The sequence below is a fragment of the Nocardia sp. NPDC059177 genome (genome assembly GCF_042755165.1).
In the GTDB taxonomy this organism is placed as follows: domain Bacteria; phylum Actinomycetota; class Actinomycetes; order Mycobacteriales; family Mycobacteriaceae; genus Nocardia.
The window spans coordinates 56,516-110,650 of record NZ_JBHZBX010000009.1 but is presented as its reverse complement, the minus strand read 5'-3'; the positions used below and the strand labels follow the sequence as shown (position 1 = coordinate 110,650).

Annotated in this window: 62 protein-coding genes and 1 pseudogene (1 of these 63 running past the window's edge); 47 read left to right on the top strand and 16 right to left on the bottom strand. The window is 69.3% G+C overall.

Annotated features, from left to right (window positions below):
• Window positions 1-91: 91 nt before the first annotated feature.
• The 3 genes from ACFXK0_RS14110 to ACFXK0_RS14100 all read right to left on the bottom strand — a co-directional run bounded on the left by ACFXK0_RS14110 (window position 92) and on the right by ACFXK0_RS14100 (window position 2,804).
• A complete protein-coding gene (locus ACFXK0_RS14110; RefSeq protein WP_379410544.1) occupies window positions 92-1,219 on the bottom strand; it encodes a hypothetical protein in 1,128 nt (375 codons plus the stop codon).
• Entirely contained in the window at window positions 1,216-2,064 is an 849-nt protein-coding gene (locus ACFXK0_RS14105; protein WP_379410543.1) for an SDR family oxidoreductase, read from the bottom strand. Before ACFXK0_RS14105 ends, ACFXK0_RS14110 begins: the two co-directional genes overlap by 4 nt.
• Before the next feature lie 92 nt (window positions 2,065-2,156).
• Entirely contained in the window at window positions 2,157-2,804 is a 648-nt protein-coding gene (locus tag ACFXK0_RS14100) for a TetR/AcrR family transcriptional regulator (protein WP_379410542.1), read from the bottom strand.
• Between the two features lie 107 nt (window positions 2,805-2,911).
• Between ACFXK0_RS14100 and ACFXK0_RS14095 the strand changes: the two genes are divergently transcribed.
• Window positions 2,912-3,919: an alpha/beta hydrolase gene (locus ACFXK0_RS14095; protein ID WP_379410541.1), complete on the top strand. Its 1,008-nt coding sequence runs from the start codon at window positions 2,912-2,914 to the stop codon at window positions 3,917-3,919.
• Between the two features lie 41 nt (window positions 3,920-3,960).
• Here the strand turns inward: ACFXK0_RS14095 and ACFXK0_RS14090 are convergent, their stop codons facing one another.
• Window positions 3,961-5,712, bottom strand: coding sequence for an FAD-binding protein (locus ACFXK0_RS14090; RefSeq protein ID WP_379410697.1), 1,752 nt, complete (start codon window positions 5,710-5,712; stop codon window positions 3,961-3,963).
• A gap of 426 nt (window positions 5,713-6,138) precedes the next feature.
• Here ACFXK0_RS14090 and ACFXK0_RS14085 point away from each other — a divergent pair, with 426 nt between their 5' ends.
• From ACFXK0_RS14085 to ACFXK0_RS14075, 3 genes are all read left to right on the top strand, one after another.
• A complete protein-coding gene (locus ACFXK0_RS14085; protein ID WP_379410540.1) occupies window positions 6,139-7,131 on the top strand; it encodes an alpha/beta hydrolase in 993 nt (330 codons plus the stop codon).
• A 154-nt stretch (window positions 7,132-7,285) separates the two neighbouring features.
• Complete coding sequence (gene mshA, locus ACFXK0_RS14080; RefSeq protein WP_379410696.1) at window positions 7,286-8,644, top strand: D-inositol-3-phosphate glycosyltransferase; 1,359 nt, start codon at window positions 7,286-7,288, stop codon at window positions 8,642-8,644.
• Window positions 8,641-9,123 (top strand): YbjN domain-containing protein, encoded by a 483-nt coding sequence (locus tag ACFXK0_RS14075; protein ID WP_379410539.1) that lies wholly within the window; start codon window positions 8,641-8,643, stop codon window positions 9,121-9,123. Before mshA ends, ACFXK0_RS14075 begins: the two co-directional genes overlap by 4 nt.
• A gap of 39 nt (window positions 9,124-9,162) precedes the next feature.
• Here the strand turns inward: ACFXK0_RS14075 and ACFXK0_RS14070 are convergent, their stop codons facing one another.
• Entirely contained in the window at window positions 9,163-10,338 is a 1,176-nt protein-coding gene (locus ACFXK0_RS14070; protein ID WP_379410538.1) for a lipase family protein, read from the bottom strand.
• A gap of 189 nt (window positions 10,339-10,527) precedes the next feature.
• Between ACFXK0_RS14070 and ACFXK0_RS14065 the strand changes: the two genes are divergently transcribed.
• The 8 genes and pseudogenes from ACFXK0_RS14065 to ACFXK0_RS14030 all read left to right on the top strand — a co-directional run bounded on the left by ACFXK0_RS14065 (window position 10,528) and on the right by ACFXK0_RS14030 (window position 14,998).
• Window positions 10,528-11,421, top strand: coding sequence for an ROK family protein (locus tag ACFXK0_RS14065; protein ID WP_379410537.1), 894 nt, complete (start codon window positions 10,528-10,530; stop codon window positions 11,419-11,421).
• Window positions 11,422-11,514: 93 nt separating this feature from the next.
• Window positions 11,515-11,691, top strand: coding sequence for a hypothetical protein (locus ACFXK0_RS14060; protein WP_379410536.1), 177 nt, complete (start codon window positions 11,515-11,517; stop codon window positions 11,689-11,691).
• Window positions 11,692-11,718: 27 nt separating this feature from the next.
• Window positions 11,719-12,456: a phosphoglyceromutase gene (locus tag ACFXK0_RS14055; RefSeq protein ID WP_379410535.1), complete on the top strand. Its 738-nt coding sequence runs from the start codon at window positions 11,719-11,721 to the stop codon at window positions 12,454-12,456.
• A 135-nt stretch (window positions 12,457-12,591) separates the two neighbouring features.
• Window positions 12,592-12,924 (top strand): helix-turn-helix domain-containing protein, encoded by a 333-nt coding sequence (locus ACFXK0_RS14050; RefSeq protein WP_379410694.1) that lies wholly within the window; start codon window positions 12,592-12,594, stop codon window positions 12,922-12,924.
• On the top strand, window positions 12,921-13,757 hold the full coding sequence (locus ACFXK0_RS14045) for an ImmA/IrrE family metallo-endopeptidase (RefSeq protein ID WP_379410534.1): 837 nt from the start codon (window positions 12,921-12,923) through the stop codon (window positions 13,755-13,757). Before ACFXK0_RS14050 ends, ACFXK0_RS14045 begins: the two co-directional genes overlap by 4 nt.
• Window positions 13,754-14,383: a hypothetical protein gene (locus tag ACFXK0_RS14040; protein ID WP_379410533.1), complete on the top strand. Its 630-nt coding sequence runs from the start codon at window positions 13,754-13,756 to the stop codon at window positions 14,381-14,383. Before ACFXK0_RS14045 ends, ACFXK0_RS14040 begins: the two co-directional genes overlap by 4 nt.
• A gap of 29 nt (window positions 14,384-14,412) precedes the next feature.
• A pseudogene (locus ACFXK0_RS14035) lies at window positions 14,413-14,517 on the top strand (phosphoglyceromutase); the annotation flags it as partial.
• Between the two features lie 133 nt (window positions 14,518-14,650).
• The gene (locus tag ACFXK0_RS14030; protein WP_379410532.1) at window positions 14,651-14,998 is read left to right on the top strand and encodes a DoxX family protein; all 348 of its coding nucleotides are present in this window, start codon (window positions 14,651-14,653) and stop codon (window positions 14,996-14,998) included.
• A 5-nt stretch (window positions 14,999-15,003) separates the two neighbouring features.
• Here ACFXK0_RS14030 and ACFXK0_RS14025 read toward each other — a convergent pair whose 3' ends face one another.
• Window positions 15,004-15,504: a hypothetical protein gene (locus ACFXK0_RS14025; RefSeq protein WP_379410531.1), complete on the bottom strand. Its 501-nt coding sequence runs from the start codon at window positions 15,502-15,504 to the stop codon at window positions 15,004-15,006.
• 271 nt (window positions 15,505-15,775) lie between these two features.
• Here ACFXK0_RS14025 and ACFXK0_RS14020 point away from each other — a divergent pair, with 271 nt between their 5' ends.
• Entirely contained in the window at window positions 15,776-17,014 is a 1,239-nt protein-coding gene (locus ACFXK0_RS14020; RefSeq protein WP_379410530.1) for a sensor histidine kinase, read from the top strand.
• Window positions 17,011-17,700: a response regulator transcription factor gene (locus ACFXK0_RS14015; RefSeq protein WP_278261559.1), complete on the top strand. Its 690-nt coding sequence runs from the start codon at window positions 17,011-17,013 to the stop codon at window positions 17,698-17,700. The genes ACFXK0_RS14020 and ACFXK0_RS14015 overlap by 4 nt, the downstream gene beginning before the upstream one ends.
• 10 nt (window positions 17,701-17,710) lie before the next feature.
• Here ACFXK0_RS14015 and ACFXK0_RS14010 read toward each other — a convergent pair whose 3' ends face one another.
• Window positions 17,711-18,508 (bottom strand): hypothetical protein, encoded by a 798-nt coding sequence (locus ACFXK0_RS14010; protein ID WP_379410529.1) that lies wholly within the window; start codon window positions 18,506-18,508, stop codon window positions 17,711-17,713.
• A 119-nt stretch (window positions 18,509-18,627) separates the two neighbouring features.
• Between ACFXK0_RS14010 and ACFXK0_RS14005 the strand changes: the two genes are divergently transcribed.
• The 9 genes from ACFXK0_RS14005 (at window position 18,628) to ACFXK0_RS13965 (ending at window position 27,098) form a co-directional block, all read left to right on the top strand.
• Entirely contained in the window at window positions 18,628-19,611 is a 984-nt protein-coding gene (locus tag ACFXK0_RS14005) for a hypothetical protein (RefSeq protein WP_379410528.1), read from the top strand.
• Window positions 19,608-21,428, top strand: coding sequence for a hypothetical protein (locus ACFXK0_RS14000; protein ID WP_379410526.1), 1,821 nt, complete (start codon window positions 19,608-19,610; stop codon window positions 21,426-21,428). The genes ACFXK0_RS14005 and ACFXK0_RS14000 overlap by 4 nt, the downstream gene beginning before the upstream one ends.
• A 43-nt stretch (window positions 21,429-21,471) precedes the next feature.
• Window positions 21,472-22,329, top strand: a complete 858-nt coding sequence (locus ACFXK0_RS13995; RefSeq protein WP_379410693.1) for a sugar phosphate isomerase/epimerase family protein — start codon at window positions 21,472-21,474, stop codon at window positions 22,327-22,329.
• 78 nt (window positions 22,330-22,407) lie between these two features.
• Entirely contained in the window at window positions 22,408-23,274 is an 867-nt protein-coding gene (locus ACFXK0_RS13990; RefSeq protein WP_379410525.1) for a thioesterase family protein, read from the top strand.
• Between the two features lie 28 nt (window positions 23,275-23,302).
• Window positions 23,303-24,121 (top strand): pyrroline-5-carboxylate reductase, encoded by an 819-nt coding sequence (gene proC, locus ACFXK0_RS13985; RefSeq protein WP_379410523.1) that lies wholly within the window; start codon window positions 23,303-23,305, stop codon window positions 24,119-24,121.
• 162 nt (window positions 24,122-24,283) lie between these two features.
• Window positions 24,284-24,553, top strand: coding sequence for a helix-turn-helix domain-containing protein (locus ACFXK0_RS13980; RefSeq protein ID WP_379410522.1), 270 nt, complete (start codon window positions 24,284-24,286; stop codon window positions 24,551-24,553).
• Between the two features lie 188 nt (window positions 24,554-24,741).
• The gene (locus ACFXK0_RS13975) at window positions 24,742-24,843 is read left to right on the top strand and encodes a 30S ribosomal protein bS22 (protein ID WP_003402602.1); all 102 of its coding nucleotides are present in this window, start codon (window positions 24,742-24,744) and stop codon (window positions 24,841-24,843) included.
• Window positions 24,844-25,038: 195 nt separating this feature from the next.
• Entirely contained in the window at window positions 25,039-26,085 is a 1,047-nt protein-coding gene (locus tag ACFXK0_RS13970; RefSeq protein WP_379410521.1) for an NAD-dependent epimerase/dehydratase family protein, read from the top strand.
• A complete protein-coding gene (locus ACFXK0_RS13965) occupies window positions 26,082-27,098 on the top strand; it encodes a lysophospholipid acyltransferase family protein (RefSeq protein ID WP_379410520.1) in 1,017 nt (338 codons plus the stop codon). Before ACFXK0_RS13970 ends, ACFXK0_RS13965 begins: the two co-directional genes overlap by 4 nt.
• A 33-nt stretch (window positions 27,099-27,131) precedes the next feature.
• Here ACFXK0_RS13965 and ACFXK0_RS13960 read toward each other — a convergent pair whose 3' ends face one another.
• Complete coding sequence (locus ACFXK0_RS13960; protein ID WP_379410519.1) at window positions 27,132-28,157, bottom strand: HAD family hydrolase; 1,026 nt, start codon at window positions 28,155-28,157, stop codon at window positions 27,132-27,134.
• 88 nt (window positions 28,158-28,245) lie between these two features.
• On the opposite strand from ACFXK0_RS13960, the gene ACFXK0_RS13955 reads away from it, so the two are divergent.
• The 5 genes from ACFXK0_RS13955 (at window position 28,246) to ACFXK0_RS13935 (ending at window position 33,637) form a co-directional block, all read left to right on the top strand.
• Window positions 28,246-28,527 carry a glutaredoxin family protein gene (locus ACFXK0_RS13955; protein WP_379410517.1) on the top strand — a complete coding sequence of 94 codons (282 nt, stop codon included), beginning with the start codon at window positions 28,246-28,248 and terminating at the stop codon, window positions 28,525-28,527.
• Between the two features lie 181 nt (window positions 28,528-28,708).
• Complete coding sequence (locus ACFXK0_RS13950) at window positions 28,709-29,572, top strand: redox-sensing transcriptional repressor Rex (RefSeq protein WP_379410515.1); 864 nt, start codon at window positions 28,709-28,711, stop codon at window positions 29,570-29,572.
• On the top strand, window positions 29,569-31,041 hold the full coding sequence (locus ACFXK0_RS13945) for a glutamyl-tRNA reductase (protein ID WP_379410514.1): 1,473 nt from the start codon (window positions 29,569-29,571) through the stop codon (window positions 31,039-31,041). Before ACFXK0_RS13950 ends, ACFXK0_RS13945 begins: the two co-directional genes overlap by 4 nt.
• Window positions 31,038-32,069 carry a hydroxymethylbilane synthase gene (gene hemC, locus ACFXK0_RS13940; protein WP_379410513.1) on the top strand — a complete coding sequence of 344 codons (1,032 nt, stop codon included), beginning with the start codon at window positions 31,038-31,040 and terminating at the stop codon, window positions 32,067-32,069. The genes ACFXK0_RS13945 and hemC overlap by 4 nt, the downstream gene beginning before the upstream one ends.
• Entirely contained in the window at window positions 32,066-33,637 is a 1,572-nt protein-coding gene (locus ACFXK0_RS13935) for a uroporphyrinogen-III synthase (RefSeq protein WP_379410512.1), read from the top strand. Before hemC ends, ACFXK0_RS13935 begins: the two co-directional genes overlap by 4 nt.
• Window positions 33,638-33,693: 56 nt before the next feature.
• On the opposite strand, the gene ACFXK0_RS13930 is transcribed toward ACFXK0_RS13935, so the two are convergent.
• Window positions 33,694-33,978 (bottom strand): hypothetical protein, encoded by a 285-nt coding sequence (locus tag ACFXK0_RS13930; RefSeq protein ID WP_379410511.1) that lies wholly within the window; start codon window positions 33,976-33,978, stop codon window positions 33,694-33,696.
• 320 nt (window positions 33,979-34,298) lie between these two features.
• Here ACFXK0_RS13930 and hemB point away from each other — a divergent pair, with 320 nt between their 5' ends.
• The 5 genes from hemB to ACFXK0_RS13905 all read left to right on the top strand — a co-directional run bounded on the left by hemB (window position 34,299) and on the right by ACFXK0_RS13905 (window position 37,000).
• On the top strand, window positions 34,299-35,276 hold the full coding sequence (hemB, locus tag ACFXK0_RS13925; RefSeq protein ID WP_379410510.1) for a porphobilinogen synthase: 978 nt from the start codon (window positions 34,299-34,301) through the stop codon (window positions 35,274-35,276).
• Window positions 35,273-35,785: a hypothetical protein gene (locus ACFXK0_RS13920; RefSeq protein WP_379410509.1), complete on the top strand. Its 513-nt coding sequence runs from the start codon at window positions 35,273-35,275 to the stop codon at window positions 35,783-35,785. Before hemB ends, ACFXK0_RS13920 begins: the two co-directional genes overlap by 4 nt.
• A 230-nt stretch (window positions 35,786-36,015) precedes the next feature.
• Window positions 36,016-36,453, top strand: coding sequence for a hypothetical protein (locus ACFXK0_RS13915; protein ID WP_379410691.1), 438 nt, complete (start codon window positions 36,016-36,018; stop codon window positions 36,451-36,453).
• Window positions 36,450-36,722 (top strand): hypothetical protein, encoded by a 273-nt coding sequence (locus ACFXK0_RS13910; protein ID WP_379410508.1) that lies wholly within the window; start codon window positions 36,450-36,452, stop codon window positions 36,720-36,722. Before ACFXK0_RS13915 ends, ACFXK0_RS13910 begins: the two co-directional genes overlap by 4 nt.
• 56 nt (window positions 36,723-36,778) lie before the next feature.
• Complete coding sequence (locus tag ACFXK0_RS13905) at window positions 36,779-37,000, top strand: hypothetical protein (RefSeq protein WP_379410507.1); 222 nt, start codon at window positions 36,779-36,781, stop codon at window positions 36,998-37,000.
• On the opposite strand, the gene ACFXK0_RS13900 is transcribed toward ACFXK0_RS13905, so the two are convergent.
• Window positions 36,997-37,380, bottom strand: a complete 384-nt coding sequence (locus tag ACFXK0_RS13900; protein ID WP_379410506.1) for a hypothetical protein — start codon at window positions 37,378-37,380, stop codon at window positions 36,997-36,999. The two genes, ACFXK0_RS13905 and ACFXK0_RS13900, sit on opposite strands and share 4 nt — an antisense overlap.
• Window positions 37,381-37,602: 222 nt before the next feature.
• Between ACFXK0_RS13900 and hemL the strand changes: the two genes are divergently transcribed.
• The 7 genes from hemL to ccsB all read left to right on the top strand — a co-directional run bounded on the left by hemL (window position 37,603) and on the right by ccsB (window position 43,905).
• Window positions 37,603-38,901 (top strand): glutamate-1-semialdehyde 2,1-aminomutase, encoded by a 1,299-nt coding sequence (gene hemL, locus ACFXK0_RS13895; RefSeq protein WP_379410690.1) that lies wholly within the window; start codon window positions 37,603-37,605, stop codon window positions 38,899-38,901.
• 107 nt (window positions 38,902-39,008) lie between these two features.
• On the top strand, window positions 39,009-39,635 hold the full coding sequence (locus ACFXK0_RS13890) for a histidine phosphatase family protein (protein ID WP_218716653.1): 627 nt from the start codon (window positions 39,009-39,011) through the stop codon (window positions 39,633-39,635).
• Window positions 39,632-40,270, top strand: coding sequence for a TlpA disulfide reductase family protein (locus ACFXK0_RS13885; protein ID WP_379410504.1), 639 nt, complete (start codon window positions 39,632-39,634; stop codon window positions 40,268-40,270). Before ACFXK0_RS13890 ends, ACFXK0_RS13885 begins: the two co-directional genes overlap by 4 nt.
• Window positions 40,271-40,326: 56 nt before the next feature.
• Window positions 40,327-40,500: a hypothetical protein gene (locus tag ACFXK0_RS13880; RefSeq protein ID WP_379410503.1), complete on the top strand. Its 174-nt coding sequence runs from the start codon at window positions 40,327-40,329 to the stop codon at window positions 40,498-40,500.
• Window positions 40,500-41,312, top strand: coding sequence for a cytochrome c biogenesis CcdA family protein (locus tag ACFXK0_RS13875; protein ID WP_379410502.1), 813 nt, complete (start codon window positions 40,500-40,502; stop codon window positions 41,310-41,312). Before ACFXK0_RS13880 ends, ACFXK0_RS13875 begins: the two co-directional genes overlap by 1 nt.
• Complete coding sequence (locus ACFXK0_RS13870) at window positions 41,312-42,940, top strand: cytochrome c biogenesis protein ResB (RefSeq protein WP_379410501.1); 1,629 nt, start codon at window positions 41,312-41,314, stop codon at window positions 42,938-42,940. Before ACFXK0_RS13875 ends, ACFXK0_RS13870 begins: the two co-directional genes overlap by 1 nt.
• Window positions 42,940-43,905 carry a c-type cytochrome biogenesis protein CcsB gene (ccsB, locus tag ACFXK0_RS13865; RefSeq protein WP_379410500.1) on the top strand — a complete coding sequence of 322 codons (966 nt, stop codon included), beginning with the start codon at window positions 42,940-42,942 and terminating at the stop codon, window positions 43,903-43,905. The genes ACFXK0_RS13870 and ccsB overlap by 1 nt, the downstream gene beginning before the upstream one ends.
• Before the next feature lie 72 nt (window positions 43,906-43,977).
• Here the strand turns inward: ccsB and ACFXK0_RS13860 are convergent, their stop codons facing one another.
• From ACFXK0_RS13860 to ACFXK0_RS13850, 3 genes are all read right to left on the bottom strand, one after another.
• On the bottom strand, window positions 43,978-44,628 hold the full coding sequence (locus tag ACFXK0_RS13860; RefSeq protein WP_379410499.1) for a hypothetical protein: 651 nt from the start codon (window positions 44,626-44,628) through the stop codon (window positions 43,978-43,980).
• Between the two features lie 134 nt (window positions 44,629-44,762).
• Window positions 44,763-44,942, bottom strand: coding sequence for a hypothetical protein (locus ACFXK0_RS13855; protein WP_379410498.1), 180 nt, complete (start codon window positions 44,940-44,942; stop codon window positions 44,763-44,765).
• A gap of 115 nt (window positions 44,943-45,057) precedes the next feature.
• Entirely contained in the window at window positions 45,058-45,267 is a 210-nt protein-coding gene (locus tag ACFXK0_RS13850) for a BldC family transcriptional regulator (protein ID WP_278261525.1), read from the bottom strand.
• Window positions 45,268-45,431: 164 nt separating this feature from the next.
• Here ACFXK0_RS13850 and ACFXK0_RS13845 point away from each other — a divergent pair, with 164 nt between their 5' ends.
• The 5 genes from ACFXK0_RS13845 (at window position 45,432) to ACFXK0_RS13825 (ending at window position 48,181) form a co-directional block, all read left to right on the top strand.
• Window positions 45,432-45,758 (top strand): DUF4229 domain-containing protein, encoded by a 327-nt coding sequence (locus ACFXK0_RS13845; protein WP_379410497.1) that lies wholly within the window; start codon window positions 45,432-45,434, stop codon window positions 45,756-45,758.
• Entirely contained in the window at window positions 45,755-46,840 is a 1,086-nt protein-coding gene (locus ACFXK0_RS13840) for a PLP-dependent cysteine synthase family protein (protein WP_379410496.1), read from the top strand. The genes ACFXK0_RS13845 and ACFXK0_RS13840 overlap by 4 nt, the downstream gene beginning before the upstream one ends.
• 91 nt (window positions 46,841-46,931) lie before the next feature.
• On the top strand, window positions 46,932-47,153 hold the full coding sequence (locus ACFXK0_RS13835) for a helix-turn-helix domain-containing protein (protein WP_379410494.1): 222 nt from the start codon (window positions 46,932-46,934) through the stop codon (window positions 47,151-47,153).
• Window positions 47,153-47,722, top strand: a complete 570-nt coding sequence (locus ACFXK0_RS13830) for a Clp protease N-terminal domain-containing protein (protein WP_379410493.1) — start codon at window positions 47,153-47,155, stop codon at window positions 47,720-47,722. The genes ACFXK0_RS13835 and ACFXK0_RS13830 overlap by 1 nt, the downstream gene beginning before the upstream one ends.
• Window positions 47,723-47,785: 63 nt before the next feature.
• Window positions 47,786-48,181 carry a phage holin family protein gene (locus ACFXK0_RS13825; RefSeq protein ID WP_379410492.1) on the top strand — a complete coding sequence of 132 codons (396 nt, stop codon included), beginning with the start codon at window positions 47,786-47,788 and terminating at the stop codon, window positions 48,179-48,181.
• A 4-nt stretch (window positions 48,182-48,185) separates the two neighbouring features.
• On the opposite strand, the gene ACFXK0_RS13820 is transcribed toward ACFXK0_RS13825, so the two are convergent.
• A complete protein-coding gene (locus ACFXK0_RS13820; RefSeq protein ID WP_379410491.1) occupies window positions 48,186-49,880 on the bottom strand; it encodes a nitroreductase family deazaflavin-dependent oxidoreductase in 1,695 nt (564 codons plus the stop codon).
• Window positions 49,881-49,979: 99 nt separating this feature from the next.
• Between ACFXK0_RS13820 and ACFXK0_RS13815 the strand changes: the two genes are divergently transcribed.
• A complete protein-coding gene (locus tag ACFXK0_RS13815; RefSeq protein WP_379410490.1) occupies window positions 49,980-50,588 on the top strand; it encodes a TetR/AcrR family transcriptional regulator in 609 nt (202 codons plus the stop codon).
• Window positions 50,589-50,760: 172 nt separating this feature from the next.
• On the opposite strand, the gene ACFXK0_RS13810 is transcribed toward ACFXK0_RS13815, so the two are convergent.
• Window positions 50,761-51,630, bottom strand: a complete 870-nt coding sequence (locus ACFXK0_RS13810; RefSeq protein ID WP_379410488.1) for a 1,4-dihydroxy-2-naphthoate polyprenyltransferase — start codon at window positions 51,628-51,630, stop codon at window positions 50,761-50,763.
• 28 nt (window positions 51,631-51,658) lie between these two features.
• Complete coding sequence (locus tag ACFXK0_RS13805) at window positions 51,659-52,117, bottom strand: SRPBCC family protein (protein WP_379410487.1); 459 nt, start codon at window positions 52,115-52,117, stop codon at window positions 51,659-51,661.
• 103 nt (window positions 52,118-52,220) lie between these two features.
• Here ACFXK0_RS13805 and ACFXK0_RS13800 point away from each other — a divergent pair, with 103 nt between their 5' ends.
• Window positions 52,221-54,135, top strand: partial view of a BTAD domain-containing putative transcriptional regulator gene (locus tag ACFXK0_RS13800; protein WP_379410485.1) — the 5' portion only. Its footprint extends 1,487 nt past the window's final position; the window shows 1,915 of its 3,402 coding nt (coding positions 1-1,915); the start codon lies at window positions 52,221-52,223; its stop codon lies off the right edge, out of view.

The following is a 54,135-nucleotide window of genomic DNA, read 5'->3' as shown; positions in this document are numbered from 1 at the left end:
GACATTTCCTGATCAGGGAAACACGAATACCCCTTCCGCATTTACTCGGATATCTCCGAGTGCGAAAGGGGTATTCGTGCCGGATTCAGGTCTACGCGCCGCCCGCGGGGCGCACGATCGTGCCGTAATCGAGTCCGCCGTGACTGTAGGTGGGCACTACCGGCCACTGCCGCTTCCACGGCGCGCATTCCGAGGACGGGATGATCTGCAGCCAGCGCGAGTCGCGCGGTGAGCGCGAGGCCATCATCTTCTCCTTGACCATCGAGTCGTACTGGTCGAGGGAATCCTCGAGGGTGTTGCCGTTGAGCACGACCTCGCGGTTGTAGAAGGAGGCCTGCTGGCGAACGCCCGGGATCTTGGACAGCTCGGGCTGCCAGCTGTCGGCGGCCATGCCGTTCTCCGAGGACACCCAGACGCCGTCCGGGGTGTTGACGACCAGGGAGTGGTTGCCGTCGGTATGGCCGGGGGTCCACAGCAGGCTGACGCCGACGCCGAGTTCGACATCGCCTTCGAAGGTCTCGAGCCGCTCTTGCGGGACGCCGTCCATGCCGCCGTCGACGTACCACGCCCACTGCATCGGGTGCATGGATTCGAAGGTGCCCAGCTCGCGGCGGTGCACCAGCAGCTTCGCGTTCGGGAACAGCGGCTGACGCGGCTCGGTCTCGCCCTCGATGACCTCGTCGCTGCCCATGATCATGCGGACATCCTGGACGTGGAGGTGGTCGAAACTGATGTAGTCGACGTCCTCGTTGCGCAGCCCGAGCTTCGGCAGCACGGTGTCGGGATCGTTGTAGTACTTGACGAACAGGCTTTCGGCGCGCAGCTTCTGGGAGAAGGCCTGCAGCTTGTGGTAGAACGGCGCTTCCGCGGAACCGGCCGCCACCGTGGGCTCCCACACCAGCGTCTTGAGCTTGCCGTCGAAGCCCTCGAACTGGATGACGAACATCCGGTTGATGATCGAGATCATCGGGTTCACGTTCACCGAGTAGCCCTGGAAGGCGAATCGCGCGGGGTAGGGGGCGGCGGCGATGTCGAAGCTCTTGATCGCCTTGACCTGACCCTGCTTCAGGAAGCGTTCCCGGTAGGTCAGCGCGGCCTCGCGGACGGCTTCGAGGCGCTTGCCGCGCGGCCACACATCGTGCACGCCCTCGAACTCTGGGATCGGCCGCACCGTCGAGTTCCGCGCGGTCTGCTGGTCGCTGTCGACTTCGGTGCTCATCGGTTCTCTCCTGTGTTCTCGGTCAGCCCGGCCTCGTACTTCGCGCGGGTGTGGCGGTCGCCGTCGAGCGCGGCCACCTGGTTCGGGATCAGCTTGCGGTACAGCGCTCCGCGCAACTTGTCGGGCAGCAGGCCGGTCAGGGTGATGAGCAGGCTGACCTCACGCGGCACGGTGACGGCGAAGCGGGGGCGGGCGATCACGCCGGCCACCGCGCTCGCGACGTCCTCGGGGGTGAGCATCGCGACCGAGCCGGAGGAGGTGCCGACCGCGAGCTCGGTGTCGACCACCGTGGGCATGACCACCGACAGTTCCACGCCGCTGCCGTGCAGTTCGGCGCGGACCGCGCTGAGGTAGCCGAAGACGCCGTGTTTGGTCGCGGCGTAGCTGGCTTCCCCAGGAGGGGCCAGTTTGGAGGCGGCGGAGGCGACGGTGACGATGTGGCCCCGGCCACGCTTGCGCATCCGCGGCGCGGCGATGCGGACGCCACGAATGACGCCGTGCAGGTTGACGTCGAGCTGGCGGCGGGTCGCGCTCTCGGGCTCCTCGTCGAAGCGTCCGACCCACATCACGCCGGCGTTGTTGACGAGTACATCGACCGGGCCCCACTGCTGCTCCACCGCGTCGATGAACGCGGTGAACGAATCGCTGTCGGTGACATCGAGTGCGAAACCGGCTGCGGTGCCGGGCAATTCGGCGGCAGCGGCCTTCGCGGCCGCTTCGTCGAGGTCGCCGATCGCGACGCGAGCGCCTGCCTCGGCGAGCTGGCGCGCGATGGCCAGGCCGATCCCTCTGGCGGCACCGGTGATCGCGATCACGCGGCCGCGGGTCTCGATAGTCGAGCGCATCTGGGCTGCCCCTTTCCAAGTATGTGACATGTCTACATGTCAGATAGCAGTCGATTATGGCCGCCGCGGACGCGCGTGGCAAGTGTCGCGGGCTATTCGGGGTGGATGTCGGCGCGGCGCAGGCCGGTGAGCGCGGCGAGGAACAGTGTCGTGCAGACCCGGGTCAGCGCCTGCGGCGATTGTCTGCGGCCGGTCATCATCCAGTCCACGAGCAAGTTGTTGACCGCGCCCGACAGCGCGATCGCGGTCAGCTGGGCGTCCTCGCCGGCCTCCGCGCCGAGCTCGGCGGCCCAGACCGCGCCGATCACCTCGGCGAACGCGCGCAGGACGCCGTGGCGCAGCTCCTCGAGTTCGGGATTCACGCCGACGACTTCGATGAGTACCACGCGCGCCCGCCGGGGGTCCGCGGTCAGGTACTCGATGAACGACGACAGGCCGTCGTGCACGGCGGCGGCGATATCGCCGTCGGCGGCGGTGATCGCGGCCCCGGTGGCCGAGTGCAGGTCGGTCACCAGCGCGCCGTACAGCTCGGCCAAGCAGGTCTGGCGGTCCTTGAACGACTCGTAGAAATACCGCTCGGTCAGGCCTGCTGTGCGGCAGATCGCCTTGACCGAGGTCGCGGCGAATCCCGCGGTGCCGAACAACTCCAGCGCGGCTTCGGCGATGGCCGCCCGACGGGCCGCGGTGCGCGCGGCGGCGTCCATGCCGGAATAGCGGCGACCTGGTTGTTTCGGTGCCATCGTCTCGCTTCCGTTCTTCCGGTGATCGGTGTTCACGTGTCATACTGACTCGAACGCATCTGACAGGCATGTATGTCAGATGTTACATCGACAGATGAGGACCCAGCGTGAGCAGTCAATCCGCGGTACTGCCCCTGACCGACAGCGCGCGCGCGGCCGAACCGACCCGGCACACCGAGGTCAGCGTGCGCGCGCACCTGGTCTACGGGCTGGCCAAGGTCATCGGCAAGCAGGGATACCGGATCTGGCCGGTCACCGACTGGGGAATCCGCGCCCTCACGGTGCTCGACACCGTCCTGGGCGCCGTGCCGTCCCCGGTGTCGGTCGCGCGCTCGCGGATCGAGCTGGGCGGAGTTCCGGTGGACCGGCACGTGCCGTCGGCGGTCGCCGCCGACGGGCTCGCCGGCGCGAGCGTGCTGTATCTGCACGGCGGCGGGTTCACCTTCTGCGGCCCTGGCACGCACCGCGCGGTGGTCGCCAGCATGGCGGGCGTGCTCGAGGTGCCGGTGTACTCGGTGCGGTATCGGCAGTTGCCCGACGGCGGCGTCGGTTCGGCGATCCACGACGCCTACGCCGCCTACCGCGCTCTGCTCGACAGCTGCGCGGACCCGGCCAAGGTGATCGTCGCCGGTGATTCCTCGGGCGCCTTCCTGGCGGGCAAGATCTGCGAGTTCGCCGCTCAGGACGGACTGGCTCGCCCGGCCGCCTTTGTCGGCTACTCCCCGCATGTGGATCTCGACGTCGACGCCCGCGACCACGAGTTGCTCCGGCACGACGCGCTGATGCCGGTCTCGGCCTATCGCCGGGTCAAGCGCCTGTGGGCGCGCGGACCGATCCCCGCGCGCGGGGCGCGCTCGCTGCTCGACGTCGACCCGGCGGCCTTTCCGGCGACCTTCCTGGTCGCGGCGACCAGGGAGATGTTCGAAGCCGACATCCTCGATCTGGGCGAGCGGCTCGCCGCGGCGGGCCGGCCGGTCGAGACTCATATCTGGGACCGCCAGGTCCACGCGTTTCCCGTGCTGGACGCGATCCTGCCCGAGAACCGCGAAGTGCTTCGCGATACCGCGGAGTTCCTCCGGCACGCCCTCCCGGAAACCCATCGCGCCGCTGTGTGAGCCGCGCGCGCGAGGGGTTCTCCGAGGGGCGGTACGCGGACTCAGCGGGCGGTGGCGGGCTGGGCCGCGTGCGCGCCGGCGCGGCGGCCGGAATAGACGCAATCGGCCAGTGAGAGACCGCTGACGTAGGAGCTGGTGCACAGGCCGACGGCCGCGCGACCCGCGGCGTACAGGCCGGGGATCGTCGTACCGGCGTCGGTCCGGACCGCGCCGGTGTCCTCCTCGACGCACAATCCGCCCAGTGTGAGCATCGGCATCGGATAGCTGAGCCGGGACTTGAAGGAGATATCGAGCAGCGTGAAGGGGCCCGCCCCGATGCGCCGGCGCAGCTGTCCTGGCTTGCCCATCGGGTCCGGCAGATCGGCATCGATCGCCGCATTGTGCGCCGTGACGGTCGCGCGCAGGCCCGCCGGGTCGATACCGGCGCGCGCGGCGACCTCGGCCACGGTCCCGGCGCGCACGCTGTCGACCCGCAGCAGCCACTCGGCCTGCATCCGCTGGAACCACACCGACTGCGCGCCGATCTGGCCGCGCGCCTCGGCGAGCAATCCGGCGTCGACGAGCAGCCAGGCCCGGTGACCCGGCGCCGCGGCGATGGCCTGGCCCAATGCCGCGCCGTAGCGGGACTCGTCGACCATGCGCTGCCCGTCGACATTCACCGCGATCGATCCGTAGAACGCGCTGGGCGGGGCGATGAACCGCCACGTCGACATCGCGTCCATCCCGCTGGTGGCCGCCCCGAGCGACTGGGCCATGGCGATGCCGCTGCCGTCGTCACCCGCCGTGCCCAGCGGCAGGCCCTCGGCCCACGGGTAGTCCGGGGCGTAGCGGCTCACCATCTCGCCGTTGGCGACGAAACCACCTGTGGTGAGGATGACCCCACCGCGGGCCTGGATCCGCACCGGCGTGCTGTAGCGCCGTTCGATACGGGCCAGCAGCGCCTGTACGGCCTTGCGTAGTCCCGGGTGGTATACGCCGGGCTTCGCGGAGAGCTTGGCCAGCGCGGCGAAACGGCGGCGCACCCGCGCCGGCGCACCGCTGATCGTGGTCGCCTCCACGCCGGTCACCCGGCCGTCCTCGGTCACCAGGCCGGTGACTCTGGTACCGGTCTGGACTCGCACGCCCCGGGCCGCGGCGGTGTCGGCGAGCGGCTGGAACAGCTTCTTGCCCGACACCCCGCGGCCGTGCGCGCGGTGGCCGCGCTGACTGGGCCGCGCCACATCCCGGAATCCGCCGGAGTTCTCGCTGCCGGAGAAGTACAGGTAGTAGTCATCGGTGGGGTAGGAGGTCTTGAACGGGCACAGCGAAGGCTGGAACGGAACGCCCTGCTTGGTCAGCCAATCGATCATGGCCGGTGATTGTTCGCAGAAGCGGCGCAGAGTCTCCTCGCTCACCGTGTCGCCGACCTCGGCGCGCAGATACGCCAGCATATTCTCCACGTCGTCGTCGACGCCTGCCGCGCGCTGGACCCAGGTGCCCGCGCCGGCGTAGACGATGCCGCCCGACAGCGCGGTCGCGCCGCCGCCGAGGTAGCGGTCCAGCGCGAGTACCTCGGCCCCGGCCTCTCGCGCGGCCAGCGCCGCCGCGACGCCGGCGCCGCCGTATCCGACGACGACCACATCGGTCGAAGAGTCCCAGGTCCGCGTCATTGCGTCTGCCTTTCGGGTGAGGGTGCCAACGACAGAACTATAACGTGTTCTAGTAGAGTGGGTGGGAGTCGTGCGCTCGCGGCTGACCTGCCGTTCACCGCGAGGCGCGGTCGGCGCGGTGCGGCGGTGCGCGGTCGGCGGCAGCTATTTTCCGGCAGTCGATAGATCGAATCGTGATCGGCGAAAATTCGGCGGTGTTGCCGAATTCTCGCGACCGAATCGAGCCGACCGGTGACCTGCGCTCGCAATGATTTCGGTGCCGTGATCCGGTGGTCGAGTCGCCTGCGGAGCGTGGCAAAGGTCGCGGCGACGCTGATGCGCGTAGATCAGCCCCTGGCGATCGACATCCCCAGGACCGCGCGGGGTTTCGGCGACCATGCCCGGCCGATGACAGGTGATTCCGTGATACGGCTGTGATTGGGTCGATGGTGCGCTGCATTCGGGCACAGGGCCGCGGAAATTCTTCTGGTAATCGTCACAGAGTTTTCCCGAATCCGTGTGTAGCGTTCGAATATGTCGTTGGATCCGAGAGCAGAGAACAGGATTCGGCGTCGAGATCGGGGTTCGATGATGGCTGGTCGGGCGAGGCGCGCGCGGATCGTCGGGGCGGTGGTGGCCGCCCTGGTCGCAGTGATCGGCGCGGCACCCGTGGCAGTCGCCGCCCCCGCCGATTCCGCCTATATCGACGACCGGCGGACCGAGGCCGACGGCACCATCGATGTCGGCGTCTACTCACCATCGATGGACACGGTCAACCGGGTCCGGGTGCTGCGCGCGGCGAACCCGGACGAGCCGGCGCCGACGCTGTATCTACTCAACGGTGTCGGTGGCGGCGCCGACGGGAACTGGCTCGACCGCACCGATGTGGTGTCGTACTTCGCCGACGAACAGGTCAACGTGGTGATCCCGTTCGGTGGCGCGGGCAGCTACTTCGCCGACTGGCGCGCCGAGGACCCGGTGCTCGGTAAGCAGCGCTGGACCACCTTCCTCACCGAGGAACTGCCCCCGGTGATCGATGCCGCGTTCGGTGGCTCGGGCGCGAACGCCATCGCCGGACTGTCGATGGCGGGTACCTCGGTCTTCCAGCTCGCGCTCGCCGCGCCGGACCTCTACCGGGCGATCGGGTCCTACAGCGGCTGCGTGCGCACCAGCGATCCACGGGGGCAGGCCATCGTGCGCACGGTCGTCGGCAGCAGGCTCGGCAACGCCGCCAATATGTGGGGCCCGCCGACCGACCCGGCGTGGTCGGCCCACGATCCCTATCTGCACGCGGAATCGCTGCGCGGCACCGAGGTCTACATCTCCTCCGGTACCGGCCTGCCCGGCCCGCACGACAACATCGCCGCCCAGGGTGATCCGATCCAGCAGACCTTGCGGCTGCTGTTCGGTGCCGCGCTCGAGGCCGTCACCCATGTGTGCACCATCCAGATGCGGGATCGGTTACGGGCGCTGGAGATCCCCGCGACAGTGAATCTGCGGCCCACCGGTACCCATTCCTGGGGCTACTGGGAACAGGATCTGCACAAGTCGTGGCCGCTGTTCGAGCAGGCGCTGCGTCGGTGAGCGGCCGGACCGTCACGGCCGAAAATCGCTCGCGTGGGCGGCGCGGATCAGGCATCCTCGGAATCGACCGGTGCGTGAACCCGCCCACCGCGACGGTGTGACAGCTGTCACCGATCCCGGTAGGGATGATGGTGGCGGCGTCGCGGCGTGCACACTGGAAGGTGTGAGTCAGCGTCGCCCGGATCTCTTGCCCCACCGCATCGCGGTGCTGTCGGTGCATACCTCACCGCTGGCGCAGCCCGGTACCGGCGACGCGGGCGGCATGAACGTCTACGTGCTGCAGACCGCGCTCGAACTCGCCCGACGCGGCACCGAGGTGGAGATCTTCACCCGCGCGACGTCCTCCGACCTGCCGCCGGTCGCCGAAGCCGCCCCCGGCGTGCTGGTGCGCCACGTGGTGGCCGGGCCGTTCGAGGGCCTCGACAAACACGAGCTGCCCACCCAGCTGTGCCCCTTCACCGCCGAGGTGCTGCGCCAGGAAGCGCGCCACCTGCCCGGCTACTACGACCTCGTGCACTCGCACTACTGGCTCTCCGGCCAGGTCGGCTGGCTCACCCGCGACCGCTGGCGGGTCCCGCTGGTACACACCGCGCACACGCTGGCCGCGGTGAAGAACGCCGCGCTGGCCGAGGGCGACACCCCCGAACCCGAGACCAGGGTGATCGGCGAGAAGCAGGTGATCGCCGAGTCCGACCGGCTCGTCGCCAACACCGGCGACGAAGCGCGGCAGCTCGTCGACCTCTACGGCGCCGCACCCGAACGCATCGACGTGGTGCCCCCCGGCGCCGACCTGAGCCGCTACCGGCCCGGTGACAAGCTCGCCGCGCGCACCGAACTCGGCCTGCGTCCCGACGAGCAGATCGTCGCCTTCGTCGGCCGCATCCAGCCGCTCAAGGCACCCGATGTGCTGGTGCGCGCCGCCGCCGAACTGCTGCGCCGCGACCCCGCTCGGAACCTGCGCGTGCTCATCGTCGGCGGACCGTCCGGGACCGGCCTGGCCAGGCCCGACGCGCTCATCGAACTGGCCGCCGACCTGGGCATCGCCGAACGGGTCACCTTCCTGCCGCCGCAGGCCCCCGACCGGCTCGTGCAGGTCTACCGCGCGGCCGACGTGGTCGCCGTGCCCAGCTACAACGAATCCTTCGGCCTGGTCGCCATCGAGGCGCAGGCCAGCGGCACCCCCGTGCTGGCCGCCGACGTCGGCGGGCTCGGCACCGCCGTGCGCGACCGGGAATCCGGACTGCTCGTCGCCGGGCACCGCACCCCCGACTGGGCCGACGCGCTGGCCGCCCTGCTCGACGACCCAGCCCGGTTGACCGCCATGAGCGCCACCGCCGTCGAACACGCGAGCCGCTTCTCCTGGGCGCACACCGCCGAGGGCCTGCTCGACAGCTACGCTGCGGCGATGGCCGGATTCCGGGCCGAACGCGGCCCGATCGCCCTGCACGCGGGCGACGCGGGCCAGGCCAGATCGCGGGCGCTGTGGCGGCGCCGGACAGGAGTACGCAGGTGAGCGCCGTATCGCAGGTCATCGATGACACGCTGCGCGACCGCGAGATCGAATACACCCGCCACAGCGACGACACCTTCATCGTCGTGCTGCCGGGCGAGCGCAAACTGAAGACGACCGTCCTGCTCACCGTCGGCAAGCACGGCGTGCGGATCGAGTCGTTCGTCTGCCGCAAGCCCGACGAGAACTTCGAGGGTGTCTACAAGTACCTGCTGCGACGCAACCGCCGCCTCTACGGCGTGTCCTACACCCTCGACAAGGTCGGCGACATCTACCTCGTCGGCCGGGTCTCGGCCGAGTCGGTCACCTCCGACGAACTCGACCGGATCTTCGGCCAGATCCTGGAAGCCGTCGACACCGACTTCAATGTGCTGCTCGAACTGGGCTTCGCCGAATCCATTCGCCGGGAATGGAAGTGGCGCGTCTCGCGTGGAGAATCACTGAAGAACCTGCGCGCCTTCGAACACCTCATCGACGAATAGGGATTCGGCGGCCGGCGTCGCAGGTTCTCAGCGATCACCTCAGCAGTTGGTCGGCACCGGTTCGTTGCGGAAGCGGGACTCGACGTAGTTCCAGGCATCGATGAACCCGGCCGCCGCCGCGGTCATGTGCTCGGAGATCTCGATCGTCGTGAGCTGCACCGGGGCGCCCTTGGCGCAGAAGTGCGCGACCGATTCGGCGACCGGACCGTACGGGGTCAGGGTGTCGTATTTGCCCTGCCAGATGTAGGTCGGCGCGGTCGGCGCGCCGGTGAAGTGCACCAGGCTGTTCTCCCGGAGCACGCTGCGCGCCACCTCGCTCGACATCAGTTCCTTGGACGCCGCCATCTGCTCGGCATTGCGGAAGACGCCGTGGAACAGCAGGAATCGGCGGCACGCGTCCTTGGTGAACTCGCGGAACCACAGGCCGTTCTCATTGAGCGAATCCGAGACCGGCACCCGCTCCGGGTACTCGCGTTCGATGCCCATCGCGGCGGCGAAGGCCAGCCCGAAACCGGGGTGCGGCGCGAAACCCAGTGCGTCGGCCATCAATTCGAGATCAGCCGGGATACCGCCCGCGACCACCGCGGCGAGCTTCAGCTCCGGTGCGTAGGTCGGCTGGAGCGCGCCCGCCCACGCGGTGGCCATGCCGCCGCCGGAATAGCCGGCGAGCGCGACCGGCGAGGAGCCGACACCCAGCTCGGCGACCTTCTGCACGGCCCGCACACTGTCCAGGGTGACCATGCCGCTGAGCCTGGCCGCACCGTAGGCGACCGTGGGGCCCAGGTAGTCGGGCACCGAGATCGCCCAGCCGCGCTGCAAGGGCAGCATGGCGCCGGGCGCGTCCTGCAGTTCACCGTTGAACAGCGACTGTGACGGATTGCAGCGGGTGCCGATGGAGTTGATCAGCGCCTGGTAGGACACCAGCGGCGGGTTCTGCACGCCGATCGGCAGCAGCACGGTGGTGACGCCCATGATGGCGTTGCCCTGGGAATTGGTGGAGCGGAATGCCACCTGCCAGCCCTCGGTGCCCGGGTAGAGCAGGGTGTCGATGCGGCGGGTGCGCACGACGTCACCGGGCGCGAGTGCGCCGATGTCACCCGGTGCGGTGAAGAACGGATCCGGATCCGGAGTCGGATACAACGGGTTCGCGCCGGCCGGTGCGGCGAGCAAGCCTGCCGTCAGCAGACTCAACACCAGTACAACGAATTTCGACACAGATTTCCTTCATCAATGGAGTACTGCCCAACAATCACGACCCGACCCGTGTGGAAGTATCCAATGAAACGGGCCGATACGTATCGACCAGTAGTCAAGGTGTCGGGTGCCACATCTTGTGAGGGTTCACATCATTGATCGCGGGTCCGGGGTCGCCGGTGCCGGGAACCGGCAAGAACGGGAGTGCGGATGACGGCGCTGGCACTGGATATCGGAGCGACCAAATTCGCTGCCGCCGTGGTGGATTCGGACTACAGCCTGAGTGGGGTGCGTCAGGTGCCTGCCGATCCGGCCGACCCGTGGGCGGCCTGCCGCGAGCTGCTGCGAATTGTGGCGCGCGACATGAGCGTTACTGCGGTCGGGATCGGCGCGGCCGGTCCGGTCGACGGGCCCGGCGGGGTGATCAGCCCGTTGAACCTCGCGCCGTGGCGGGCCGGGTTTCCGATCGTCGAGCAGGTGCGGTCGCTGTTCCCGGACGCGGTGGTGCGGTTGGCGATCGACGGCGCCTGCCTGGTGCTGGCCGAACATCGGGTCGGCGGGCTGCGCGGGGTGGACAACGGGCTGGCGCTGACGGTGTCGTCGGGGGTGGGCGGCGGGATCGTCGCCGACGGGCGAGTGCTGTTGGGGCGTACCGGAAACGCGGGCCACCTCGGGCACATCGTCGTCCCCTGTGACGACACCCCCTGCGCCTGTGGCGGATTCGGCTGTGTGGAGGCAGTGGCCAGCGGGATGTCGTCGGTGCGCTGGGCGCGAGCGCAGGGCTGGACCGGTACCACCGGCGTCGAACTGGGCGCGGCGGCGCGCGACGGTGACCCGATCGCGCTCGCTGCGCTCGCCCGCGCGGGAACCGCACTGGGACAGGCGATCTCCTCGGCGGCCGCGCTGCTCGATGTGGACCGGGTGGTGATCGGCGGTGGTTTCGCGCGGTCGGGCGAGGCGCTGTGGGAGCCGCTGCGGGCCGCCGTCGCCCGGCATGCCCGGCTCGCCTTCGTGCGGGAGCTGTCGGTGCAGCTGTCCACGATCGGTGACGGCGCGACCCTGGTCGGCGCCGGGGTGCTCGCGGTCGAGGCGCAGGCCGGCTGAGCCGGGGCGGCGCGGCGACTCTTCGGTCCAGGCGCATCGGCGCACCGGCGCGTTCGCCCTGGCCGGCGGCCTGGCGCGGGTAGCCTCGGGGAGGTGGCTGCCGACTACGTGCCGGGCGATGTCGTCCATATTCCGGATGGACCGCTGCGAGGAGTGTGCGCCGTGGTGCGCGGGGTGGACACGGCAACCTCCCGATTGCGGGTCGACGCATTGGTCGAGGGCGGCCCGCACGAGATGAGCCTCGGGTTCGACGAGGTGGAGTGGGCCTGAGCTTCGGCGCAATGCCAGAATGGCCCCATGACCTACACCCTCGTGCTGCTGCGCCACGGCGAGAGCGAATGGAATGCCCTCAACTTGTTCACCGGCTGGGTGGATGTGCACCTGACCGACAAGGGCATCGCCGAGGGCAAGCGGGCCGGTGAACTGCTCGCCGAGCACGGTATTCTGCCCGATCTCGTCTACACCTCGCTGCTGCGGCGCGCGATCAGCACCGCCAACAACGCGCTCGACGCCGCCGACCGGCACTGGATCCCGGTCATCCGCGACTGGCGGCTCAACGAGCGCCACTACGGCGACCTGCAGGGCAAGAACAAGGAGCAGGTCCGCGAGCAGTACGGCCAGGACCAGTTCATGCTGTGGCGGCGCAGCTACGACACCCCGCCGCCGCCGATCGCCGACGACAACTCCTACAGCCAGGAAGGCGACCCGCGCTACGCCGGCATCGAGGTCCCCAAGACCGAATGCCTCGAGGACGTCGTCGCCCGGATGATCCCGTACTGGGAGAACACCATCTCCAAGGAACTGCTGACCGGTAAGACCATCCTGGTCGCCGCCCACGGCAACTCGCTGCGCGCGCTGGTCAAGCACCTCGACAACATCTCCGACGAGGACATCTCCAGCCTCAACATCCCCACCGGCATCCCGCTGCGCTACGAACTCGACGAGAACCTGCGCCCGGTGAAGCCGGCCGAATACCTCGACCCCGAAGCCGCCGCCGCAGGCGCGGCCGCCGTCGCCAGCCAGGGCGGCAAGTAGTCCCCAGCTCTCCCCAGCGCCCCGGCCCACCCTGTGGATCGGGGCGCTTGTGTTTGATTGTGGATATTGCCTGTCTGGACGGCGTTCCGTAGAATGAATCATATCTAGAATGTTGATTCAGGAGGTGGCGTGGACATGGTGACGGTGGGCGCTCGAGTCCAGCGTGCGGTCGATGCCGCCGGGCTGAGCCAACGGCAACTGGAAGCGGCGACGGGGATCTCGCAGGCCACGTTGTCGCGGACCCTTCGGGGCGAGCGCGTGGCCAAGATGAACGAGCTGATCGCGATTGCTCAGGCCACCGGGTGTGTGCTGACCGAGTTGACCGGCACTTCAATGGTGTCAGAGCAGGTGCAATGCGCGGCGCGTTCGGCCAACGGTGCTTCGATGGATTCCATGTATGCCCAGGTGCTGCATTTCCTCGAGCTCGATGCCTATCTCGATGACCAGGCAATCGCGGCGGTGGTGTGAGCACCGAATACGAGGGCAAGCAGGCTGCGGCCCGGTTTCGTGCCGACAACAAGCTCGGCTCCGCACCGCTCGGTGACCTCGTCACCTTGATCGAGCAGTTCGTCGGGGCGGATGTCGCGGTGGTCGACACCGAGCCGGATCAGCACGGGATGACAATGCGCCGTGGCATCGACGGTCCGGTGTATGTCGCGGTCGCACGTACACCGCATCCGATGCGCCAGCGCAGTACTCTCGCACACGAGTTGGCGCACATCGTTTTCGGTGATTGGTCCGACAACCCGCAGATCGATTCCGCCGCGCCGGTCGAAAGCCGAGCCAACGCCTTCGCTCGACATCTGCTGATCCCGCAGCAAGGGGTACGGGACATGGTCGCCGGCGAGTACGTCGGCAGCGGCCGGGCGATGTTGTCGGCGGTCGTGCAGCGGTTTCTCGTCTCGCCTAGGATCGCCGCGATCGCGCTGGAACAGGCTGGCTCCATTGATGCGGCCACCAAATCGCAGTGGAAGTCGATCTCCACTCCCAACCTCGCAGCCGAGTTCGGCTGGCTGGACCGATATCAGTCGCTTGCCCGCGAGTCCGACCGCCGCCGACCGCCGCAACGGCTGCTGGCCAGGGCGATATCAGGGTGGCTGCAAAACGCTGTGTCGATCCAGACGATTGCCACATTGAGGGGATCTGACGCCGGCACTGTCGAACGCGAATTACGCGCCGCCGGACTCGAACCCGCTGAGTCGACTGTCGCGCCGGCATGGGCCGCAGCCGCTGAACTTCCCAAGGTCGCATTCGATCTCAGCGAGTTCGACGCAGATCTCGATGACGGCGACACACAGTGAGTTCGCGGCCGGTCATCGACGCGGGCCCGGCGCTGAATTTTCTGGCCATCGATCGTCAGAGGCTGCTGATCGGCGTCCTGGGTCCGATCAGTACTCCGGAAACTGTTGAGCAGGAAGTGCTGCGTAAGGCCCGGACCGACGCACGGTTCAAGTCTGCCGCCCGGCACTGGTCGAAGCTGACACCGAAGTGGATTCAAGTCCTCTCCGACGACTGGCCTGAGCTCGAACCGGTCGTCGCGAGAATAGCGCGAATGTCGATGAGCCAGCGTAGAAGACAGGCCAAAGACCTGGGCGAGCTCATGGTGGTAGCGCACGCGCTCATCAGGGCTGAGCAAGGCCAGAACGTGACCGTGGTGATCGATGACCAGGCCGGCGCCGCGCTCGCGACGGCTGAAGCTCAGCTTCTCGATGGCCGCCGGGCCAACGGAGAGCCGGTCGGGAAGCTCGTGCTGGCAGGCACCCGCACCATTCTCGAAGGCGCCGTCGGGTTGGGCCTGGTGGAAGGTCGAGCTGAAATGCGTTCGCTGTACGCCCGGCTGCGCGAGGTCGATGATGGCTTGATCCCCATCGACCAGACGGGGCTATTGAGCGATCAGGTGTGGATGTCAGTTGCCCGGCCAGGATGATCCTCCAACTCCAGCCGCAACGTCCCACCGTCCCGCTGCGCTGCGAACTCGACGAGAACCTGCGCCCGGTGAAGCCGGCCGAATACCTCGACCCCGAAGCCGCCGCCGCCGTCGCCAGCCAGGGCGGCAAGTAGTCCCCAGCTCTCCCCAGCGCCCCGGCCCACCCTGTGGATCGGGGCGCTGTGCTGTGTGGTGTCACACTCGCGGCGGCTGTGTCGTCAGTCGGGTGGACGCCGCGAGCAGCGCGGCCGCCGAAGGAGAGACCTCATGGATACCGCCTACGTCATCGTCACCGTCGCCGCCGCCCTGTGGGTCGGGTTCTCGGCCTTCTCGTTGCTGCGCCGGGCCGGCTTCGTGGTGGACCCGCTGGTGGAATACGGCGTTCCGCGCAGCTGGTGGACGCCGCTGGGTATCGCGAAGGCGGCGGGTGCGGTCGGTCTGCTGGTCGGGCTCGCCGTCCCGCCGATCGGCGTGGCCGCCGCGATCGGCCTGATCCTGTACTTCACCGGCGCGGTGATCACCGTTTTGCGCGCGCACTCGTACAAGACCGTGGCCTTCCCCGTTCTCTACCTGGCGCCGGTCGCGGTGGCGCTGGGCTTGGGGATCGCGGCCTGAACGCGCTACTTGCTGTCTTTCGCGGCTTGCCGTCGCGCGCCGGCCGCCGCGGAGGACGCCTCGTATTTCTTCCGTCCCGAGGAATCCCGGGTCTCGTCGACGCGGATACGGCCCGCGGAACTCACTTTCCCGTCGGTGCTGTCGATTTCGCTGAACGAGGGCGCGTTCTTACGGGCACGCGCCAACCGCTCTTCCTTCAGCTCGCGAGCGCTCTGTTTCGCGACCTTGGCCAGCTGCCGGCTGACCCGGCTCAGCGCGTCCTCGAACACCTCGGCACGCCCCGCATTGCGCTTGTTCGCCGACTTGCCGGACCCCCGCGCCCCCTTGGCTTCGACCTTGGCCGCGCCCTCCCGCCGGTACAACTTCACATACTTGTTGCGAGCACGCCGAATACGTGAATGCAAGCCGATCAAGTCGCCTTCATCCAGCTTCGCCATCTGCGATTTCTTGGTTTTCCGAACCAGCACGTACTCGTCGTCGGACAAAGAATTCAGAATCTTGTTCATCACGATCCCTTTCCCGCCGAATCCACCCGTGTTTTGGAAAGAATGCTTCCCACAGTAGCTCGCCGCCTGCCGGGGAGGTCGGCAATGTCACAGCGAACATCGGGCGCCGGTAGGCGGGAGCAGGGCGAAACGCCGGGCTGACACGCCCGGTGACCGGGCAGGTGCCTGTCGGGTGAACGGCAGGAGAACGCCGCGCCAAGGGCCTGTGACCTGCGCGAAACTTCTGCGACCCGGCGCCGGGATGTCCCCGGGCACTCGTACGATCATTCTTGTGAGTGTTCCGCAGGCCGTGCTGTTGGCAGTCCTCGCGGCTGTCGTCGGACTGGCAGTCGGTGGCCTGCTGATCCCGTTCGTCAACGCCCGGCAGGCCGCCCGTACCCAGGAAGACACCGGGCTGACCATGTCCCAGGTGCTCGACCTGATCGTGCTCGCCTCCGAGAGCGGCATCGCCGTGGTCGACGAGTACCGCGACGTGGTGCTGGTGAACCCGCGCGCCGAAGAACTCGGCCTGGTCCGCAACCGGTTGCTGGACGAACGCGCCTGGGCGGCGGTGGAGAAGGTGCTCGCCACCGGCGACGCCGCCGAATACGACCTCACCGCCAAGAACCCCTCGCCCGGTCGCGGCCGGATCGCGGTGCGTGGCATCGCCCGCAAACTCTCCCGCGAGGAGACCAGCTTCGTCGTGCTGTTCGCCGACGACGATTCCGAGCAGGCGCGCATGGAAGCGACCCGCCGCGATTTCGTCGCCAATGTCAGCCACGAACTCAAGACCCCCGTCGGCGCGATGAGCCTGCTGGCCGAGGCCATGCTGGAATCGGCCGACGACCCCGAGGCGGTGCGGCACTTCGGTTCGCGCGTGCTGGCCGAATCGCGGCGGCTGGGCAAGATGGTCACCGAACTGATCGCGCTCTCGCGCCTGCAGGGTGCCGAGAAGCTGCCCGATCTGGCTGTCGTCGATGTCGACACGGTGGTGCAGCAGGCGGTCGACCGCTCGCGCACCGCCGCCGAGGCAGCAGGCATCACCGTCAGCACCGACCGGCCCAGCGGGCTGGAAGTGCTCGGTGACGAGACGTTGCTGGTCACCGCGCTGTCGAACCTGGTGGAGAACGCCATCGCGTACTCGCCGCAGGGCTCGCACGTGTCGGTGAGCCGGTCGTTGCGCGGCGATCATGTCGCGATGGCCGTCACCGACCGTGGCATCGGCATCGCCAAGGAAGACCAGGTACGGGTGTTCGAGCGGTTCTTCCGCTCCGACAAGGCCCGTTCCCGCTCGACCGGCGGCACCGGACTCGGCCTGGCCATCGTCAAACATGTGGCGGCCAACCACAACGGTGAAATCACCCTGTGGAGCAAGCTGGGCACCGGCTCGACGTTCACGCTGCGCATCCCCGCTCATCTGGAGACAGAGAGCGAGGAGGACGCGGCGTCGATGCCGGAGCTCACCACGAGAGAAACCATCGCCCAGCGCAACCCCGCTGGTCGAACGAACGGTGTGGAGGCACGCAGATGACGAGTGTGTTGATCGTCGAGGACGAGGAGTCGCTGGCTGACCCGCTGGCATTCCTGCTGCGCAAGGAAGGCTTCGACGTCACCGTCGTCGGCGACGGACCGTCCGCGCTGGCCGAGTTCGACCGCTCCGGCGCCGACATCGTGCTGCTGGACCTGATGCTGCCCGGCATGAGCGGTACCGACGTGTGCAAGCAGTTACGCACCCGCAGCGGCGTGCCGGTGATCATGGTGACCGCGCGCGACAGCGAGATCGACAAGGTCGTCGGGCTGGAACTGGGCGCCGACGACTACGTCACCAAGCCGTACTCGGCGCGCGAGCTGATCGCCCGCATCCGCGCCGTGCTGCGCCGTGGTGCCGGCGACGAGCTGGACTCCAGCAGTGAGAACGGGGTGCTGGAGGCGGGCCCGGTGCGCATGGACGTCGACCGGCACACGGTGCACGTCAACGGCGGCCAGGTGACCCTGCCGCTCAAGGAGTTCGACCTGCTCGAATACCTGTTGCGCAACTCCGGCCGCGTACTCACCCGCGGCCAGCTGATCGACCGTGTGTGGGGCGCCGACTACGTGGGCGACACGAAGACCCTCGACGTGCACGTCAAGCGCCTGCGCTCCAAGATCGAAGCCGACCCGGCCAAGCCCGAACACCTGGTCACCGTGCGCGGCCTGGGCTACAAGCTGGAAGCCTGACCGCTACCACTCACGAACCCTGGCGTTCGGCCTCGACTGTTGCCGGATGCACCGCGATCAGGCCGAGGCCTTCGCGGCGCCGGCACAGCCGGGCGAGTTCGTTGTAGGCCGGTGCCCCGAGCAGTTCACGCAGTTCGGGGCCGTAGGACTGCCAGACCGGGCGGGTGCCGACGTGGGCGTCGGGGGAGCCGGTGCAGTACCAGTCCAGATCCAGGCCGCCGGGGCCCCAGCCGCGGCGGTCGTATTCGGTGACCACAGTGCGCAGGATCTGTTCCCCGTCGGGGCGTTCGACCCAGTCCTGGGTGCGCCGGATCGGCAGCTGCCAGCACACGTCCGGTTTCACCTCGAGCGGTTCGATGCCCTTGCGCACCGCCATGATGTGCAGTGCGCAGCCTGCGCCCGCCGGGAAGCCGGGGCGGTTGAGGAAGATGCAGGCGCCGTCGAAGCGGCGGGTGCGCAGCGCGGGTTCGTCCTCCAGCTCGTCGAGTTCGAGGTAACCCTTCTTGACGACCTTGCCCTTCTCGGTGGCCTCGCCCATCAGCTGCCAGTCCTGCGGTGTGAGCATCTTCACAGCGCCTGCCAGGCGCTTGCGGTCGGCCTTGTCGGCGAGGAACGCGCCGTGCGAGCAGCAGCCGTCGTCGGGGCGGTCGGCGATGATGCCCTGACAGGCCGGGGTGCCGAACACACACGACCAGCGCGACAGCAGCCAGGTCAGATCGGCGACGATCTGGTGCTCGTCGTTTGCTGGGTCGGTGAACTCGATCCATTCCCGCGGGAAGTCGAGGTCGACCTCCGGGCTCGGATCCATCTTCCGCCCAGGTCGGAGCCCGGACCCGGGGTTGCCCGCTGCGCCATCGGTCACAACTCGTGACGCTAACAGTTCAGTCGCCTGGCCTGTAGTACCGGATCACCAAGTACCGTATTCGTGTGCGGCTTGGTGTTCTCGATGTCGGAAGCAATACCGTTCACCTGCTCGTGGTGGACGCGCATCGTGGTGGACACCCGATGCCCATGAGCTCGTCGAAGTCGGCGTTGCGCCTGTCGGAGAACATGGACTCCGACGGCCGGATCACCGCCGAGGGCGAGGACAGGTTGATCACGACGATCGCCGAGTTCGCCGATCTGGCGCGCAATTCGCGCTGTGTCGAGCTGATGCCGTTCGCCACTTCCGCGCTGCGTGAGGCCACCAATTCCGACGAAGTGCTGGCCCGGGTGCGCGCCAGCACCGGCGTCGATCTGGAGGTGCTCTCCGGTGAGGAAGAGGCCAGGGTGACCTTCCTCGCGGTGCGCCGCTGGTTCGGCTGGAGCGCGGGGCGCATCATCAATCTCGATATCGGCGGCGGCTCGCTGGAGATGTCCAACGGCGGCGACGAGGAACCCGATGTCGCGCTGTCGCTGCAGCTCGGCGCGGGCAGGCTGACCAGGGAATGGCTGCGTGACGACCCGCCGGGCAAGCGCAAGATCGCGGTGCTGCGCGACTGGCTCGACGCCGAACTGGTGGTTCCGGCCAAAGCCGTCATCGAGGTGGGCAGGCCCGATCTGGCCGTCGGCACCTCCAAGACCTTCCGTTCCCTGGCCCGGCTGACCGGCGCGGCACCCTCGGCCGCGGGCCCGCGCGTGCGCCGTACACTGACCAGCTCCGGACTGCGGCAGCTGATCGCGTTCATCTCCCGGATGACCGCGTCGGACCGCGCGGAACTGGAAGGTGTGAGTTCGGACCGGTCCCAGCAGTTGGTGGCCGGCGCACTGGTCGCGGAGGCGAGTATGCGGGCGTTGTCGCTCGACAGCATCGAGATCTGCCCATGGGCGCTGCGTGAGGGCCTCATCCTGCGCAAGCTCGACACCGAGCCGAACGGGGGCCCGGTCGCCGTCCCGCCGATCGCGTCGGTGACGAGAGCGGAGTCGGCATGAGCGAGGATTCCAAACAGCTGTCGGTCGCCGAGCTGCTGGCCCGCAATGCGGCGCAGGGTGCGGCGGCCCCGGCCAGCGGTGGCGGTGGCCGGCGCAGGCGCAGCGGTCGGGGACTCTCGGTCACCGATCTGACCGGCGAGAACGCCACCGTCCGCTCCGGTCCCAGCTCGCACGCCGCTCCCGCGGCCCCCGAACCCACCTACGCGCCGGCGCCCGAACCGGCGCCGCCCGCGAGTTACGAACCGCCGCCGAGTTACCAGCCCGCGCCGTATCCGCCGCCGGGCCCGGCCGAGCCGGTGTATTCGCCTCCGTCCGGCCCGATCACCCGCTTCGATCCCAACGACCCGCTCGGGGTGGCCGGACCGCGTCCGGCGGCCGATCCGTTCGGTCCGTTCCGGGCCGAGGCCCGTGATCTCGGCACCCCGGCGACCGGGCGCGGGCCGGGGCGCCTCGGCGTGCCGGACGCGACGCCCGCCGCGCCGGTCGACCCCGATATCGCCCAGATGTTCGGTTCCGGGGCGATCCCCGCGGTCGGTGGCGGTGGCCGGCGTCGCCGGGCCGAGCCCGACGCGGCACCCGAGGCCGCGTCGTTCCCCGAACCGCCGCAGCCGCCGCCGGTCACCGGTGGCCGGGCCGCGCGCAGGCGGGCCGCCGAGGCGGCCGAGGAAGCCGCGGCACCGCCCGCACCGGCGTGGACCCCCGATCCGGCGCCCGCGTGGACCCCGGATCCCGCGCCGACCGCGGCGTGGACGCCGGAACCCGCGCCCGCGTGGTCGCCGGAACCCACCGGGTATGCCCCGAATGGGTACGAGCCGCCGCGCCCGTTCAACGACCCGGGCTTCAACGGTCAGGGGCCCGGGTTCAACGGCCAGCCCGATCCGTTCGGGCCGGGTCCGGATTTCAACGCCACTCAGGCGTTCAACGCCGCCCCGCCGGTCGAGGCCCCGCGTCCCGAGCTGGAACGCAGGCGGCCCGCGCCGGGGACGGAGAAGTCGAAGCTGCCGTCCTGGTCGGCGCGCAGGCATCGTCCCGATACCGGCAACGCCCCGGAGAGTGGCGGCTTCCCGACCGCGGCGTGGTCGCCGGTCAGCCAGGAGCAGCCGCTGATCTCCGGTCAGTCGGTGGCCGGTGACCTGCTGCGCCAGCGCGCCGAGCAGGGTCCCGACGCCGACGCGCACACCGAGGTCTACTCCCTCGGCGGCAGCGACCCCGATACCGACGATTACGCCGAAACCGATTACGTCGACCGCGATTACGCCGACAACGACTACTCCGACGCCGAGTACGCCGACGGCGAGTACGACGATGACGACTATTACGACGACGACGAGGACGACGAGCCCGAACGGACCAGGTCGAGCAAGCGCGCGGCGACCAGGGCGGCCGCCTCGAAGATGGCGAAGCGGGCCAGATCGCGGGCGAGCCAGGCCAAATCGCGCGCGAGCCGCGCCAAGTCGCGCGCGAGCCGGGCCACGTCCCGGTCGGGTGCGGCCACGCCGGACCGGGAGGGCAGCCGGGTATCGCGGCTGGCGCGTGGCGGCAGCGCCGAGGACGCCAACCGCCGCCAGTGGCTGATCCTGGCCGGGCAGAGCGTGGGTGCCGCGGTCGCGGGAATGTTGCTGTTCAAGGGTTTCGAGACGATGTGGGAGACGCTGCCGTGGGTGGCGCTCGCGCTCGCGATGGTCGTGATCCTCGGTCTGGTCGCGCTGGTGCGGGTGCTGCGCCGCACCGACGACATCTTCAGCACTGTGATCGCTGTCGTCGTGGGCGTCTTCGTGACGTTGGGACCGCTAGCCTTTCTCCTCAGTACCAGCTGAATACAGGGAGTGGGCTGTGGGGAACGCGCGGGCTGACATCGAAATCGGGCTCTCGACGGCGTCGGTGTATCCGGAGAACACCCAGGCGGCGTTTCGCTACGCCGCCGAATTGGGTTATGACGGTGTGGAATTGATGGTCTGGGCCGAGCCGGCCAGCCAGGACATCGCGACGGTGCAGTCCTATGCCAAGCGCTACGGCGTGCCGGTGCTGGCTGTGCACGCGCCGTGTCTGCTGATCTCGCAGCGGGTGTGGGGTGCCGATCCGGTCGCCAAGCTGGAGCGCAGTGTGCGCACCGCCGAGGCGCTGGGCGCCGATACGGTGGTGGTGCATCCGCCGTTCCGCTGGCAGCGCCGCTACGCCAAGGGCTTCGCCGAGCAGGTCGGTGAGCTGGAGTCGAACTATCCGGTGCGGGTCGCGGTGGAGAACATGTTCCCGATGCGCGCGGACACGCTGTTCCGCGAGGGCTCGGTGCGCAGGCTCGAACGCCGCTCCGGGCCGGGGCCTGCGGTGAGCGCGTTCAGCCCGTCCTACGACCCCACCGATATCGGCTTCGACCACTACACCCTCGATCTGTCGCACACCGCGACCGCGGGCGCCGACGCGCTGGAGCTGGCCGCGCGGATGGGTTCGGGGCTGGTGCATCTGCATCTGGCCGACGGTCGTGGCGCCGCGCACGACGAGCACCTGGTCCCCGGCGAGGGCACCCAGCCGTGCGCGCAGCTGTGCGAGCACCTGGTGCACACCGGTTTCACCGGGCACGCGGTGGCCGAGATCAACACCCAGAACGCGCGCACCACCGCCGAGCGCTCGGCGCTGCTGGCCCGCACCCTGGAATTCGCCCGCCGTCATCTCACCGGCGCCACCCCGGATCCGCGACCGAGTCACGCCGACCTGACGTGACGGCTACCCCGGGCGGGAATAGTGGTCGCGGTCGCTGGCTTGTACGCTGTACGAATTGAACCTCGACCAGGAGTGACGATGACGCGAGAACTCGCGACCGACGCGCCGTTCAGTCAGGTCGTCGACCTGACCGAGCTCACCACGACCGATGCCGACACCGGCCGCTACGCCGGCGTCATCGCGCCCACCTGGACCATCGGTCCCAAGGTGCACGGCGGCACCATGGTCGCCTCCAGCGCCGCCGCGGCCACCCGCTGGCTCACCGAGGCAGGCGAATCCTTCGGGCGGATGGCCCCGATCGCGGCCAGCTCCGACTTCCTCGGCGCCCCCGACCCGGGCGAGGTCGAGTACGCGGTCCACATCCGCAAGAAGGGCCGCCAGATCTGCCTGGCCGACACCGAACTGATCCAGAACGGCCGCACGCTGGTGCGCACCGCGTTCACCTTCGGTCACCTCGACACCGCGGCCACGCGCTGGAGCGGCCCCGACTCCGACATGCCCGCCGAGCCCAGCGACGCGGCCATGCGCTACACCCCCGACTCGGCGATGGGCAAGATCGTGCACGTCAGCCAGGGCGCGCACGTGCTCATCGACCCGAGCTGGGCGGAGTTCCTGCGCGGGGAGTCCGGCCCGCCGCGGCTGCGGCTGTGGATCCGCCCGTTCGACGGCGACGAATCCGACCCGCTGGTGCGCGCCGCCTTCGCCATGATGGCCGCCGACATGAGCCCGCCGGTGCCGATGAACCTCGGCCACTTCGGCTGGGCGCCGACCGTGCAGATGACCACCTACCTGCGCCGGGTGCCCGCCCCCGGCTGGTTGCGCGTCATCGCGACCGCCCGCGAGGTCGGTGAGCGGATGTTCGACGAGGACCAGCTGGTCATCGACTCGACCGGTGCCGTCGTGGCGCAGAGCCGCCAGCTGGCGCTGATCCCGGCGGCGCGCTGATCGACCCCGCACCACTAACCTGGACCGCATGACGAGAATTGCGGTGGTCGGTGGCGGTCGGATCGGTGAGGCGTTGATCGCCGGATTGCTGGAATCCGGCCGGGCGACCAAGGATCTGGTCGTTGTCGAGCCGTCGGCCGCGCGCGCGGCCCAGCTCGCCGACCGGTTCAAGATCCGGGTCAGCAAGTCGGTCGCCGACGCGGTGGTCGGCGCCGACGTCGTCGTGATCGCGGTCAAGCCCGGCGTGGTCGACTCGGTGCTCACCGACCTGTCCAAGGCCGACCTCGACACCGGCGCCGACCAGGTGCTGGTGTCGCTGGCCGCCGGGGTCACCACCGGGCATCTGGAGAACAAGCTGCCCGCGGGCTACCCGGTGGTGCGGGTGATGTCGAATACGCCGATGCTGGTGGGTCAGGGGATGAGCGTGCTCTCGCCCGGCCGCTACGCCAAGCCCGAACAGCTCGAGCAGGTCGGCGAGATGCTCGAAGCCGTCGGCAAGGTGGTGACGGTGCCCGAGTCGCAGATGGACGCGGTCACCGCGGTCTCCGGTTCCGGGCCCGCCTATTTCTTCCTCGTCGTGGAAGCCATGATCGACGCCGGTGTCGGCCTCGGCCTGACCCGCGATGTCGCCAGCGAGCTGGTCACCCAGACCATGATCGGCGCGGCGGCACTGCTCGAGCAGACCGAACAGAGCGCGGTCGACCTGCGCGGGGCGGTCACCTCGCCCGGCGGCACGACTGCTGCGGCGGTGCGCGAACTCGAACGCGGCTCGCTGCGGTCGACCTTCATCGAGGCATTGCACGCCGCCAAGCAACGTTCCGCCGAACACGGCGCATCGAACGAATGACGATCGGGTACCCGGGATGAAAACCGATTTCTCACACCCGTCGCAGTAATCCCACTGGTCCCGCTAAGCTCGTAGAAGCACGTGCGTGTCTGTTCCGCCGGTGGGGAAGCCGGCGGCGCGGACGTGCCGGAGGTCAATGGTGCCATGATGTCTGCGAACAGAATGTCTGCAAGTAATTCACCGGCGTCGGGTGGTGGATCGGGTTCGCCCGCTCCCCGGGCCGGTGCCCCGCAGGGACAACCGGTGATCGGCGGTGGCACGCAGTTTCTCACCGTCGCCGAAGTCGCCGCCCTCATGCGGGTGTCGAAGATGACGGTGTACCGGCTCGTGCACTCGGGTGAACTGCCCGCGGTGCGGGTCGGACGTTCCTTCCGGGTGCACGCGAAGGCGGTGCACGACTACCTGGAGACGTCCTACTTCGACGCCGGCTGATCAAGCCCGGCCAGGTACAGGGCGGTTTCGTCGCTGTGCCGGTGCCCCGGTAGCATTGGGCCTCGGTTCGTGTCCGCCTGCCGGTGGCACCGCTTCGTGGTGTCCGGTGCGCCCCGGCGGCGCGGACACCAGAAGACGCACGCGACACCGCGTGTGTATGCCGAGTAGAGAGAACGCGAGGAAACCCTATGGGTTCTGTGATCAAGAAGCGCCGCAAGCGTATGTCGAAGAAGAAGCACCGCAAGCTGCTTCGCCGCACGCGTGTGCAGCGGCGCAAACTCGGCAAGTAAGCCCGCATGCCTGCGACGAGCCCGTCACCTTCGCGGTGGCGGGCTCTCGCTGTGAAATGGTCGGGTTTGTGTTAAATGCTTGTTGATCGTGACGGCGGGTAGCGCGAATGCGGCTACTCTGGTACGCGGGAAAACATGAGAAGCAGGGGGCTTTGAGTGGGGTCAGGTTCGAGTTCCGACGCACGGGTACGCCACGTGCCGAAGGTAGTGCTGGTCACCGGTGCCAGCCGCTTCTTCGGCGGCAATGTCGCGGCCCGGCTCGCCGCCGAACCCGGTGTCGAACGGGTGATCGCCGTCGACACCATGACCCCCAGCCGGGAGCTGCGGCGCAAGATGGGCGGCGCCGAGTTCGTCCGCGCCGACATCCGCAATCCGCTGATCCGCAAGGTCGTCGAGGGCAACGACGTCGACACCGTGGTGCACGCGTCGGTGCTCACCCGCCCGCCCGCCGGTGGTGGCCGCGCGGTGATGAAAGACCTCAATGTCCTCGGGGCGATGCAATTGCTCGCCGTGTGCCAGAAGGCGCCGTCGGTGCGGCGTGTGGTGATCCGCTCGTCCTCGGCCGTCTACGGATGCAGTGCCAAGGACCCGGCGAAATTCACCGAGGAAATGGGTGCGCGGACCCCGCCCGCCGGCTGGTTCTCGCGCGACATGATCGATATCGAGGCGGTGGTCCGCGGGATGGCCAGGCGCAGGCCGGACATCTCCGCGTCGATTCTGCGTTTCGCGCCGATTGTCGGTCCCCGGCTGGCCGATCGCGGCGTGCAATATCTGCGGTCGCCGATCACGCCGACCGTGCTGGGTCGTGAGGCCAGGCTGCAATTGCTGCACGAGGAGGACGCGGTAGCGGTGCTGGTGCACGCCGCGCTGCGGGCCAATGGTGGCACGGTCAATGTCGCCGGTGACGGCGCGCTGGCCATGTCGCAGGCGATCCGGCGGGCCGGGCGCGTGGTCGTCCCGGTGCCGTTCTTCGCCTTCCGTACGGTCGGGCGCACGCTGATGGGTCCGATCATGCGCGGATTCAGCGGGGAACAACCCGACTATTTCTACTTCGGCTGCGGGCTCGACACCACCCGTATGCGTACCGAACTCGGTTTCACGCCACGCTGGACCACGGTCCAGGCTTTCGACGATTTCATCGCGGGCGCAGCGTTGCGGCCCGTCTTCGATCCGGCTTGGATCGACGCCGCGGAAAACAAACTGCTCGGTCTCATCGGGGCTGGTTCAGGAGCGCATACATGAACGAGGGAGCGAAAGTCATCCGTCTCGACGTGAATGTCGAGACCCGACACCGACCGCCGGCTCGACGCTGGCCGGATCAGCCGATGCAGGCGATGCCGGTCACCTCGCTGAGCGAGCGCAGGCCGGGCATGCCGCCGCGTCCCCCGAAGACCCTGTCCGACATCGTCCGCGACACTCTCGGCGACCAGATCGAGAAGACCGCCGAGTTCGCGCGCCGCCGCCTCACCGGCGACTACCAGATCGACGAGTTCGGCTACGACCGCCACCTGCTCGAATCGGTCATCCTGCCCGCCCTGCGCCCGCTGTCGGACTACTGGTTCCGGGTGGAGACCGCCGGTATCGAGAACATCCCCGCCACCGGGGGCGCGCTGCTGGTCGCCAACCACGCAGGCACCGTGCCGCTGGACGGGCTGATGCTGCAACTGGCGGTCCACGACAAGCACCCCCAGCAGCGCGCGCTGCGGTTGCTGGCCGCCGACCTCATCTTCGAACTCCCCATGCTGGGCGCGCTGGCCCGCAAGGCCGGGCACACCCTGGCCTGCCATCCCGACGCCGAGCGCCTGCTGCGGTCCGGACACATCGCCGGTGTTTTCCCGGAAGGTTTCAAGGGCGTCGGAAAGAATTACGCCGATCGGTACAAGTTGCAGCGATTCGGCCGTGGCGGCTTCGTTTCCGCGGCGGTGCGCACCGGCGTGCCGATCATTCCGGTCTCGATCGTCGGCTCGGAGGAGATTTATCCGAAACTGGCCGATATCAAGCCGCTGGCCCGTTTGCTCGGATTGCCCTATTTCCCGGTGACCCCGCTGTTCCCGCATTTGGGCCCGCTCGGCGCAATTCCGATGCCGTCCAAGTGGTACATCGAGTTCGGCGAGCCCATTCCGACAGCGGCCTTCGAACCCGAGGAAGCCGACGACCCGATGACCATGTTCGAAGTCACCGACCAGGTCCGCGAAACAATTCAGCAGACCCTGTACAAGTTGCTGGCCAAACGCCGAAACGCTGTGTTCGGTTGAGGCCGGGCGCCGTCGACACGGCACCCGACCGGCTCAGTTGTCGCGGTGGCGGGCCACTGCCGCGGCGACCGCGCCGCCCGCCGCGCCCAGGGCGAGGGCGGTGGGGACGCCGATCTTGGCGGCCTTGCGGCCGGTGCGGAAGTCACGGATCTCCCAGCCGCGGTTCTTGGCGACCTCGCGCAGGTCCGAATCGGGATTGATGGCGACCGCGGTGCCGACCAGCGACAGCATCGGGACATCGTTGTGGCTGTCGGAGTAGGCGGTGCAGCGCTTGAGATTGAGGCCCTCGCGGATGGCGAGGGTGCGCACCGCGTGCGCCTTGCCGAGGCCGTGCAGGATGTCGCCGACGAGGCGGCCGGTGAACTTGCCGTCGACACTCTCGGCGACGGTGCCCAGGGCACCGGTCAGGCCGAGACGCTTGGCGATCACATTGGCCAGCTCGACCGGGGTCGCGGTGACCAGCCACACCTGCTGACCGGCGTCGAGGTGCATCTGGGCCAGCGCCCTGGTACCCGGCCAGATCTTGTCGGCGATGATCTCGTCGTAGATCTCCTCGCCGAGCGCGGCGAGTTCGGCGGTCGGCCTGCCCGCGATGAAGCTGAGCGCCTTCTCCCGGCCCGAGGCCATATCGGAGGAGTTCTCCTTGCCGGTGACCCGGAACTTCACCTGCTTCCAGGCGACATCGACCAGATCGGAGGTCTTGAAGTACTTGCGCGCGGCCAGGCCGCGGGCGAAATGCACGATCGAGGCGCCCTGCACCAGCGTGTTGTCCACGTCGAAGAACGCGGCGGCGGTGAGGTCGCGGGGGACCTCGGGGCCCGCGTCATCGCCCTGCTCGGCCAGTTCGGCGTCGTGCAGGGTGAGTGCGGCATCGGCACTGGCCTCACCGGCCAGATTGGCGCGCAGCTCCTCTTCGCTCGGTCCGAACGGGCTGCGCGGCAGCCGTGCGAACTGCTCCTGTAGCTCCTGACCGAGGCGGCTGGGCTGCCACCGCGCAGGGAACTCCCCGAATCGCCCTGCGACGAATCCGGCCCTAGTCACCTTCGAACGTTCCGGCACCAGTACCCTCCGCTAGTCGCGCGAACCATGTCCACAGTAACCGGATACTCCGACAACCCGCGCCGGGCTCGGGGATTAAATAAGGGTCATGACGAATCCCACACCCATCGTGACCCTGTTGACCCGCGCCGGTTGCGGTATGTGCACCACGGCACTGGCGCAATTGGAGACGATCTGCGGTGATTTCGGTCTCCCGGTGCGCACCGTGGACGTCGACGAAGCCGCCGCCGAGGACCCCGGCCTGCGCGCCGAGTACGGCGATCGGCTGCCGGTGGTCCTGTTGGACGGCCGTGAACACAGCTATTTCGACGTCGACGAGCCCCGTTTGCGAGCAGACCTGAGCCGTTTCGCTGGTCGCGGCGGAAAATGAGGCCAATTTCACCGACTTTGTGAACGCCTGCACAAGCGGTTACGGTGGTGGCACGCAATCCGCACCGCCGCTTCACGCAGCGGCGGTGGCCGGGTTTTGTACTCGCAACTTAGCGACCCCAACCGGTGAACGAACGACAGGAACCGGACCGCGATCAGGCCCGGCACGAGGAGCCGACGACGTGACAGAGCAGCACGAGACGCCAGGTGGCGTCTCCGGCAAGGCTCTTCAGCGGGACATTCCGCAGGCCACGGTGACTCGTCTCGCTACCTATCTCCGGGTTCTCGCCGGGTTGGCCGACGAGGGTGTAGTCATCGTATCGAGTGAGGAACTAGCTGTCGCGGCGGGTGTCAATTCGGCCAAGCTGCGCAAGGATCTTTCCTTCCTCGGACCCAACGGCGTGCGGGGTGTCGGCTATGACGTAGCCAAATTGCGCACGAGGATCGAGGACGTGCTCGGTCTGTCGCAGGGACATCGGGTGGTGCTGATCGGCGCGGGGAATCTGGGCCGCGCCCTGGTCGGCTATGGCGGTTTCGGGGTACGAGGCTTCACCGTGGTCGGGATCTTCGACAACGACCCGGCGGTGATCGGACACTCGTACGCCGGACTCGTGGTGCGCGATATCGACCTGATCGCCGACCAGATCCCGGCCCTGGCCCCGACCATCGCGGTCCTCGCGGTACCCGACGAGGCCGCCCAGGACGTGTGCGACCACCTGGTCGCGGCCGGCCTGCCCTCGATCCTGAGCTTCGCCCCGTGCGAACTGCGCGCGCCCGCCCATGTGGAGGTCCGCCGCGTCGACCTGGCGATGGAACTGCAGATGCTGTCCTTCGACGCCGCGCGCAACGACGCGCCCGCCCTGCCCGAGGCCGCCGGGTCCGGCCGGGTCGCACGCCGGGTGCCGCCGCAGAGCCATCCCGCCCTCACGCATTCCGCGCCGGTCGAACCGGTGCGCACCAGGCCGCAGCGTCGCAACGCGCCGCACTCGGCCACGCCCCACTCGGCAACGGAGCCAAGCACCAAGGGATCGGTGATCACCCCATGAGCGTTCTACTGGTCGGGATTTCGCACAGGAGTGCGCCCGTCTCCGTGCTCGAGAAGGTTGCCATCAGCGAGGCCGACCGGCCGAAGCTGGTCGACCGGCTGCTCGCCTCCAGCCACGTCTCCGAGGCGATGATCGTCTCCACCTGCAACCGTGTCGAGGTCTACGCGGTGGTCGACGCCTTCCACGGCGGGCTCGGCGAGGTGAGCGAGTTGCTCACCAAGCACTCCGGGCTGCCGCTGGGCGACCTCACCAAGCACGCCTACGTGCGCTACAGCGAGGCCGCCGCCGAGCACCTGTTCGCGGTCGCCAGCGGCCTGGACTCGATGGTGGTCGGCGAGCAGCAGGTGCTCAGCCAGATCCGCAGCGCCTACGCCAGCGCCGACGGGCAGCAGGCGGTCGGGCGCACCCTGCACGAGCTGGCCCAGCACGGGCTGCGCGTGGGCAAGCGGGTGCATTCGGAGACCGGGATCGACCGGGCCGGCGCGTCGGTGGTGTCGGTGGCGCTGGACCGGGCACGCGGTGTCGTCGGCGAGCTCACCGGCCGGACCGCGGTGGTGCTCGGCGCGGGCGCGATGGGTGGCCTGGCGGTCGCGCATCTCTCGCGGGCCGGGATCGGGCGGATCCTGGTCGTCAACCGGACACTCGAACGCGCCCAGCGCCTCGCCGAGACCGGGCGGGCCATGCACGGCGTCGACGCCGTGGCGGTCGAGATGTCGGGGCTCACCGAGGCCATGGCCGGCGCGGACGTGGTGCTCACCTGTACCGGCGCGGTCGGGGCCGTGGTCACCCTGGCCGACACCCATCGCGCGCTCGCGGGCCGTGGCAACACCGACGCCGCCGAGCGGCCGCTGGTCTTCTGCGACCTCGGTCTGCCGCGCGATGTGGAACACGCCGTGGCCGGGCTGCCGGGCGTGGCCGTCATCGACATCGAATCGCTGCAGCGCGATCCGGCCGCGGGCGCCGCGGCCGACGACACCGCCGCCGCGCGCCTCATCGTCGCCGACGAACTCACCAAATATCTTGCCGGGCAACGCATGGCCGAGGTCACCCCCACGGTGGCCGCGTTGCGTCAGCGGGCCGCCGACGTGGTGGAGGCCGAACTGCTCCGCCTGGACTCGCGGCTGCCCGACCTGGCCGACCCGGCCCGCGACGAGGTGGCGCGCACCGTGCGCCGCGTCGTCGACAAGCTGTTGCACGCGCCGACGGTGCGCGTCAAACAGCTGGCGTCCACGCCGGGCGGCGACAGCTACGCCGAGGCGTTGCGCGAACTGTTCGAACTCAAACCTGGTGCGGTGCAAGCGGTTGCCGCTCCGATGGAGGTCGCGGCGGCCGAGTCCGCGCTGGCCGACGACTTCACCGCAGGGCACCTCGGCGATGGGCAGGCCCGCATGACCGAGTCAAGGCCCGATGCAGGCAGCTCGCGTAACCACGTGGGCCCGCTCGGGAATGCGCAGGAGGAAACGGCATGACCACGACAGTGCAGGAAGAGGACACCGTGACCGCAGGCAGCACTCGTGCGCCGTGGCGGATCGGCACGCGCGGCAGCTTGCTCGCCCTGACACAGGCGGGCACCGTTCGTGACGCGCTGATCGCGGCGGGCCAGCCCGCCGAACTGGTGGTCATCAAGACCCCCGGCGACCTGTCGTCGGATCCGGTGCAGAAGATCGGTGTCGGCGTGTTCACCTCCGCGCTGCGCGACGAGCTCGCCGCGGGCACCATCGACGTCGCGGTGCACTCGTACAAGGATCTGCCCACCGCGCAGGACCCGCGTTTCACCATTGCCGCGATCCCGCCCCGCGAGGACCCGCGCGACGCGCTGGTCGCCCGCGACGGCCTGGTCCTCGGTGAGCTGCCCGCCGGCGCCGTCGTCGGCACCTCGGCGCCGCGCCGCGCCGCGCAGCTGCGCGCGCTCGGCCTCGGACTCGACATCGTGCCGTTGCGCGGCAATATCGACTCGCGCCTGCGCAAGGTGAGCGAGGGCGAACTCGACGCCATCGTGATCGCCCGGGCCGGCCTGTCGCGGATCGGCCGCACCGACGCGATCACCGAATCGCTCGAGCCGGTGCAGATGCTGCCCGCCCCCTCACAGGGCGCCCTGGCGGTGGAATGCCGCAGCGACGACCCCCAGCTCATCGACATACTCGCCGGGCTCGACGACGCGCCGACCAGATCCGCGGTGCTCGCCGAGCGAGCGCTGCTGGGCGAGCTCGAGGCGGGCTGCACCGCCCCGATCGGCGCCATCGCCGAGGTCGTCGAGTCGATCGACGAGGACGGACGCATCTTCGAGGAACTGTCGCTGCGCGCGTGTGCCGCCGCGATCGACGGCTCCGACGTACTGCGCGCCTCGATCGTGGGCGCGCCGCAGGACGCGGCGGAGCTCGGCCGCGCCCTGGCGCGCGAACTGCTGGATCTCGGCGCCCGCGCTCTGCTGAGCGTGGACGAGCCGGAGCCGGCCACTGACTTCACCAATTCCAGCCCGATGGAGAACAACCGATGAGCAGCCGAGCCACCAAGAAGCAACCAGGGCGGATCCTTTTCGTCGGATCCGGCCCCGGCGACCCGGCCCTGCTGACCGTGCGCGCCCGTGAGGTGCTCGAGCGGGCGACGCTGGCGTTCACCGACCCCGATGTCGACAAGGGCGTGCTCGCGCTGATCGGCGCCGCCGTGCCCGCGGCCGAGGACGGCGAACGTCCGGTCGACGTGCGGCCCGCCCTCGGCGAACCGAACGAGGTGGCCAAGACCCTGATCGCCGAGGCCCGCGGCGGCCACGACGTGGTCCGGGTCGTGGCCGGCGATCCGCTGACCACCGATTCGGTGATCAACGAGGTCAACGCCGTCACCCGGTCGCACATGGTGTTCGAGGTGCTGCCCGGCCTGCCCAACGGCTCCGCGGTGCCCAGCTACGCCGGTATCGCTCTCGGGTCCGGGCACACCGAGGCCGATGTGCGCGGCGAGGTGGACTGGGCGGCGCTGGCCGCCGCGCCCGGTCCGCTGGTGCTCAACGCCACCTCCGGCCACCTGGCCGAGACCGCGAGCGCGCTGGTCGAGCACGGGCTCGCCCCGCAGACCCCGGTCGCGGTGACGGTGCGTGGCACCACCCGCCAGCAGCGCACCATCGAGGCCACCCTGGCCACCCTGAACAACGCCGCCTCCGAGCTGGTCGGCCCGCTGGTCGTCACGGTCGGCAAGGAAGTCGACAAGCGTTCGAAGATGTCGTGGTGGGAGTCGCGTGCGCTCTACGGCTGGACCGTGCTGGTACCGCGCACCAAGGACCAGGCAGGCGAGATGAGCGAGCGGCTGGTGACCCATGGCGCCATCCCGATGGAGGTGCCGACCATCGCGGTCGAGCCGCCGCGCAGCCCAGCGCAGATGGAACGCGCGGTGAAGGGCCTGGTCGACGGCCGCTACCAGTGGGTGGTGTTCACCTCCACCAACGCGGTGCGCGCGGTGTGGGAGAAGTTCGCCGAGTTCGGTCTGGACGCGCGGGCGTTCTCCGGGGTGAAGATCGCCTGTGTCGGCGAGGCCACCGCGGAGAAGGTGCGTTCCTTCGGCATCAACCCCGAACTGGTGCCGAGCGGGGAGCAGTCCTCCGAGGGCCTGCTCGCCGACTTCCCGCCGTATGACGACGTGTTCGACCCGGTCAACCGGGTGCTGCTGCCGCGCGCCGACATCGCCACCGAGACCCTGGCCGAGGGCCTGCGTGAGCGCGGCTGGGAGATCGACGACGTCACCGCCTACCGCACCGTGCGCGCCTCGCCGCCGCCGGCGGAGACCCGCGAGATGATCAAGACCGGCGGTTTCGACGCGGTCCTGTTCACCTCGTCCTCCACGGTCCGCAACCTGGTGGGCATCGCGGGCAAGCCGCACGCACGCACCATCGTCGCCTGCATCGGCCCGAAGACGGCCGAGACCGCGATCGAGTTCGGTCTGCGTGTGGACGTGCAGCCCGAGACCGCGCAGGTGGGTCCGCTGGTGGAGGCGCTGGCCGAGCACGCCTCGCGGCTGCGCGCCGAAGGCCTGCTGCCGCCACCGCGCAAGAAGAGCCGCCGCAGCAGCAGCCGTTAGGCGGCCGAGACCGCCCGAAGGCCCGCCCACCGTGGCGGGCCTTCGGCGTTTCGGGATCACCGGCTGTAGCGCAGCAGGGTGCGCACGAGCCGGCAGGTGGTGTCGGAAGGTGGACGCAGTTCTATCTGGCCTGCGGTGCGCCGGATCGTCTCGTTGGTCGCCTGATTCGGCAGGTACACACCGGAATCGAGCAGCGCGATGGTCAATCGCATGGCCTTGAGCCTGCGATTGTGCGCCACGTACCAGCGGCGCGGCCTGCCCGCGGGCAGCCGCTTCTTCTCCAGCGGCACATACGGCGCGGTGATGAACCCGGACTTCGACGTAGCGGCAATGGCGTTCATGGCGTCCTCCCGTCGCGAATGGGTCCCGCCCCCGATCGTCGGGAACCCTCGAACACGCTTTCGATTATATCGAGGGGGTCCGACAAGTTTCGCCGTTCGCTCGTGGAAGCCGTTGGTTTCCAGTGGGATTCGATGTTATCGAGCCGTCCCCCGCACGTCGCCGCCACCCGGTTGTCGGTGCCGTGTGCTCTAGTGGGGGTTCGGCCGGACCGACCCAGGTGTTTGCTGCGTTCGAGTCGATCTTGGGCGGGTTACCGCGCGAGGGCGAGCCCGTATAGGTGCCGAAACCGCGCTCGGCGCAGAGGCGTATTCTGCGGTCTATGACCGCTTTCGACCGCCCACGGCGGTTGCGCAGGACCCCCGCACTGCGTCGTCTCGTCGCCGAAACCACGCTCGAGCCGCGGCACCTGGTGCTGCCGATGTTCGTCGCCGACGGGCTCGACGAGCCGCGCGAGATCAGCTCGATGCCCGGCGTGTACCAGCACTCGCTGGACTCGCTGCGCAAGGCGGCCGTCGAAGCGGTGACCGCGGGCGTCGGCGGGCTGATGCTGTTCGGCGTCCCGCTGCCCGAGGACAAGGACGCGACCGGCAGCCAGGCCAGCGATCCGCACGGCATTCTCAACCGGGGCCTGCGCGCGCTGGCCGAGGAGGTCGGCGACGCGACCGTGGTCATGGCCGATACCTGTCTGGACGAGTTCACCGACCACGGCCACTGCGGTGTCCTCGGCACCGACGGCGCGGTCGACAACGACGCCACCCTGCACCGCTACGTCGAGATGGCGCTGGCGCAGGCCGAGTCGGGCGCCGATCTGCTCGGTACCAGCGGCATGATGGACGGCCAGGTCGGCGCGATCCGGCGCGGGCTGGACGCGGTCGGGCGCACCGACACCGCCATCCTCGCCTACGCCGCCAAGTACGCCTCGGCCTTCTACGGCCCGTTCCGCGAGGCCGTCGGCTCGTCGCTGGAAGGCGATCGCCGCACCTATCAGCAGGACCCGGCCAACCGCCGCGAATCGCTGCGCGAACTCGAGCTCGACCTGGCCGAGGGTGCCGACATCGTGATGGTCAAGCCCGCGATGTCCTACCTCGACATCCTGCGCGATGTCGCCGACCGCTCGACGGTCCCGGTCGCCGCCTACCAGATCTCCGGTGAGTACGCGATGATCACCGCCGCCGCCGAGCGTGGCTGGATCGACCGCCGCGGCGCGGTGCTGGAATCGCTGGTCGGCATCCGGCGGGCGGGCGCGGACATCGTGCTCACCTATTGGGCGACCGAGGCCGCACACTGGCTGTCGTGATCGTTCCACCGAACAAACCCGAACCCCTGCCGATGCCGGAGGATGTGGGCACCGCCCGGCAACTGTGGTGGGGTGTCGCCGGCCTCGGCGTCGTCTACACCATCGCCAGCGTGATCAGCATGTACGGGCAGCGCGGCGACCTCAGCAAGCAGTTCCTCGACGACATGCGCAAGACCGATCCGAACATCACCGCGGCCACCGTCGACGCGCTGATCCTGGCGGGATTCGGGGTGACGGCCCTGATCGGGCTGGTGCTGTGCGGTGTCACGGCCTTGATCGCCCACCAGCTCGGGCGCGGCAAGTCGTGGGCGCGCGTGCTGCTGACCGTCGCCGCGGTGTGGCTGGCCTTGGGCGCGGTCACGACGATGTTCAACATCTCGATGGTCGCCGGCGCCGCGGCGCTGGTCAGTGGCGCGACGGCGATCGTGCAGGGCGTCCTCGCCGCCGGTGCGGCGTATCTGAGCTTCCGGCCGGATTCGTCCCGGTATTTCCAGCTGAACAAACGGTGAACTCCGGGTTGAGCACCAGCGTCTTTGGTCACTGACCGGCCACAGTGTATGGTGAGGATGGTCACACTGAGCGGAGGCAATGATGCGCGTGGTGATCCAGCAGCCACACAGCCTGCGACGCGATTGTTTGGTCATCGGATTGATGGCTCTTCTCGTGGTCGTCACCATCGCTCTCGTCCTGCTGCCGAGTCTTGTCGGTTGATCCCGCGCTGCGGCGCGGCGACGACGTGATGCTTTTCTCCGAACCCGGGGCGCACTGGCGCGCGGTCGCCTACGGTCCCGCCCTCTGCGCGGCCATCGTGCTGATCGAGTGGCTCACCGGCAGCATCGTGCACGGCTTCGCCCTCGGTTTCTGTGCGGTCGCCATCGGTGGTTTCACCGTGCTGCAGGTGATCGCAGGCCGCGCGCACGCCAAGGTCGAGCTCACTGCCGACACCCTGGTCCAGGGCACCCAGACCCTGCCCGTCGCCGACATCGCCGAAGTCCTGCCCGCCGATGACGACGACGCCGCCGACGCCCGCGCCCTCGGCGAACTCAGCGGCGTGCCCCGGCGTCGTCGCGGCGTCGGCCTGCGCCTGGCCGACGGCGGATACGTGCAGGCCTGGGCGATCGACCACGCCGGCCTGCGGGCCGCGCTCGCCCTGGCCCTGGCAGGATCGCGGGAATGAAACGCTGGATCGTCACGGTGCTGTCGGAACTGGTTCTGGCCGTGATCGTGCTGGCCGGCGCGGTCTACACCTGGTCACACGCGCGCCGCACGACCGAGTTCGCCGGGACCGACGAACACCCCGGTTTCGAGGCCGTGCGCTATGTGCCGCCGCTGCTGGTGCTGGCGACCGCGCTGGTGATCATCGCCGGTGCACTGGTGATCGATGCCGCCGCGCGGGCCGCCGCCGCGCGATCTGTAGCACTGCGGCCGGTCGAACCGATGCACTAGGTGAAACGGATTCCGATGTGCGCGTTGGGGTTCGGAACACATCGAGGAGGACACCGATGACCAAACTGACCGCAGGAATCTGTACCGCCGCCGCGGCGCTGGCGCTCGGCCTGGCCGCCGCGGGCCCCGCCCAGGCCGCCCCCGGCGTGCCACTGACTCCCTACGCCGAGCCGGCCGCCGACGGTTTCGCCCCGCTGACCGGCTCGAGCGCGATCTACAACAGCATCATGTGCCAGCTGCACACGATCTCGGCCGACGTGCCCTGCATGTACACCTAATTCCACTGCTGATAGATGTCGAACACGCGCCCACCGCGCGTGCCCGGCGCGTTGAGGTAGACGGTGACGGTGCCGTCCGGATGTCCGGCCGCCTCCGTCACCACCTGCCGCAGCGTGGCGTGGATACCGCCCGCGGCGTCCCGGTGGAGCGTGGTGTCGCGGTGCAGGCCCGCGCCGATCCGGTCGGCGGGCACGAACATCGCGGTGACCGCCGGAATCGGGCCGCCGGCGAGGGCGACGGTCTCCTGGTGATCGAGTACGACGCCGAGCCGATCGGGCTGGACCTGCGGCGCGAACGCGGTGGCCGAACCCGCGCCGACGACGATCCCGGCCGCGACGAACCCGGTGCCAAGGGCAGTGCTGGTGACGCCGAAACGCATGAAAAACCCTCCCGCTGAAATCGGATACCGAACCGCTGGACTGGCGAAGCAGCCCGCAGCGTAGCGGACGCCGGGCGGCGTGTCGGGCGTGTCGCCGGTAAGTCGCTGCGGTCTGGGTCACTGTGTTCCACCCTGTCGTCCGGCGCGCCGAGGCGAGCTGAGAGACTGGAATCCGTGAGTTCTTCTCCGCGCGCGGCCAAGGCCAGTCCGTCGCAGGTACCGATGTCCGCTCAGCTCTTCGAGCGGGCCGCTTCGGTGATCCCGGGTGGTGTCAATTCCCCGGTCCGTGCGTTCAATTCGGTCGGTGGCACGCCGCGGTTCATCGCCTCGGCGAACGGCTACACCCTCGTCGACGCCGACGGCAACTCCTACGTCGACCTGGTCTGCTCCTGGGGCCCGATGATCCTGGGGCACGCGCACCCGGCGGTCGTCGAGGCGGTGCAGCGGGCCGCGACGGGCGGGCTGTCCTTCGGCGCGCCCACCGAGGCCGAGATCGAGCTGGCCGAGGCGATCGCCGCCCGGGTCGACCCGGTCGAGCGGGTGCGGCTGGTCAATTCCGGCACCGAGGCCACCATGAGCGCGGTGCGCCTGGCCCGCGGCTTCACCGGCCGATCCAAGATCGTCAAGTTCTCCGGCTGCTACCACGGCCACGTCGACGCGCTGCTCGCCGACGCGGGCTCGGGCGTGGCCACGCTCGGCCTGCCGACCTCGCCGGGTGTCACCGGCGCCCAGGCCGCCGACACCATCGTGCTGCCCTACAACGACCTCGCCGCCGTGGCCGCCGCCTTCGCGGCGCATCCCGGTCAGATCGCGTGCGTCATCACCGAGGCCGCCGCGGGCAATATGGGCGCGGTCGCGCCGCTGCCCGGTTTCAACGAGGGCTTGCGCACCCTGGCGCACGACAACGGCGCGCTGCTGATCATGGACGAGGTGATGACCGGTTTCCGCGTCAGCGCCGCCGGTTGGTACGGCCGCGAGGGTGTCGCCGGTGACCTCTACACCTTCGGCAAGGTGATGAGCGGTGGTCTGCCCGCCGCCGCGTTCGGCGGTCGCGCCGAGATCATGAACAATCTCGCCCCGCTCGGCCCGGTCTATCAGGCGGGCACGCTCTCCGGTAATCCGGTCGCGGTCGCGGCCGGTCTGGCGACCCTGCGCGCCGCCGACGACGCGGTGTACGCGGCGCTGGATCGCAATGCCGATCGGCTCGGGTCGCTGCTGACCAAAGCCCTGGCAGAGGCAGGGGTCGAGCACCAAGTCCAGTTCGCAGGCAATATGGTGAGCGTGTTCTTCGCCGAGCGCCCGGTCACCGACTACGCCGCCGCCAAGGCGAGCCAGACCTGGCGTTACCCCGCTTTCTTCCACGCCCTGCTCGACGCGGGCGTGTACGCGCCGCCGAGCGCGTTCGAAGCGTGGTTCGTCTCCGCGGCACTCGACGAGGACGCGTTCGACCGTATCGCCGCCGCTCTGCCCGCCGCCGCCCTCGCGGCCGCGGCCGCAACCCCCGAAGGATCCACAGCGTGAGCTCCGACCAGCCCGACGCAGAATTCGCCACACCGGCCGACGGTGCCGAGGCGCCGCACCCGGCGCCCGCCGCCGCGCCGCCCGCCCTCGACGACGACTCGTCGACCGTGGAGACCATCGTCCACGTGCTGCGCCACGGCGAGGTGCACAATCCCAACGGCATCCTCTACGGCCGCCTGCCCGGCTTCAGCCTGTCGGTGACCGGCCGCTCGCAGGCAGGCGCGGTCGCGCGGTCGCTGGCCGACCACGACGTCTCGCTGGTGATCGCCTCCCCGCTGCAACGCGCCCAGGAGACCGCGGCCCCGATCGCGGCCGCGCACGACGTCATCGTGCGCACCGACGAGAACCTGATCGAAGCCGGCAACACCTTCGAGGGCCTGCGCGTATCCGTCGGTGACGGCGCGCTGCGCAAGCCTCGGCACTGGTGGAAGCTGCGCGACCCGTTCACCCCGTCCTGGGGCGAGCCGTACCTGCAGATCGCCCATCGCATGCTGGCCGCGGTCAACAAGGCCCGTGTCGAGGGGGCCGGACACGAGGTCGTACTGGTCTCGCATCAGCTGCCGGTGTGGACGCTGCGCCGGTTCCTGCAGGGTCAGCGCCTCTGGCACGACCCGCGCAACCGTCAGTGCTCGCTCGCCTCGCTGACCTCGCTGGTCTATCACGGCGATACGCTGGTCGACATCGTCTACTCCGAGCCAGCGGGCGCGTCGGATCCGTCGGTACACGGCGCATGACTCGCTCGACCATTCCGGGATTCGCCCGCGGCCATCGGCTGCGGGCGGTGACCGCCGCGCTGTCGGCCCTGGTGGTCGTCGCGGTGGCCGGTTGCGCGACGGGTACCGATGCGGTGGCAACCGGCGGCGGCACCTTCGAATTCGTCTCACCGGGTGGTAAAACCGATATCAGATACGATCCGCCCGCCTCCCGCGGGACGATCGGGACGCTCTCGGGGCCCGACCTGATGCACGAGGGGAAGACCGTTTCGGTCGATGATTTCCCGAACCAGGTCGTGGTCGTGAATCTGTGGGGGCAGTGGTGCGGCCCGTGTCGCGCCGAATCGCCCGCGCTCGAAAAAGTCTATGCGGCGACCAAAGACAAGGGCGTCGCGTTCCTGGGTATCAATGTCCGCGATCACCAGCGCGACAAAGCCCAGGACTTCGTGGTGGACAACGAGATCGAATACCCGTCCATCTACGACCCGTCGATGCGAACCTTGCTCGCCCTCGGCGGAAACTTTCCCACCAGTGTCATTCCGACCACGCTGATTCTGGATCGTCAGCACCGGGTCGCCGCGGTCTTCCTTCGCACGCTCTTGGCCGAAGACCTGCAGCCCGTGGTCGAGACCATCGCCGCCGAGGAGAAGCAGTGAGCCGTCGTCGTCCCGGAAACTTGACCGCGTGTCGCCCCCGCCAGGGTGCCCGCCGGATGGGAGCGGGCTGGACCGTAGACGATCGTTGGGCGGGCATCGCGACCGTCCCGCGCAGCGTCGCCGGGGCCGGCCTGTTCGATTTCGGTCCGTCCGAACCGGCCGAGACCGAGCGCACCCTGTCGTTGCCGCGCGACGAGCAGCGTGACGAGGACACAGGCGCCACCGAGTGATGGTGCTCGCCGCAGTCGGGGATTCCTTCCAGCAGACCGCGGCATCGGGTCCGTTGCTGCTGGCGCTGGGAGCCTGCCTGCTGGCGGGCCTGGTGTCGTTCGCTTCACCGTGTGTCGTGCCGTTGGTGCCGGGGTATCTGTCGTATCTGGCCGGGTTGGTCGGGGCCGAGGCGCCACCGGCCACTGCCGCGCAGGCGGGCACCCTCACCGCGCAGCGCCGGAGCGCGAAGGTGCGGGTGGCCGGTGCCGCCGGGCTGTTCGTCGCCGGGTTCACGGTGGTGTTCGTGCTGGCCACGGCCACCGTGTTCGGTGTGATCCAGACGCTCAACGTCAACCGGGAGCTGCTGCAGCGCATCGGCGGTGTGGTGACGATCCTGATGGGTCTGGTGTTCATCGGCCTGGTGCCCGCGTTGCAGCGTGACACCAGGATGGAACCGCGCAGGCTCACCAGCATCGCGGGCGCGCCCCTGCTCGGCGGGGTGTTCGCGCTGGGCTGGACGCCGTGCCTCGGCCCGACGCTGTCCGGGGTGATGGCGGTGTCCGCGGGCACCGAGGGCACGACCGCGGCGCGCGGTGTGGTGCTGATCGTGGCCTACTGCCTCGGTCTCGGCCTGCCGTTCGTCGTGTTGGCGTTCGGGTCGGCGGGTGCGCTGCGCGGGGTCGGATGGTTGCGGCGCAATTCGCGCACCATCCAGGTAATCGGGGGTGTTCTGCTCGTCGCCGTCGGCGTCGCGCTGGTCACGGGGGCATGGGACCAGTTCGTCGGCTGGGTGCGCGACGCCTTCGTCTCCGAGGTGACTCTCCCGATCTGATGACTGACACACTCACTGCGCCGACCACCCCCACTCCGCCCGTCCGGCAGTCGCTGCCGGGCCGGGCCTGGGCCCTGGTCCGCAATTCCTGGCGCGGCCTGACCAGCATGCGCACCGCCCTGGTGCTGCTGTTCCTGCTGGCCCTGGCCGCCATCCCCGGCGCGCTGCTCCCGCAGCGCAGCCTGAACACGCAGAAGGTCGAGCAGTACATCGCCGACCGGCCGACGCTCGGCCCGTGGATGGACCGGTTCGAACTGTTCGACGTGTTCGGCAGCTTCTGGTTCACCGCCGTCTACGTGCTGCTGTTCATCTCGCTGGTCGGCTGCATCCTGCCGCGCTGCTGGGACCACTACAAGGCGCTGCGCACGCCGCCGGTGGCCGCGCCGCGCAACCTCGGCCGGTTGCCCCACCACGCCGACGAGACCGTCGACGGTGACGCCGCCGAACTCGTCGAGCGGATCCGCGGGCAGCTGCGTGGCTGGCGCACCGAGGTGCGGCCGGGCCGGCGCGACGGCGAGGTCACCCTCTCGGCCGAGAAGGGCTATCTGCGCGAGTTCGGCAACCTGGTGTTCCATCTGTCGCTGGTGGGGCTGCTGGTCGCGATCGCGCTGGGCAAGCTGTTCGGCTACGAGGGCAATGTCATCGTGATCGCCAACAACGGTCCGGGCTTCTGTACCACCTCGCCCGCGGTGTTCGACTCGTTCCGCGCGGGCAATACCAACGACGGCACCGGCATGACGCCGCTGTGCGTGAAGGTCAAGGACTTCAAGGCCGACTACCTGCCCACCGGCCAGGCCGAGATGTTCACCTCGAACATCGAATACCAGGCAGGTCAGGACCTGAAGACGAACACCTGGCGCAGCACCGAGCTGCGGGTCAACCATCCGCTGCGGGTCGCCGGTGACCGTGTCTACCTGCAGGGTCACGGGTTCGCGCCGACGTTCACCGTCACCTACCCGGACGGGCAGACCCGCACCGAGACCATCCAGTGGCGCCCCGACGACGCCCAGACCTTCCTGTCCAGCGGCGTGCTGCGGTTCGACCCGCCTGGCGGCATGTACGCCACCGACGAGGAGCGCCGCCAGAACCAGATCGCCATCGAGGGCCTGTTCGCGCCGACGGCGCTGTTCCACGGCAGCCTGCTCACCTCGGCGTTCCCGAAGATGGACGACCCGGCCGTCGCGGTGGACATCTATCGCGGCAACACCGGCCTGGACACCGGCCGCTCGCAGTCGCTGTTCGCGCTGGATCCGGAGATGATCAGGCAGGGGCGGCTCACCAAGGAGGCGCGGGTCAACCTGCGTCCGGGCGAGTCGACGACGTTGCCGAGCGGGGTGAAGGTCACCTTCGACGGTGCGGAGGAGTTCGTCAACCTGCAGGTCTCGCACGATCCGGCCCAGCAGTGGGTGCTGGTGAGCGCGCTGACGATGATGGCCGGTCTGCTGGTGTCGTTGCTGGTGAAGCGGCGCCGGATCTGGGTGCGGGCCTACCCGGCCGAGAGCGGGGCAGGTACCGTGGACCAACGACGCACCGTAGTAGAGATGGGTGGTCTGGCTCGTAGCGATCAAGCGGGCTGGGGCGGCGAATTCGACCGACTACGGGCACGGCTGCTGGGAGCGGAGAACTGATGCAGATCGACGAGACGCTGTCGCGATACAGCGATTTCGCCTTCATGTCGGCGATGGCGATCTACGCCCTGGCCACTGTCCTGCTGATCGTGCAGTACGCCTCGGCGCGCGCCAAGCAGGTCGCCGTGCGTGAGCTCGTCACCGCGGGCGCCCCCGCCGATCCGGGCATGCCCGGCCGCATCGAGACCCCCGCGGCCAAGCCGCTGTCCGAACGCCTCGGCAATATGGCGTTCTCGGTGCTGGTGGTCGGCGCGGCGCTGCACGTGGGATCGATCGTATTGCGCGGCTTCGCGACCCACCGTTTCCCGCTGGGCAACATGTACGAGTTCACCACCATGGCCACCGCGGCCGCCGTGGTGATCGGCCTGATCTTCCTGCGCGACCAGCGCTACCGGGCGATGTGGGCCTTCCTGCTGGTGCCCGTGCTGATCCTGATGTTCCTGGCCGGCACGATCCTTTACGCCGACGCCGCACCCGTGGTCCCGGCCCTGCGCTCGTTCTGGCTGCCGATCCACGTCACCATCGTCAGCATCGGCAGCGGTGTCTTCCTGGTCTCCGGCGTCGCCAGCCTGCTCTACCTCTACCGCATGCGTCAGCCCGCGGGCGAGGAGTCGAACTCGATCTTCGGCACCATCGCCCGCCGCCTCCCCGACGCCCGCACCCTCGACCAGCTCGCCTACAAAACCACCATCATCGGTTTCCCCCTCTTCGGCGCAGGCGTCATCCTCGGCGCCATCTGGGCCGAAGCCGCCTGGGGCCGCTTCTGGGGCTGGGACCCCAAGGAAACCTGCTCCTTCATCGCCTGGGTCCTCTACGCCGCCTACCTCCACGCCCGAGCCACCTCCGGCTGGCGCGACACCAAAGCCGCCTGGATCAACATCGCCGGCTTCGTAGCGATGCTGTTCAACCTCTTCATCATCAACATGGTGATCAGCGGATTGCACAGCTACGCCGGTCTGACCTGACCTGACCCGGCTACGGCGAAAGCCCGGAGGCTCGAAGGAGCTTCCGGGCTTTTGTTGTCGGGTGATCGCGGATCAGCAGTAGTAGCAGATCTTGTTGGCTGGGAGTTCTACGTGGCAGTTCAAGCAGACCGGTTTGCGGAGCGGTTCGGGCTTGGGGATGGTGACGCTGCGGCGGGAGGTGGCGGTGTGTTTGGCCTCGACTGCTTCGGCGGCTTCGGTGGTGGCCAGGTCCTGGGAGGTGCGCTGGCGGACGGCGGCGACCTTCGGGGGGAGGGTGGGTAGGCCGCCGTCGGCGGGGAGGTCGGTGGCGTAGTGCTGGTAGCACTGCCAGCGGGCGGCGGCGGCATGCATCTCGAGGTCGTCGGGGATGGGCAGGCCCGCGAGTTCGAGGATGTAGCGGTAGCCGGTGCCGACCGTCTGGTTGCGGCGCACGCACAGCGCGCTCAGCGGCGGCTCGTTGTTCTTGTGACAGTGCTCGGCGACGCGGTCGAGCACCACCGGCAGCCAGTGCTGCCACTTCACCTGGGTGCGGATCCCGGACTCTTCCTGGACCAGCTCCGCGAGCTCGGTGTTGACGATGAAGTTGTTGAAGCGGGTCGCGGTGTCGGCCAGCACTTCGTGTGCTGCCCGAGTCCACGCCGACCGTGCTTCGGTGAACGTCACGGCGCTGCCGTCGGCCGCGCGCCAAGTGGTCGGAATGGAACCCTGCTGCACATCGATCACCGGAATACGTTATCTATCCAGGTTTTTCGCGCCGCATCCGGGGTATGTGCGGGATCTCACGAACGCGTTATTCATCCCGACCGCTCGGTATCATGCCGAGCCGGACATCGGAAAACAGCAGGCCACGAAGGGTGTCAGAGATCGCCGGAATCGTCGCGGTGCTGTTTGCCCAGGCGCCAGAGGAATTCCGGGTCGTCGTCGGGGCCGAGGACCGGTCGTCGCGTGGAGCGCGGATGGGGCTTCTCGGGACCGAACGCCTTCCAGCACAACACCGCCACGGCCACGATCGCGATGAGTGCCAACAGGTACGTCACGTCGCTCACCTCCTGCTATCGAGGGTAGCCGTGTCCGCGCCGTGTGCACATCCGCAACGGAAGGGAAATTTCCGGCAAACGCGAGCCCAGGACAGGCTCGCGCCGCCGGCCGTGGTCAGCGCGGAGCTGCCTCGGTGGTGAGCGACCTGAGCAGCTGCAGAACTTCGGACTCGCGGAATCGGCGATGTCCGCCCGGCGTGCGCAGCGAACCGAGCCTGCCCGCATGAGCCCACCGCGTGACGGTCTTGGGGTCTACGTGGAACATGGCGGCCACTTGGCCTGGTGTCAGCAGAGTGTCCTGGCCGCCGACGGTGATCGCAGTCATAGCTAACCTCTCCGTTCTCGACAGTTCCCTCATCAGATGGCGTCATCGTCGCACTGCGACCCCCACCTAGTCGAACCACCTACTGTTGGTAAAGGGGAAGTAATAGACAAAAGCCGCGAACGGGGCCGCATCGAGCCGCCCGGTGGCGGGGTTAGGCTGTTGGCGTGAGTGAAGCAACTGGTCAGCAAGGTTCGGGCGCGGGAAAGCGGCTTTTCCGCAATCTGGCGCTCTACACGCTGGCCCGCATGGGGCTCGTGGTGGTGATCGCTGCGATCATCATCGGCGTCGCCGCGCTCATCGGGGTGGATATCCCGATAATCGTCGCCGCGCTGTTCGCCCTGATCGTCGCCATGCCGCTCTCGCTCACCCTGTTCAAGTCGCTGCGGACCAAGGTGAACGAGGACATCGCGATCGTCGATGCCCGGCGCAGGCAGGACAAGGCGCAACTGCGGGCCCGCTTGCGAGGTGACGACGACGGGTCGGCCGCGTGAAGGTCGTCGACCACAGCGCCCCGCGTGCCTGGGTCGACAATGCCGTCCGGCTGATCGACGCCGATGCCCAGCGCTCGGCCGACACCCACCTGCTGCGCTACCCGCTGCCAGCGGACTGGCCGGTGCAGCTCTACCTCAAGGACGAGTCCACCCACATCACCGGCAGCCTCAAGCACCGGCTGGCACGTTCGCTGTTCCTGTACGCGATCTGCAACGGCTGGGTCGGCGAGGGCACGACGGTGGTCGAGGCGTCCTCGGGGTCGACGGCGGTCAGTGAGGCGTATTTCGCGAAGCTGCTCGGCCTGGATTTCGTCGCGGTGATGCCGGCGAGCACCTCGCCGCAGAAGATCGCGCTGATCGAAGCCCAGGGTGGCCGATGTCATTTCGTGCAGCGGCCGCCGGAGATGTACACCGAGGCCAAACGGCTCGCCGACGAGTCCGGCGGGCATTTCATGGACCAGTTCACCCATGCCGAGCGGGCCACCGACTGGCGTGGCAACAACAATATCGCCGAGTCGATCTTCCAGCAGCTGGCGCTGGAGACCCATCCGGTGCCGGAGTGGATCGTGGTCGGCGCGGGCACCGGCGGCACCAGCGCCACCATCGGCCGCTATCTGCGTTATCGCAGGCATGCCACCAAGCTGGCCGTGGTCGACCCCGAGCACTCGGCCTTCTTCGGCGGCTACGAGACCGGTGACGCCGGGTACGAGACCGGCATGCCGTCGCGGATCGAGGGGATCGGCAGGCCGCGGGTGGAGCCCTCGTTCATCGGCCAGGTGGTCGACCGGATGATCCTGGTGCCCGACGCCGCCTCGATCGCCGCCGCCCGGCATGCCAGCACGGTGCTCGGCCGTCGGGTGGGCGGCTCGACCGGCACCAACCTGTGGGGCGCGTTCGCCCTGATCGCCGAGTTGATGGCCGCGGGGCGCAGCGGCAGCGTGGTGACGCTGCTGTGCGACGGCGGCGATCGCTACGCCGGAACGTATTTCGACGACTCCTGGGTCGCCGCGCAGCATCTCGACCTGTCTGGCCCGGCGACTGTGCTCGACGAGTTCGCCGCCACCGGTCGCTGGCGCGGCTGAGTTTCCGCACACCACTGTTCGCGCGCTTGTTCGCGCTCAGCGATGTCAATTTTTGTTGACACGACCGGTTTCGTCAATCAAAATTGACGTCATGACCGATGCGACAACCCTCGCCGCCGCGGCAGGCAATCCCGATCCCGCCGTCGGCCTGCGCGCCGTACTCGCCCTGCGCAGGCTGGCCGACCGGCTCGAAACCATCCAGGTCGCCAACGCGCGAGCCGCGGGCTGGTCCTGGCAGGCCATCGCCGAGGCGCTCGAGGTCAGCAAGCAAGCGGTGCATCAGAAACACAACCGGAAAGGTGGGACCCGCTGATGTTCGAGAAATTCAGCAAGCACGCCAGGGTGGCCGTGGTGGTGGCCCAGGAAGACGCCAAGGAACTCGGCGCGCAGCGCATCGGGCCCGAGCACCTGCTGCTCGGCGTCCTGGCGAATGCCGAACCGGGTCTCGCCGCGGTGCTCACCGCGCGCGGCATCACCACCGAGGACGTCCGGGCCACCCTCGCAGGCACGACCCCGCTGGGCCCCGACGACGCCGAGGCGCTGCGTTCGATCGGCATCGACCTGGACGCGGTGCAGGCCAGCATCACCGAGAACTTCGGCCCCGAGGCCTGGGAGCGCGCCGAACCGGAGGGCAAGCGGGGCCTGTTCGGCCGGCACAAAGGCACCTGGGGGCACATCCCGTTTTCCGCGGTGGCCAAGAAGTCCCTGGAACTCGCGCTGCGCGAGGCCGTGCACCGCAAGGACCGCGAGATCGGTTCCGCGCATCTGCTGCTCGGCGTTCTGCGCGCGGGCGAACCGGCGACCACCGAACTGCTCGGTGGCAGTGCCGCGGTGGGTGCCCTGCGCGCCGATATCTACGGAATGCTCGACCGCGCAGCGTGAATTCCGTGTCGGGTGTGTGTCAGACCCGCCGCGATGTCCGATTCCCGGCTTAGCATGGCGGGTATGCAGCTAGCAATTCGGTTGATCATCAACGCCGTTGCCATCTGGGCCGCGGCGGCGTGGATCGACAAGATCGATATCTTCGTGCCGCCGGACTGGTCGCAGGAGTGGGGCAACTGGGGCAAGGCCCTGGTCATCGTGATCGTCGCGCTGGTGTTCACCGCCGTCAACGCCGTGATCAAGCCGATCGTGAAACTCCTGTCGCTCCCGTTCGTGATCCTCACCCTCGGCCTGTTCCTGCTGGTGGTGAACGCGGGCATGCTCTGGCTGACCGCCAAGATCACCGAGCTCACCGACTACGGCCTGCGCGTGGACGGCTTCTGGGCCGCGCTGTGGGGCGGGGTCATCATCACCCTGGTCAACTGGGTGCTCGGCATCCTGGTGCCCGACGGCGACTAGCCGATCAGTCGGTGAAGGTGATCCGCACCGAGACCGGGTTGCTCTGCAGGGTGCGGAAGGTCGCCGCCGTCAGGCCGGCGAACACCGGGTTCGGTGCGAAGCTGCGGGCCCGGGCGACCACGTCGTCGCCGGGGCGCAGCTCAGCGACACCGGTACGCCACCGATCGCCCTGCCGCACCCGGACTTTCGGCTCCGAGCCGATATTGGCCGCCCAGCCCGACCGGGTGCCGTGCTGGCTGATCACCCAGGCGCCGGTGTCGTCGAAGGCGACCGAGACCGGGACCACTCTGGTCTGCCCGGACTTGCGGCCGGTGGTCTCGAGCTCGGTCGCGAACGAGGTGCGGACGCCGATCCGGCCCAGCGCGCGGACCGCCGGATTGGCGAGATAGCGCCCGACGGCGCGCTCGATCTCGAACTTGCGCAGGGCCGGATCCTTCGGCCGCGCGGCCGAACTCCTCCTGCTGCGGAACGCGTCGAGGCCGTTGCGCTGGAGCATGGTCGCCGCCGTGAACCACGGTGTGCGGCCGGGATCCGGGTCCTGGCCTGCGCCGAGGCGATGCAGCTGGTCGGTGTGCCATTGCAGGTCGAGCGCACCTTCGACGGCCTTGACCGCGGCCAGGGTGGTCAGCGCGGCGGGCAGCCGCAGGGAGATCTGGCGCGAGTGCAGCCGGGTGGTGTGTCCGCGCAGGAGTTCGGCCGCGGCGCCGGGCGCGAGGGTGCTGGGGCGGCCCAGGCCCACCACATCGCATTCCTGTGCGGCGACCGCTTCGTCCATCGCGGCGCGGGTGCGGAAACCGCCGGTGACCGCGAGTGGCACCGACCCGGCGAGCGCCCGGACCGAGCGCGCGTAGTCGAGGAAGTACGCCTCGCGGGCGGCGGTGCTCGCCGAGCGGGTGACCGGCCTGCCCATCATCGCGGGCGATTCGTAACTGCCACCGCTGATCTCGATCAGGTCCAGGCGTTCGGCGGCGAGCAAGCTGATCACCGCGCGTGACTCGTCCTCGGTGAAGCCGCCGCGCTGGAAGTCCGCGGAGTTGAGCTTGATCGCGACCGCGAAGGAATCCGCCACTTCGGCGCGGATCGCGCGCACCACCTCGAGCACGAAGCGGGCGCGTCGCGGCGCGTCACCACCCCAGCGGTCGGTGCGCTGGTTGGCCAGCGGCGAGAGGAACTGGGAGACGAGATAGCCGTGCGCGCCGTGGATCTGCACGCCGTCGAAACCGGCGGCCTCGGCGACGCGCGCGGTGGTGGCGTAGCGGCGCACGAGGTCGGTGATCTCGGCATCGGTGAGTTCGCGCGGGGTGGGCAGGCCGGGGATGTCCAGCGCGATCGCCGACGGCGCGACCGGCTGGGCCTTGGAGGCGAGCGGGTTGGCCTGCCGTCCGGGATGGTTGATCTGCATCCAGATCCGGGCGCCGCCCGCCTTGCCTGCCTCGGCCCAGCGGCGCAGGCCGGCGAGATGGCGCTCGTCCTCGACGACGACATTGCCCGGCTCGCCGAGCTGGGTGCGGTCGACCATCACATTGCCGGTGACGATCAGGCCGAAACCGCCCGCGCCCCAGCGCTGATAGAGCCGGTCGATGCGCTCGTCGGGCCCGAATTCCGGTGAGCCGAGGCCCTCGCTCAGCGCGGCCTTCATCAGCCGGTTGGGCAGCACCTGGCCGCAGGGCAGGGCGAGTGGGTCGCTCAGGGCGGTCATCGTCGACTCCTCCGATCCGGGTACACCGATCGGTGTACTTGCCTGAACGGTAGTACACCGATCGGTATACTTCAATCAGGGGCGGACGAAAGGACACCGATGGCAGCGCGTGACGGACTCGTGCAGAGCGCGATCGACCTGGTGCGCCGCTACGGTGTGGCCGGGACCGGGGTCACGCGGCTGCTCGACCACAGTGGGATCTCCCGCCGGACGGTCTACCTGAACTTCCCCGGCGGCAAGTCCGAACTGATCGCCGAGGCGACCCGGGTGGCCGGTTGCGCGATGACCGGCGTGATCGAGACCTTCGGCCGCCGATCCGATCCCGAGGCGACCATCGCGTCGTTCACCGAGGCGTGGAAGAAGGTCGTGGAATCGAGCGATTTCCTCGCGGGCTGCCCGATCGTCGCCGCCGCGCTGGGCCGTTCGGAAGCGCCGGAAGCCGCCGATGCGGCGGGTGCGGCCTTCGATGACTGGGAGCAGGCGCTGGCCGCCCGGCTGCGAGCCGAACAGGTCGCGCCGGAGACCGCGCTGTCACTGGCGACGACGGTGATCGCCGCGATCGAGGGCGCGGTGGTGATGTCGCTGGCCCAGCGCAGCACCGAACCGCTGGACCGGACGGGGCGTCATCTGGCCGAGCTGATCCGGGCGCATGTCCCCTCGCAGCGGTCGGTCACCGAGCCGGAACGGCCGTTATCGGCTCCGGCCTGAGACTCGGTCTGGCGGCCCTGACCTGGCGGCCCGGTCTGCGGCTCCGATCTGGCGTGCCCGGTCAGCCGCGTCGGCGCAGGACTGCGCGGTGGCTGGTGTCAGCACGGCCACTGGGTCGTGCGGCTGACGGCGGCTGGACACCAGATGCCCGTGGCGCACAGGCGCGTCGGATTCAGCCCAGGCCGACAGCCAGCGCGCTCAGCGCCGACCAGGCCAGCAGCGCCAGCCCGGAATCGCGGAGGGCCGGAATCAGTTCCAGCCCGTTGCCGCCGGAGCGCACGGGAGCGTTGGCGCGGATCGCCAGCGGGACCGCGAGCAGTCCGGTCAGCGCCCACGGCGTGCGGGCCACCAGCGCCAGGCTGAGCGCGAACGGCACGGCCAGCAGGATCAGGTGCAGGGTGCGGGTGCGGGCATCGCCGAGTTTGACCGCGAGAGTGACCTTGCCGGACTCGGTGTCGGTGGGGATGTCTCGCAGATTGTTGGCCACCAGCACCGCGCTGGAGAACGCGCCGACACCGATCGCCAGCAGCAGCCCGACCCAGTCGACCCGCAGCGCCTGCACATACTGGGTGCCCAGCACCGCGATCAGGCCGAAGAACACGAACACCGCGATCTCGCCGAAACCGCTGTAGCCGTAAGGCTTGCTGCCGCCGGTGTAGAACCAGGCACCGGCCAGGCACACCGCGCCGATCAGCACCAGCCACCAGGCCGTGGTCACCGCGATCACCAGGCCGGCGACCGCGCCGATGGCCAGGCTGAGCACCGCGGCGGTGCGGACCGCGGTGGGGGAGGCCAGCTTCGAACCGACCAGGCGCAGCGGGCCGACGCGCACGTCGTCGGTGCCGCGGATGCCGTCGGAGTAGTCGTTGGCGTAATTCACCCCGATGATCAGAGCCACCGAAACGACCAGCGCCAGTAGCGCTTTCCACCAGACGGCCCCGTCGATCGATGCCGCCGCGCCGGTGCCCGCCAGGACCGGCGCGATCGCGTTCGGCAGCGTCCGCGGCCGGGCGCCCTCGATCCATTCCGCTGCTGTTGCCATGGATCGCAGCCTAGCCCCGGGGTGCGGGCTAGGCGGATTCGGCGAGTGTCTTGAGCCGGGCCAGGCCCTTGTCGAAGTCTTTGCCGATCATGTTGTCGATCGGGAACACCTTGCCGAGCACACCCATCAGGCCGCTGTGGGTGCCGGTCATCTTCCAGCTCACCTCGGTGTTCGCGCCGCTGGGGACGAGGGTGAAGGTGACGAAGTTGGTGGCCTTGAACGGTTTCTCGAAGGTGAGCTCGATCCCGATCTCCTGTTCGGCGTCGGCCTTGATCTCCATCGCGCCCGCGCCCGCCTTACGGTTGCCGCGCCAGGTGTAGCGCGCGCCGACGCCGGAATCGGGTCCGGTGTAGGTGCGGGCCAGCTGGGGGTCGGCGTCTTCCCACGGTGACCACAGCAGCCACTGGTGGAAATTGTCGATGTAGCCGTGGATGCGCGCCGGTTCGGCAGCGATGGTCGTGCGCCGGATCACCTCGAAGTCGCCCATGTTCGTCAGCCTAAGCCCGGGTACCGACAAATTTCGGTCCGCAGACCCGTGGTGTCGGCGGATCGGGCGAGGTGCCGGCGTGCCGCCTACGATGACATTCGGCATGTCTGAACCGCACCCCGGCCCCGGAGGGCCGCCGCTCGCCGCCGATGCCCCCGCCGTGGTCGGTGTGCTCGGTGTGATCGCGATCCGTCGTGACGGCGCGCTCGTCGCGCTGCCCGGCGCGCGGGCCCGTCTGCTGCTCACCGCGCTGGCGGTGCGGCCGGGGCGGGCCCGCGGCGCGCAGGCGCTGGTCGAGGAGGTGTGGGGCGATCAGCCGCCGCGCGCGCCGATGAACGCCCTGCACACCCAGGTCTCGCGGCTGCGCGCGCTGCTGCCCGCCGGCGCGCTCGAGATCGGCCCTGCCGGCTACCGGCTGACCCTGCCCGCCGACGATGTCGACCTCACCGCCGCCCAGGCGCTGGCCCGGCGCGCCGACGAACAACTCGCCGCGGGCGAACTCACCGGCAGCCTGTCCGCGATCGCGCTGGCCCGCAGCCGCTGGCGTGGCGAACCCGGCGCCGACCTGCCCGATTCGATTCCCGCCGACGACCTGCGCACCGCCGCCGACGACCTGCGCCGCGAACTGGACCGCCTCGAACTCGCGACCAGGACCGCCCAGGGCGACCTCGATGGCGCATTACCGCTGGCCCGCGCCGCCGCGGCCGCGCAACCGCTGGACGAGTCCGCCCACACCACCGTGATCCGCTTGCTCGCGGCCGCGGGCCGCCCCGGCGAAGCACTCGACGTCTTCGCCGCCTACCGCCTGCGCCTGATCGAAGAACTCGGCGCCGACCCGGGCCCAACCCTGCTCGCCCTCAACACCGCTGTCCTGCGCGGCGACCCGATAGAACTGCCGGGCGCCCACCAGAACGGGGGCACGACCGCCCCCGTGGGGCTGCGCTCCAGCGCTGCTCCGGCGGTGTTGCCCGACCACACCGCCGTTGCTCGTCGCGCGCCCGCCCCCACCGCCCTAGGGCTGCGCGCCGCACCCAACGAACTGCTCGGCCGTGCCGCCGATCTCGACGCGATCGCCGGGATGGTCCGGCACTCCCGGGTGACGACCGTCCTCGGCCCCGGCGGCACCGGCAAGACCCGCGTCGCCAACGCCATCGGTGAACGGCTCGGCCGCACCGTGCCGGTGGTGCTGGTCGAATTGGCTTCGGTGCAGGCCGAATCGGTGACGGGCGCCGACGCGCGCGTCGATATCGAGGCCGCCATCGGCTATGTCATGGGCCTGGGCGAACTGGTGCGGGAACCGGTGAATCTGCGGGCAGGCCGTTCGTTCGACGCGGGCAGACGGCTCCGGGAGGTGCTCGCCGCGCGGCCGACGCTGCTGATCCTGGACAACTGCGAGCACGTCATCGAGGCCGCCGCCGACCTGGTCGCCGATCTCGTCGGCAGCTGCGCCCAGCTGACCGTGCTCACCACCAGCCGCTCGCCGCTGGCGATCACCGCCGAAACCGTCTATCCGCTGGCGCCGCTGGCGATCGACGCGGCGGGATCGCCCGCGACGGACCTGTTCTCGGCTCGCGCCCGCGCCGTCCGGCCCGATGTCCGCCTCGACCCGGACACGGTCGCGCGGCTGTGCCGCACCCTCGACGGCCTCCCGCTGGCGATCGAGCTGGCCGCGGCGCGGGCGCGCACCATGAGCGTGGCCGAGATCGAGACCAAGCTCGAGCACCGTTTCGCCCTGCTGCGCAGTGGCGATCGGGCCGCGCCGCTGCGCCATCGCACCCTGCACGCGGTGATCGCCTGGAGCTGGAATCTGCTCGAGCCGGATCAGCAGGTGGTGCTGCGCAGGCTCGCGCGCTTCCCCGCTGGGTTCACTCTCGCGGCCGCGGAGGTGGTCGCCGCGGGTGCCGAGGTGGCCGACGTGGCGACGGCGGTGGACGGACTGGTCGGCCAATCACTGCTCACCGTGCTCGACGACCCCGACGGCGGCGGCGTCCGCTACCGGATGCTCGAGACCGTGCGCG

Bases quoted from the DNA above. Each gene is read 5' to 3' on its own strand.
- ACFXK0_RS13805 (WP_379410487.1), bottom strand. From the start codon at position 52,117: ATGGGCGACTTCGAGGTGATCCGGCGCACGACCATCGCTGCCGAACCG.
- ACFXK0_RS14085 (WP_379410540.1), top strand. From the start codon at position 6,139: ATGGCTGGTCGGGCGAGGCGCGCGCGGATCGTCGGGGCGGTGGTGGCC.
- ACFXK0_RS13910 (WP_379410508.1), top strand. From the start codon at position 36,450: ATGAAACGCTGGATCGTCACGGTGCTGTCGGAACTGGTTCTGGCCGTG.
- ACFXK0_RS13810 (WP_379410488.1), bottom strand. From the start codon at position 51,630: ATGGCAACAGCAGCGGAATGGATCGAGGGCGCCCGGCCGCGGACGCTG.
- ACFXK0_RS14025 (WP_379410531.1), bottom strand. From the start codon at position 15,504: ATGAACAAGATTCTGAATTCTTTGTCCGACGACGAGTACGTGCTGGTT.
- proC (WP_379410523.1), top strand. From the start codon at position 23,303: ATGACGAGAATTGCGGTGGTCGGTGGCGGTCGGATCGGTGAGGCGTTG.
- ACFXK0_RS13815 (WP_379410490.1), top strand. From the start codon at position 49,980: ATGGCAGCGCGTGACGGACTCGTGCAGAGCGCGATCGACCTGGTGCGC.
- ACFXK0_RS14030 (WP_379410532.1), top strand. From the start codon at position 14,651: ATGGATACCGCCTACGTCATCGTCACCGTCGCCGCCGCCCTGTGGGTC.
- ACFXK0_RS14015 (WP_278261559.1), top strand. From the start codon at position 17,011: ATGACGAGTGTGTTGATCGTCGAGGACGAGGAGTCGCTGGCTGACCCG.
- ccsB (WP_379410500.1), top strand. From the start codon at position 42,940: ATGCAGATCGACGAGACGCTGTCGCGATACAGCGATTTCGCCTTCATG.
- ACFXK0_RS13915 (WP_379410691.1), top strand. From the start codon at position 36,016: ATGCTTTTCTCCGAACCCGGGGCGCACTGGCGCGCGGTCGCCTACGGT.
- ACFXK0_RS13975 (WP_003402602.1), top strand. From the start codon at position 24,742: ATGGGTTCTGTGATCAAGAAGCGCCGCAAGCGTATGTCGAAGAAGAAG.
- ACFXK0_RS13830 (WP_379410493.1), top strand. From the start codon at position 47,153: ATGTTCGAGAAATTCAGCAAGCACGCCAGGGTGGCCGTGGTGGTGGCC.
- ACFXK0_RS14100 (WP_379410542.1), bottom strand. From the start codon at position 2,804: ATGGCACCGAAACAACCAGGTCGCCGCTATTCCGGCATGGACGCCGCC.
- ACFXK0_RS13825 (WP_379410492.1), top strand. From the start codon at position 47,786: ATGCAGCTAGCAATTCGGTTGATCATCAACGCCGTTGCCATCTGGGCC.
- hemL (WP_379410690.1), top strand. From the start codon at position 37,603: ATGTCCGCTCAGCTCTTCGAGCGGGCCGCTTCGGTGATCCCGGGTGGT.
- ACFXK0_RS14010 (WP_379410529.1), bottom strand. From the start codon at position 18,508: ATGGATCCGAGCCCGGAGGTCGACCTCGACTTCCCGCGGGAATGGATC.
- ACFXK0_RS13820 (WP_379410491.1), bottom strand. From the start codon at position 49,880: ATGACCGCCCTGAGCGACCCACTCGCCCTGCCCTGCGGCCAGGTGCTG.
- ACFXK0_RS13850 (WP_278261525.1), bottom strand. From the start codon at position 45,267: ATGACTGCGATCACCGTCGGCGGCCAGGACACTCTGCTGACACCAGGC.
- ACFXK0_RS13835 (WP_379410494.1), top strand. From the start codon at position 46,932: ATGACCGATGCGACAACCCTCGCCGCCGCGGCAGGCAATCCCGATCCC.
- ACFXK0_RS13965 (WP_379410520.1), top strand. From the start codon at position 26,082: ATGAACGAGGGAGCGAAAGTCATCCGTCTCGACGTGAATGTCGAGACC.
- ACFXK0_RS13875 (WP_379410502.1), top strand. From the start codon at position 40,500: ATGGTGCTCGCCGCAGTCGGGGATTCCTTCCAGCAGACCGCGGCATCG.
- ACFXK0_RS14000 (WP_379410526.1), top strand. From the start codon at position 19,608: ATGAGCGAGGATTCCAAACAGCTGTCGGTCGCCGAGCTGCTGGCCCGC.
- ACFXK0_RS14105 (WP_379410543.1), bottom strand. From the start codon at position 2,064: ATGCGCTCGACTATCGAGACCCGCGGCCGCGTGATCGCGATCACCGGT.
- hemC (WP_379410513.1), top strand. From the start codon at position 31,038: ATGACCACGACAGTGCAGGAAGAGGACACCGTGACCGCAGGCAGCACT.
- ACFXK0_RS13885 (WP_379410504.1), top strand. From the start codon at position 39,632: ATGACTCGCTCGACCATTCCGGGATTCGCCCGCGGCCATCGGCTGCGG.
- ACFXK0_RS13935 (WP_379410512.1), top strand. From the start codon at position 32,066: ATGAGCAGCCGAGCCACCAAGAAGCAACCAGGGCGGATCCTTTTCGTC.
- ACFXK0_RS13990 (WP_379410525.1), top strand. From the start codon at position 22,408: ATGACGCGAGAACTCGCGACCGACGCGCCGTTCAGTCAGGTCGTCGAC.
- ACFXK0_RS13945 (WP_379410514.1), top strand. From the start codon at position 29,569: ATGAGCGTTCTACTGGTCGGGATTTCGCACAGGAGTGCGCCCGTCTCC.
- ACFXK0_RS14055 (WP_379410535.1), top strand. From the start codon at position 11,719: ATGACCTACACCCTCGTGCTGCTGCGCCACGGCGAGAGCGAATGGAAT.
- ACFXK0_RS13880 (WP_379410503.1), top strand. From the start codon at position 40,327: ATGGGAGCGGGCTGGACCGTAGACGATCGTTGGGCGGGCATCGCGACC.
- ACFXK0_RS13905 (WP_379410507.1), top strand. From the start codon at position 36,779: ATGACCAAACTGACCGCAGGAATCTGTACCGCCGCCGCGGCGCTGGCG.
- ACFXK0_RS13900 (WP_379410506.1), bottom strand. From the start codon at position 37,380: ATGCGTTTCGGCGTCACCAGCACTGCCCTTGGCACCGGGTTCGTCGCG.
- ACFXK0_RS14065 (WP_379410537.1), top strand. From the start codon at position 10,528: ATGACGGCGCTGGCACTGGATATCGGAGCGACCAAATTCGCTGCCGCC.
- ACFXK0_RS13870 (WP_379410501.1), top strand. From the start codon at position 41,312: ATGACTGACACACTCACTGCGCCGACCACCCCCACTCCGCCCGTCCGG.
- ACFXK0_RS13955 (WP_379410517.1), top strand. From the start codon at position 28,246: ATGACGAATCCCACACCCATCGTGACCCTGTTGACCCGCGCCGGTTGC.
- hemB (WP_379410510.1), top strand. From the start codon at position 34,299: ATGACCGCTTTCGACCGCCCACGGCGGTTGCGCAGGACCCCCGCACTG.
- ACFXK0_RS14110 (WP_379410544.1), bottom strand. From the start codon at position 1,219: ATGAGCACCGAAGTCGACAGCGACCAGCAGACCGCGCGGAACTCGACG.
- ACFXK0_RS14050 (WP_379410694.1), top strand. From the start codon at position 12,592: ATGGTGACGGTGGGCGCTCGAGTCCAGCGTGCGGTCGATGCCGCCGGG.
- ACFXK0_RS13930 (WP_379410511.1), bottom strand. From the start codon at position 33,978: ATGAACGCCATTGCCGCTACGTCGAAGTCCGGGTTCATCACCGCGCCG.
- ACFXK0_RS13980 (WP_379410522.1), top strand. From the start codon at position 24,284: ATGTCTGCAAGTAATTCACCGGCGTCGGGTGGTGGATCGGGTTCGCCC.